The organism is Caloramator sp. Dgby_cultured_2 (assembly GCF_028872215.1).
Lineage (GTDB): Bacteria > Bacillota > Clostridia > Clostridiales > Caloramatoraceae > Caloramator > Caloramator australicus.
Map to the genome: position 1 here is coordinate 931,373 of NZ_CP118396.1, position 57,671 is coordinate 989,043.

Genomic DNA, 57,671 nt, shown 5'->3' on the forward strand with positions numbered 1-57,671 from the left:
CAGTTACTATTGAAGTATAAAGGCACATTGCAGTATTGTGCGAAATCTCAAAACCATTAATTCGAATTAAATTGTATATAATTTCACCAACGGCTCCTGCATTAGTATCAACATAATTAATATCAGCAAATAAATCGTTTGATATATGATGATCTATATTAATGACTACATCTGCCATATTTAATAATTCTACTAGGGGTCCTAACCTATCTTTATCACTGCAATCGAGAACAAAAATACAGTCATAGTGTCTTTTAACTAATGTATCTTTAACATCAAAAAACCTGGTAAAAATTGAACTTTGAAGGCAATTTGTCTGGATTAAAGACATCAACATCCTTTCCAATCTCAGAAAGAAAATTATATAACCCCAAAGTCGATCCTATTGCATCACCATCGGGAATAATATGAGATACAACTGCAAAACTTTTATTTCGTTTTATTATATCTCCTATTTTATTCAGAATCATTATTTTTCATCTCCTGAAGCATCTTAGTTATATGCATACCATATTCTATTGAACGATCCAACTCAAATAATATCTCAGGCGTATATCTTGCTTTAATTTTTCTTCCAACTTCTTTCCTTATAAAACCTGCTGCATTTTTTAAACCTTCAAGACATTTTAATTTCTCGTCCTCAGAACCAAAAACACTTACATAGACCTTTGCATATCTTAAATCCTTTGTTACTTCAACGTCGGTAATCGAAGTTAACATTGGGATCCTGGGATCCTTCAATTCATTTTGAATGATATCTCCTACTATTCGTTTTATCTCCTCTGATAATCGTGAAGTTCTTTCAACTGCCATTTGCAACACCTCTTAAGCTCTTTTTACTTCTTCTATTGTGTATGTTTCTAAAATATCGCCTTCTTTAATGTCGTTGAATCTTTCAATCGTTAAACCACATTCATATCCAGCAGCAACTTCTCTAACATCATCTTTAAATCTCTTTAGTGAGGCTATCTTGCCTTCATATATTACAACACCATTTCTTATTACTCTTATGCTATTATTTCTATTCACCTTTCCATCCTCTACATAGCATCCAGCGATTGTTCCAATATTTGATGCCTTAAATGTTTGTCTTACGGAAAGTCTAGCTGTTATTACTTCTTTGTATTCAGGTTCAAGCATACCCTTCATTGCAGCCTGTATATCATCAATAGCTTCATAAATAATTCTATAAGTTTTAACTTCAACCTTTTCCCTTTCAGCAAGTTGCATCGCCATATTATTAGGCCTTACATTAAATCCAATTATTATCGCATTTGAAGCTGATGCTAATGTAATGTCAGACTCTGTGATTGCTCCAACACCACCATGTATTACCCTCACCTTAACCTCATCATTAGTTAATTTCTCTAATGCTTGTTTTAGAGCTTCAACAGAACCTTGAACATCAGCCTTAACAATTATATTTAATTCTTTAACCTTTCCTTCCTGAATCTGACTAAAGAGATCTTGCAATGTAATTTTGCTGCTGGAGGCAAAATATTGTTGTCTTTCTTTTTCCTTTCTCATTTCAGAAATTTGTCTTGCAGTTTTTTCATCAGAAACAGCATAAAGTATATCTCCTGCATTTGGAACTTCTGCAAGGCCTAAAATTTCAACTGGGATAGATGGACCTGCAGATTTTACCTTTCTTCCTTTATCATCTATAAGAGCCCTAACCTTTCCATATGTTGTTCCTGCAATGATACTATCTCCAACCTTTAATGTTCCCTTTTGAACAATTACTGTAGCAACAGGTCCTCTTCCTTTATCTAATTTTGCTTCTATTATTGTTCCTTTAGCAGGTCTGTTTGGATTAGCCTTTAATTCCTGCATTTCAGCAACTAAAAGTATCATTTCCAATAATGTATCAATTCCTTGTTTAGTCTTTGCAGATACAGGAACACAAATCGTATCTCCACCCCATTCTTCAGCTATCAATCCATATTCTGTTAATTCCTGTTTTACTCTATCTGGATTTGCTGAACTTTTATCAATCTTATTAATTGCTACGATAATTGGAACATTAGCTGCCTTAGCATGATTAATAGCTTCAATAGTTTGGGGCATTACACCATCATCAGCAGCAACAACTAATATTGCAATATCTGTGACTTGAGCACCTCTTGCCCTCATTGCAGTAAAAGCTTCGTGACCTGGAGTATCCAAAAATACTATCTTCTTATCATTTATATCTACGGTATAAGCACCAATATGTTGAGTAATTCCACCTGCTTCTGTTTCTACTACCTTTGAGTGTCTTATAGCATCAAGAAGAGATGTCTTTCCATGGTCAACATGTCCCATAACTGTAACTACTGGAGGTCTTGGCATCAAATCCTCTTCTTTATCTTCAAAATCGTTAATTAAAACTTCTTCCCTTTCCTGTTTAACTTCCTTTTCTAATAAAATATTGTATTGTTCTGCAATTTTTTCAGCTACCTCAAAACTGATTTCTTGATTTATAGTTACGAATACACCCATTAAAATTAATTTTTAAGTATTTCTGTTGCTGGTTTTTTAATCCTCTCAGCAAACTCACTTACCCTTACACTTTCTGGAATTGTCACTATTCCAATATCTTCTATTTGTTCTTCTTGCTTTTTGTTTTCTTTTCCTAAATGCCTTTTAATTTTCTCATTTCTAACTTTCTTTCTTATCTTTTCGTTTTTCTTAAAATCATCGTCAACATCTAGATCATCAAATTTGTCATCTTCATGTTTTGCAATATTTTTTCTTCATTTTTTCTTTATTCTGATTTGTGTCTTCATTCTTGCTACCCTTATTTTTTATTTCCTCAACATATTCCATTATTATTTTAGCTTCTTCACCCTCTATAGAACTTAAATGATTTTTAACTTCTATATCAAACTCTTTTTCAGTAACTCTATAACCTCTTTGCTAGTCATATTAAGCTGTTTTGCTAATTCATAAACTCTAATTATTGACAAAAGCTTCACCCCCATTATTCTGGTTATCAATCTTCTTTAAAAATCCTTGTGCAAAATTTTTATCCTTTATAGCGATTACTGATCGTGATGATTTACCTATTGCATAACCTAAACCATCTTTTTCTCCAAAAATGACATACGGAATATTTCTGTATTCACACATATTTATAAATTTTTTTTAGTATTTTCACTTGCATCCTCAGCGATTATAACTAACATAGCCTTTTTCTTTTTTATTTCTATTTCTACTGCATCATCTCCCGAAGAAAGTTTTCCAGCCTTCTGCATAAGGCCAATAAAGGAATAAAGATTATCCTTCATTTTTTAGTTCCTCCCGCAGCTTTTGATATATTTCTTCGGAGATTTTAACCTCTAACGCCTTCTCAAACCGTTTTGCTTTGATAGCCTTTTCTAAGCAGTTAATATCTTTACAAATATATGCCCCTCTTCCTGCCTTCTTACCCGTCATATCTATGCTTATATCTCCTTCAGGACTTCTAACAACTCTTATTAATTCCTTCTTAGGTTTCATTTCTTGACATCCTAGGCACATTCTCATAGGGATTTTTTAACCTTCATTTAATCACTCCCTATCTAATCAATTTTAGCCTGGGATTCACTCTTAATATCGATCTTCCATCCAGTAAGCTTAGCAGCTAATCTTGCATTTTGTCCTTCTTTACCTATCGCTAAAGATAATTGATAGTCTGGAACAATTACCTTTGCACTTCTATCATCTTCGTTGACTTCAACACTTATTACCTTAGCAGGACTTAAGGCATTGGCAATAAACTCTGCTGGATCCTTACTCCATTTTACTATATCGATTTTTTCTCCATTTAATTCATTTACAACATTTTGAACTCTAATTCCTTTAGGACCAACGCAAGCCCCTGTAGGATCCACGTTTTCATCCCTTGAATGAACTGCAATTTTTGTTCTTGAACCTGCCTCCCTAGCTATACTTTTAATTTCTACAACTCCATTGAATATCTCTGGAACTTCCAATTCAAATAACCTTTTACAAGCCCTGGGTGAGTTCTTGAAATAACAACATCCGGCCCTTTACCTGTTTTTCTTACTTCAGTTATGTAAAATTTCAATCTGTCACCCTGATTGTAAGCATCATTTGGCATCTGTTCAGAAGGTGGCAAAACTGTTTCCCATCTTCCTATCTCAACTATAACATTATATTTATTTCCTTCCTTTGTTTTTTCCTTTCTTTGGACCATTCCTGTGATTAAATCGTTTTCCTTTTCAACAAATTCTTTATAAAGTATCTCCCTTTCTGCTTCCTTAATTTTTGTATAACGCTTTGTTTAGCTGTTTGAGCTGCGACTCTTCCAAAATCCTTTGGAGTTACTTCTATATCAACAATGTCATCTAATTTATATATAGGGTTAATGTTTTTGCATCTTCTAAACTGATTTCAAGAAGGCTGTTTTTTACATCATCAACAACCTTTTTTTGAGCATAAACGTGAATGTCTCCATTTTCTCTATTTATAACCACCTTAACGTTTTGGGCAGTTCCATAGTTTTTCTTATAGGCAGAAACCAAAGCAGATTCTAGAGCTGTAAAAATATAATCCTTGTCAATTCCTTTTTCCTTTGCAATTTCATTTAACGCTTCAATAAGTTCCACCGTATTCAAGTTTACCCCTCCTTATTCATCTAGATTAGCACTTGATATATTGTTAAAATCAATTTCTATTTCTTTATCTTTCAAATTGACTATTACTTTGTTTTCTTTAATCCCTAGCAATATACCTTTTATTATTTTTTGTCATCAATCTCCTTAAATAATTTCAATTTGATTTTTCTACCCTTAAATCTTATAAAATCTTCTTCCTTTTTCAAAGGTCTATTTATACCTGGTGAGGATACTTCTAAATAATAGCTAACACTAATTGGATCAACTTCATCCAATTTGTCACTTAAAATTCTGCTTACATTTGTGCAATCATCAATTGTTATTCCACCTTCCTTGTCTATAAAAACCCTCAAAAACCATTCATTATTTTCTTTAACAAAATCTACATCAACTAATTCTAAATTAAATTTTTCTACTATCGGCCTAGCAATATTTGTAACTATTTCGATTATCTTTTTAACATTCATAAAAACCACCTTTCTTTTTAGTAGTTTTTGTTAAAGCAGTTCAAGATATACATAAACACAAAGAGTGGGAATTTCCCACTCTTTGCCTACAAATTCATTAACATCTAAATTCAATTATAACATTACAATAAATACTTTGCAAGTTAAAACATAGATAATTGGTTAGTTTCAGGCAAATCTTTTAGGCATCCATGCTTTTCAAGTATCTCAATTACTGTTTTAGATACTTTGCTTCTTAATCTCAAATCTTCCTTTGACAGAAAAGGTCCTTCCTGTCTTGCTTCTACAATAGATCTTGCTGCAGCTTCACCCACACCTTGTAGTGCTTTAAATGGCGGCAATATCCCTTCTTTTGTAATTAAAAACTTTACAGAATCTGATTTGTAAAGATCAACTGGAATAAATTTAAATCCTCTTAAATACATTTCAAGGGCTATCTCTAAGGCTGTTAAAAGTCCTTTATCCTTTTGAGTTGCATTGTTTCCTAAATTTTCTATTTCTTTAATCTTATTTCTTATCGCCTTTTCTCCCTTCACTATTAATTCAGCATCAAAATCATCAGCCCTAACAGTAAAATATGTTGCGTAAAAAGCTTCAGGATAATATACTTTAAAATATGCAATTCTAACAGCCATCATAACATATGCTACAGCGTGTCCCTTAGGAAACATATATTTTATTTTATTACAGGAATCAATATACCACTGTGGAACATCGTGTTTTTTCATTTCTTCTATATCTTCTTCTTTTAGACCCTTACCCTTTCTTACTCTTTCCATAATATTAAATGCTAGTTTTGGATTAAGTCCCTTATAGATTAAATAAAGCATTATATCGTCTCTTGTTGATATAACTTCCTTTAATGTTGCATATCCATTTCTTATTATATCCTGAGCATTATTTAGCCAAACGTCTGTTCCATGTGATAATCCTGAAATTCTTACAAGTTCTGCGAATGTTTTAGGCTGCGTATCGATAAGCATTTGCCTAACAAACTTCGTTCCAAATTCAGGTAAACCTAAAGTTCCAACATCACAGTTTAAATCTTCAGGTTTAATGCCCAAAGGTTCAGTTGATGTAAAAAGTTTTAATACGTTTGGGTCACCAAGGGGTATTTTCCTTGGATCTATCCCCGTTAAATCCTGAAGCATTCTTAAAACCGTTGGATCATCATGTCCAAGTATATCAAGTTTTAACAATCTACCACTAATAGAATGATAATCAAAATGTGTAGTTATTACATCAGAATCTACGTCATCTGCAGGTTTTTGAATTGGTGTAAATTCAAAAATCTCCTTATCCCTTGGAACAACCATAACCCCTCCCGGATGTTGTCCTGTGGTTCTTTTAACCCCTGTGCAGCCTTTAACAAGCCTTTCTATTTCTGCTTGGGATACCCTTAAATTATGTTCCTCAAGATAATTTTTTACAAAACCATATGCCGTTTTTTCAGCAATAGTTCCAATCGTTCCTGCTCTAAAAACATGACCTTTACCAAAAAGCTCTTCAGTATATTTATGGGCAACAGGCTGATATTCCCCTGAAAAGTTTAAATCTATATCTGGTTCCTTATCTCCTTCAAAACCCAAAAACCTCAAATGGTATATCATGCCCGTCTTTATTATAATCATAACCACATTTTGGACATTTTTTATCAGGCAGGTCAGCACCAGAACCAATGCTTCCATCAAGGAAAAACTCAGAATGCTTGCAATTAGGACATACATAATGTGGAGGTAAAGGATTAACTTCTGTTATATCGCACATAGTGGCAACAAAGGATGAGCCAACAGAACCTCTTGAACCAACAAGGTATCCATCATCAAGGGACTTTTTAACCAATTTATGTGCGATCAAATACATTACAGCATAGCCATTATTTATTATTGAATTTAATTCCTTATCTAATCGCTTTTGAACAACATCTGGAAGATTTTCACCGTATATTAAGTGGGCTTTATTCAATGTCATTCTTCTAATTTCTTCCTCTGCCCCGTCTATTTTAGGTGGGAATGTTTCTTCTGGTATAGGTTTTATAACCTCCACTTCATCTGCGATTTTATTCGTATTTTTTACTACAACTTCATAAGCTTTTTCTTCTCCTAAATAACTGAATTCTTCCAGCATCTCTTCAGTAGTTTTAAAATATAAAGGTGCCTGATTATCAGCATCGTTATAACCTTGCCCATACATCAGTATCCTTCTAAAGTATTCATCCTGAGGATCAAGAAAATGAACATCTCCAGTTGCCACTACCAGTTTGCCGTATTCTTCACCAAGTTTAACAATCTTTTTATTTAATTCCAATAAATCCTCCTCAGTTTCAATTTTGCCATTTTCAATTAAAAAATAATTGTTTTGTCTTGGTTGAATCTCGAGATAGTCATAAAATTTTACAATTTTTTCTAATTCCTGTTCATTTGCACCATTTAAAAGTGCTTGAAAAACCTCTCCTGACTCACAGGCACTTCCTATGATAAGTCCATCCCTCATGCTTTCTAAAAGGCTTTTTAGAATTCTTGGCCTTTTGTGAAAAAACTCCAAATGAGAATAAGATATAATTTTATATAAATTTTTTAAACCTATATAATTTTTAGCAAGTATTGTTATATGATAGGAATCCGCCTTTTTATAGTCAAAACTTGAAATATATAATTTATTTATGTCTTCTATTGTATTTGCTCCTTTTTCTTTTAACATATTTAAAAATTTTATAAATATATTTGCAGTGGCTTCTGCATCATCGACGGCTCTATGATGATTTTCTAAGGTAACCCCTAAATGTTCTGCAACAACATTTAATTTATGTTTTTTAAATCGGGTAGCAACCATCTTGATAAGGTCAATGTATCAATGATCGTATTTTCAAAATTAAGGTTTAAGTTTTTGATTTTTCTCGGATAAAACCTGTATCAAACTTTGCGTTATGGGCTACAACCGGAGCATCACCAATGAATTCAAGAAACTTAGGTAAAACTACATCGATTTTAGGTTTGTCTATGAGCATTTCATTTGTAATACCCGTTAATTTAATAATCTCATTAGAAATTATTTTTTGAGGGTTTATAAGAGCTGAAAACCTATCAATAATTTTAAAATCCTTTACTTTTACTGCACCTATTTCTATTATTTCATCCCTTATTGGATTAAATCCTGTTGTTTCTATATCAAAAACTACGAAAGTAGTATTAAGTTCTTGTTTACCTGGTCTTAATATTAGCGGTTCACCATCATTAACCAAATATCCTTCAACCCCGTATATTACCTTAACTCCTGTATCAGAAGCTGCATCCATTGCTTCTGGGAAAGCCTGAACAACCCCATGGTCAGTTATAGCAATGGCTTTATGTCCCCACTCCTTAGCTCTTTTAATTAAAGATTTTGCAGATGCTACTCCATCCATTGCACTCATTTGAGTATGAAGATGTAGCTCAACCCTCTTTACAAGAGCATTATCCATACGTTTAGGCACGTCTAATTTTTCTATTGATTTTGCTATAATAACCAATTCCTTTAAAAAGGATCATTAGAAACTTCGCCAAATACTTTTATAAACATGCCATTGCTTATTTTGTTTTTTATTTCATCAGCTTTTTTATTGTTTGCAAATAATTTAACTGCAATTGAAGATGTATAGTCTGTAACATAAATTGTGAGAATTATTTTACCTGTTTTAGTTTCTTTAGAGTCAATATTAAATATCTCTCCACTAATAGCAACAAGTTCTGATGTTTCATTTATAGAAATTATTTTTACTACATCTTGGTTTATTTGTTTACCCATAATTATGTTACTATTTTCCTTGTCTAAATTATTATTTATATTTTTTGAATCATTTTCACTCGCTTCTTCTTTTTCAATACTTTTTTCATTTAAGAACGTAACGATTAGTTCTTTTTCTTCCTCAGCTTTTTTATTGTTATATTCTTCTAAATTAATTTCTTTAAGTTTAAAATTTATGTTTATAGCTAAATTATAAAACCTTTTAATATAATTACTTAAATAATGATCCACCCTTTTACTTAATAACAATTTATGAGTAAACTGATTCTCAATTATTATATTTAAATTTTTATCATCAAATTCAAATTCATTATTTAAAAGCAATGAAGCTATTGAAGGATTATCGTCAAAGGCCTCAGAAATTATTTTGTTAAATGTTTCTTTATCAAAGCTTTGAGGATTAATTATATTTGTATCCAAGTGAAAAAAATATCGCTGTCTATATTTAATTTTTGCTTAAAAAACACTTTCAATTTATTAAGTAATATATCATCATACATCTTCGCAGTCTTTAAATGAACATCAATTCTACCTTCTTTTTTATTTACCATAATCTTTTTTATGTAAATATCATTATATTCACTAGATTCAATTTGTGGATCGTTTATTACTTCTTTTAACGATTTCAGCATCTGTTTCACCATCCTGCTACATCTTCAATGTCTTAATAATATCCCTATACATTTTCATCCTTGCTTTAAATCCTTCTTTAAAACCTAATTTTTCTTCCTTCATAATGTGGGTAAGATCAGGAAGTTCTACATTTTTAACTCTAAAATTATTTTTTCGCAGATATCTTGTAAGGGCTACTTCTATTCCATATTTTGTAAATTCAATGTTGTCTATGTTGTAAAAAATATGCTTTTTTAATACCCTCTGCCCGGATAAAAAGGGGCGATTTTTGAGCTAAATCGGTTGTTAATCGTCCATTAACAAATATCCCTACAGTCATATCAGCTTCATCGTTTAATACAGGTAGTAATAAATCAAGAACATGCTGTTCATTTAAACCTATAAGGTCAGCATCAAGAAGCATTACAATATCATTTTTGCATTTTCAATTCCTATTTTTACGGCGGCTCCTTTTCCCATATTCTCTTGCAATTCTATAACCTTAGCTCCAGCTTGCTTCGCTACAATGGCAGTTGCATCAGTTGATCCATCGCTAACAACTATTATTTCATTAACTTCATTAACCCTTTTACCGTATCAATAATAGAGGCAATCGTTTTTTCTTCATTATAGGCCGGAATAATACAAGATACTTTCATAAATATCCCCCTATTAATTAATATCTTCTAAAGTTTTTCAATTTCTTTTAATAGCTCCTCCAAAATTTCTGATTCCTTAACCTTTTTTATTATTTCACCTTTTTTAAATATTAGCGCGTCACCTTTACCTGCTGCAATTCCAATATCAGCTTCTTTAGCTTCACCCGGACCGTTCACTGCACATCCCATAATGGCAACCTTAATTGGTTTTGTATAATTTTCTAATTCCCTTGTTATTTTCTGTGCTAATTCTATCAAATTAATATTGGTTCTCCCACAAGTTGGGCATGATACTATTTCAATTCCCTTTCTTAACCCCAGAGATTTTAAAATTTCTCTTGCCACTTTAATTTCATTAACTGGATCATCAGTTAATGATACCCTAATTGTATCCCCAATTCCTTCATAAAGTAATAGACCAATTCCAATCGATGACTTTACTGTTCCTGATATTAATGTTCCTGATTCTGTTACTCCTAAATGTAATGGATAATCAATACTTCTTGAAAGTATTTTATAAGACTCTATGGTTTCTAATACATTAGATGATTTTACTGATACTACAATGTTAAAAAATCTAAGTCCTCCAACAATTTTACGTTTCTTATTGCGCTTTCAGCTAAAGCCTCTGCACAGGGCTTTTTATATTTTTCAAGGATATCCCTTTCTAAGGATCCAGAATTTACGCCTACTCTTATAGGAATATTATAATGCTTTGCAGCCTTAATGATTTCTTTAATTTTATCAATTCCACCGACGTTGCCCGGATTAATTCGTATTTTATCTGCTCCGTGTTCAATAGATTTTATAGCTAATTTATAATCAAAATGGATATCTGCAACTAATGGGATGTTGATTTCCTTTTTAATTTTTTTAATAGCCTGGGCGGATTCCTCATCTGGAACAGCCACTCTAATTATTTCGCATCCTGCTTTTTCAAGTAACTTAATTTGTTCTATCGTATCCTTTATATTTGCAGTTTTAGTGTTTGTCATAGATTGAATAGTAACTGGTGAGTCACCGCCAATGTAAACATTTCCTACCTTAACTTTTTTAGTCTTCTTCCTTTGCATATTATCATCACCCTAAGCAAATATTCTCAATATATCCCTATAAGTAATTATTATAGCAAGTAACATTAATAATGTAAAACCTATAAGATTAATTAATCCAATTTTATTTTCATCTATTTTTCTACCTGTTATGCCTTCAATAAATGTAATAACTACCCAGCCACCATCTAATGCAGGAAACGGAATCAAATTCATTATTCCTAAATTTATACTTAAGAAGCCTGCAAAATATAGAAGACTCCATATACCAATTTTTGCTGCTTCACCCGACATCTTAATAATAGCCACTGGTCCTCCTAAGTTGTCAGTTGATACCTTTCTTGTTATAAGACCCCCTAAAACGATTAACATTTGTTTTATTGATACTATAGTTTCATTTATAGATGAAGATATCGCCACTAAAAGCTTGCCCTTTTCCACCTTAGGAGTTATTCCTATTATGTATCTATTTTCTTCTTGATTTTTAATAGGCTCAAGCTTTTTGTCAATTATGATATTATCTCTTTTGACTGTGAGAACAAATTCTTTATTTTGGTTGTTATTCATAAAAATCAGAAATTCATTCCATGAATTTATTCTGTTGCCATTTACTGCAACTATCTTATCTCCAGGCCTTATTCCAGATCTAAAAGCTGGATAGTCCCTTACAACGCTATCTATAGTAAGGGTTGTGACACCAACATTATAAAATATAACTATAAAAAGAATAATGGCTAAAATAAAATTCATAAAAGCTCCAGCAATTAAAATAGATAGTCTTTTCCATGGACTTTGTTTTCTAAATGCTCGAGGATCATCGCATTCTTCTTCTTCTCCAAGCATCTTAACATAACCTCCAACAGGTAGTAAACGTAGGCTATATTCAGTTTCCTTACCTTTAATTTTAAAAAGCCTTGGTCCCATACCTATAGAAAATTCTAATACTTTAACACCATTAATCTTAGCCAAAATAAAATGACCCAATTCATGAGCAGTTATTAATAGTCCAAAAACAAATATAGAAGCCAATAAAGTTGTCAAATTAATCACCTTCCTATTTAATCAATTCATTAATATACTTTTTGGTTGATTCTTCAATTGTTATTATCTTTTCTATCGTTAAATTATGTTCCACCTTATGATTTTCCATTGCAGCTTGTAGTAGTTTAGGTATTTCAAGGAAGGAAATCTTCCTTTCCAAAAACAATTTTACCGCTTCTTCGTTTGCAGCATTTAATACAGTTGGCATTGATCCGCCAATTTTACCAGCTAAATAACCAAGCTTCAAACATTCAAATGTCTCTGTATCTACCTCTTCAAAGGTAAGTTTTGCCACAGCTTTAAGATCAAGATAACCTGACACACTATTTGTCCTTTTAGGATACTCAAGAGCATATTTTATTGGTAATTTCATATCTGTAACTCCTAATTGAGCAATTATTGAGCCATCAATGTATTCTACCATTGAATGAACAATGCTTTGTGGATGAATTATAACATCTATTTTATCATAATCCATATCAAATAACCAATGGGCCTCGATTACTTCAAGGGCTTTATTCATTAGCGTTGCTGAATCTACCGATATTTTTTGCCCATATTCCACCTTGGATGTTTAATGGCCAACTCTGGTGTTACGTCTTTCAACTCTTCTTTTTTATAACCTCTGAATGGTCCACCTGATGCCGTTAAAATTATCCTTACAACTTCATCCTTTTTATTACCTTGTAATGCTTGAAAAATGGCATTATGTTCGCTATCTACTGGAATAATCTCTGCCTTATATTCTTTTAATTCTTTTTTATTATTTCACCTGCTACAACCATCGTTTCTTTATTTGCTAATGCAATTCTTTTTGGATCTAATTGCTTGAACTGTTGGCCTTAAACCAATCATACCGACAACAGCAGTAAGGACTATGTCAACTTCCTTTAAAGTATAAACATACTCTAACCCTTCTATTCCAGTTAAAACCTCTATTTCTAAATTTGCAAGTTTATCCTTTAAGTAATTCTTTTTCGATTCATCCATGATAACAACATAACTAGGCTTAAATTCTTTTGCCTGTTCGATTAATAATTCTACATTGCTGTTTGCTGTCAAAGCAATTATTTTAAATTCTTCTTTTTTGTCCTAACAATTTCTAGTGCCTGTGTTCCTATCGAACCTGTAGAGCCAAGAATGCATAATCTCCTCATCCTACTGCTCCTTTCACAAATTTATTATCATTTGTTAACAACTCTAAAGCAAATAAATATATCACTGGAGCTATAATAACCCCAAACCATCCAAATAGAACATAGCCAAGATAAAGATTAAAAATTATCACTATAGGACTTAATTTTAACTTTGTTTTTAATAATTTTACCTCCATAATCTGTCTTATAAAAACGTTAAGAATATATGTTATTATTAATCCTATCGCTGAAATGGTGTGATGCTCTAAAAATTCTACTATAATCATTGGAATAAATAATAGAGCTGGTCCCACTATAGGTAATATATCCAAAATACTGCATACTATCCCCAAAATTAAAGCATTTTTGTAACCTAACAGTAGAAAACTAAATGTCATAAAAATGAAGGAAATAGCAACAAGTTGTAGTTGAACAATTATAATCATTTGAACAAAGTTATATACGTTTTTGCAGCCAATCGAATTTCCAAAGGGAGATACTTTTTTAAAAACTTCAAAATCAAATCAAAATCATAACTAATAACTGCAGACAAAAACACAATTAATAAAATGCTTGTCAAGCCATTTATTGTGTTGTAAACAAGATTTATTGATTGGTGCTTAAATGAATTAATAAATGCATCAAAATAATCTAACACTTTTTGTAAATTTGTGCCCGTATAGCTACTGTTATATTGTCTAATCGTTTTATCGATATTTTCAAAATAAGATGGTAAATTATTTAACATATTCAGAATGACATTATAAGAAAAATTTAACATTATTTTTGTGGTCGATAAAGCAACAAAAATAATAAATAAATATGAAATTATAACAGCTGCTATTCTACTTTTTAAGATTTTTTAGAATTGCATACCATAGGTTGTAATATAATAGCTATTAAAAAAGCAATAAAAAGCTGATTAAAATAAGTTGATATAATTTTAATGGTAGCAATTATAGCAATCAAGAATATCCATTTAAAATAAATATTTTTATTTACCTTCATATCAACCTAAAATTTCATTATTTCTATATAATAATATACTAAAGGAGCAACAAATAGTATGCTATCAAATCTATCTAAAACGCCACCATGTCCAGGCATTATGTTGCCATAATCCTTTATTCCAACATGTCTTTTAATCAACGATGCTGAAAGATCCCCTATTTGTGATATAATTCCTCCCATGATGGCAAGGAGCATAATTGATGCTACGCTTATGTTAATTTCTCTGTTGAAGCTTAACCAGATCATGCTTCCAACTATGCTTCCTAAAATGCCCCTATGGAACCCTCTACTGTTTTTTGGGACTTACATCTGGGCAAAGTTTTCTTTTACCAAAAATTTTCCTGTATAATAAGCAAAAGTATCACATGCCCATGGGACAATATAAGTTAGCCATATAAGCCGATTACCATAGTTATTAATTCTAATTTGTATAAGTGTATTAAAAAATACTATAATATACAAAACACCTATAACAGTAAGTGATGATGATATAACGTTATACTTTTTGTTGAAAATTGGGACTGACATACTCAAAAGCGTTGTAAAAATAATCAATAAAAGGTTTAGCTCAAAATCATAATTTAAAAAGACTAATATGAAATTTAGAAAATAAATTAAAATTATAACTGGTGTAATGACCTTGCTATTTGTATTTTTATATGCTGATATGTATTCGTAAAGGGCAATTGCAGTCAAAGCCATAACTCCAGCTTTAAATATATATCCTCCTGCAATTGTAAACAAGATCAATATTGGAATTGCCACTATTGCACTAATAACCCTTGTATTCAATTCGTTCACCCTCTTTATTTTATTGATCCAAAACGTCTTTCTCTTTTTTGATAATCTTTTATTGCCTCAAGAAGATGTTTGCTACTAAAGTCAGGCCAGTATATATCTGAAAACCATAATTCCGAATAAGCTATTTGCCATAGAAGAAAATTGCTTATCCTAAGTTCACCGCTAGGTCTTATTAATAAGTCCGGATCAGGAATGTTTGCAGTATCCAAATAACCTGAAATTGTATTCTCATCGATACTATCTACATCAAGTTTCCCAGCATTAACATCCTTTGCTATATTTATAATTGCTCTTTTATTTCATCCCTTCCTCCATAGTTTAAAGCTAAAGTTAAAGTCAACCCATCATTGTCCTTTGTTTTTTCTTTAGCCCTTTTTAATTCCTCCTGACATATTAGTGGTAATTTTGATATATCACCTATCCAATTAATAATAACATTATTCTTATCTAACTCTTCCACTTCTTTTCTTAAATATTCAACAAGCAAATTCATCAAAGTATTTACCTCATCCTGAGGCCTTTTCCAATTTTCTGTTGAAAAGGCATATAAAGTTAAATATTTTATTCCTATTTTTGAACATGTTTTAACGATTTCACGTATCGTTTCAACTCCCGCTTTATGCCCCATCGTTCTAGGTAGATTCCTTTTCTTTGCCCAACGACCATTACCATCCATTATAATTGCTATATGCTGTGGAAGGTTTGACATATCTATTTCTTCATCTATTAAGCTGTCTTCTTTTTTCTTTTAAACAACCATTCCATAATTTAACCTCCTAATGCAAAAATGCCCCTCAAGCGAGGGGTTAAAAATAAGATACATAAATAGTAATGGTATCAGCTTCATCTATTTTAATAATCCTTACTTCATCTCCTAATTTCTTTCCGTTTGGTGCTAATACGTATTTAACCGTAAAAGGGACATTTTGACTGTTTAAAAGTTCTTCAAGATATTTTAATGAATATCCTAAAAATCTTTGCATTTCCATTATACAGTCATAATCTCCTTCTCTTTAGCTTCTACAAGCTTATCTATTTCTTTTATAAAATTATCTGTCATTTTTTGAATTTCATCTTCTGCTCTTTTAATTTCATCCTCTGAAACTCCTTCTTTTTTGAGGGCTTTTATTTTTTCATTAGCATCTCTACGAATTGATCTAATTGCTACTTTAGCATCTTCTCCATGTTTTTTAACAACTTTAACAAGATTTTTTCTTGTTTCCTCAGTAAGTTCAGGAATCACTAATCTTACAACATTTCCGTCTGCAACTGGATTTATTCCTAAATCTGATTTTTGTATAGCCTTTTCAATACTTTTTACAACACTCTTATCCCAGGGTTGTATAAGCAAAACTCTTGGCTCAGGAACAGTAATAGTTGCTAAAGATGAAATGTGAGTCGGTGTTCCGTAATAATCTACAGTAATTTTATCAAGCATTGCTGGATTTGCTCTTCCTGCCTTTAAGCTTTGCAATTCATGTTTTAAAAGTTCAAGAGATTTTTTCATTTTTTCTTCATGAGATTTGATAACTTCCTTAATCATAACTTTTCCCTCCCTACGAATTTGAAACTAAAGTTCCTACCATATCTCCACAAACTGCCCTTTTAATATTTCCAGGAGTATTAAGGCCAAAAACAATTATTGGTATATTATTATCTTTACACAAAGATGTTGCTGTTGAATCCATTACTTTTAGATCCCTTTCAAGGACTTCCTGAAAGGTTAATTTGTCAAATTTTTGAGCATTTGGATTAAGGTTGGGATCAGAATCATATACTCCATCAACATTTTTAGCTAACAATATAACTTCAGCACAAATTTCTGCTGCTCTTAATGCTGCTGCAGTGTCAGTTGAAAAATATGGATTACCTGTTCCAGCTGCAAATATTACCACTCTCCCCTTCTCTAAATGTCTTACAGCTTTTCTTCTAATGAAGGGCTCTGCTATTTCCCTCATTTCAATTGCTGTTTGAACCCTAGTTACTACTCCCATGTTTTCTAAAATGTTTTGAAGGGCCATTGCGTTTATACATGTTGCCAGCATTCCCATGTAGTCTGCAGTTGTTCTATCCATTCCTGCACCATATCTACCCCTCCAAATGTTTCCTCCACCTACAACCGCACCGACCTGAACCCCCATTTCAACAAGTTCCTTAATCTCCTGTGCAATTCTTTGAACTACTTCAAAATCAAATCCATAACCATTTTTACCTGCTAAGGCTTCTCCGCTTAACTTTAACATTACCCTTTTATACTTTGGTGTTGTCATAACAAACCTCCAAAATAATAATTCTCCAAAAGTTAGAAAAATCCTTCTTTTTTCAAAAAGAGAACACAGCTGTGTTCTCTTTACATTTTAACTTGCTTCATTACCTCTTCAGCAAAATTTTCTTCCTTCTTTTCTATACCTTCGCCCTTTTCAAATCTAGCAAACTTAACTACAGTAATTTCATTTCCAGCTTCTTTTGATTTATTTTCAAGATATTTTCTTATTGTTAAATCTTGATCCCTTATCCAAAGTTGCTCAATAAGGCAAACTTCTTTATAGTATTTTTGTAATCTTCCTTCCACCATCTTTTCAACAACTTTTTCTGGTTTTCCTTCGTTTAATGCCTGTTGTCTATAAATTTCCTTTTCCTTTTCAATAACATCTGCTGGAACATCTTCTTTGTTTAGATATAATGGGTTTGCTGCAGCTATTTGAAGTGCAAGTTCCTTAGCTACTTCCTTAAGAACTGCTTCGTTTCCTCCCTTTAATTGAACCATAACAGCTATTCTACCGCCACCATGGATATAGTCAGAAATAACTCCTTCCTCAGCAATAAATCTTTCAAATCTTCTAAATGTCATATTTTCTCCTAGCTTTGCTATAAGTGCAGTTATTGCATCTTTAACGCTTACATTGTTGTCAACAATAAATTTTTCTTCAAGTAATTCCTCAACTGAATTAGCATTAGAATATGCAGCATGTTTTGCTATGTTCTTAGCTAACTCAGCAAAGTCAACATTTTTAGCAACGAAGTCAGTTTCGCAATTTAATTCTATTATAGCTCCCCTCTTACCATCCTCAGAAATATAAGTTTCAACTAGTCCTTCAGCTGCAACTCTTCCTGCCTTTTTGCAGCAGCAGCCAATCCTTTTTCTCTTAATATTTCTATAGCCTTATCCATGTCCCCATTTGCTTCATTTAGAGCCTTTTTACAGTCCATCATACCAGCGCCTGTTCTTTCCCTTAGCTCACTAACCATTTTAGCGGTTATTTGCATATTTATTCCTCCTTATGTAAATAATTCTAATATTATGTCAAAGGTAAGGGAATAATCCCTTACCTTAATTATTCAGCCATTTGTTCTCCTTGTCTTCCTTCAATAACTGCATCTGCAATCTTTGATGCAATAAGTTTAACTGCTCTTATTGCATCATCGTTACCTGGAATTACATAATCTACATCATCTGGATCACAATTAGTATCTACAATTCCTACAACTGGTATACCTAAAATTCTTGCTTCTGCAACTGCGTTCTTTTCCTTTCTTGGGTCAACAACAAAAAGAACATCAGGAATTCTTTTCATGTTCTTAATTCCGCCAAGGTTCTTTTCTAATTTTTCCTTTTCATGTCTTAGCTTCATTACTTCCTTCTTTGGTAAAAGATCGAAGGTTCCGTCCTGTTCCATTCTTTCTAATTCTTCAAGTCTTTCAATTCTTGTCTTAATTGTCTTGAAGTTCGTAAGCATACCGCCAAGCCATCTTTCGTTAACATAGTGCATTCCACATCTTATTGCTTCTTCCTTTATTGAATCCTGAGCTTGTTTTTTAGTTCCAACAAAAAGGATTTCCTTACCTTCAGCAGCAGCCTGCTTTACAAACTCATAAGCCTCTTCCATTTTCTTTACTGTTTTTTGTAAATCGATAATATAGATTCCATTTCTTTCAGTAAAAATATACTGAGCCATCTTTGGATTCCATCTTCTTGTTTGATGACCAAAGTGAACTCCTGCTTCTAAAAGTTGTTTCATTGAAATAACTGACATTTAATACACCTCCATTTGGTTTTTCCGCCGCTACTCTCATTTTTTTAAAAGGCCCTAAGGCACCCTTTTAAAAATCGAGTAGCGTGAGTATTTATTACCTTAAGTAGTATAACATATAATTAAAAAATTGACAACACAAATATATTTAATTTTACATATTTTTCTCAAAAACATATCCCTTGATCACCAAGGGATATGTTTTTAGCTATTCTTCAATTTTTTAAGTTCATCTAATAACTTGTCATTTAATATCTTAATATGCGTTCCCTTCATTCCTAAAGAACGTGATTCTATTACACCTGCACTTTCAAATTTTCTTAGTGCATTAACTATAACAGAACGTGTAATACCTACCTTATCTGCTATTTTACTTGCAACTAATAATCCTTCATTTCCTTCTAATTCATTAAAGATATGTTCTACTGCCTCCAATTCTGAGTATGACAAGGTGCCAATAGCCAATTGAACTACAGCCTTTTTCCTTGCTTCCTCTTCTATTTCCTCTTGTTTTGATCTTATGATTTCCATTCCAACGATTGCTGCACTATATTCAGCTAACACAAGATCTTCATCGGTAAATTCAGAGCCATATCTAGCTATTAATAAAGTTCCCAATCTTTCTCTGTTACCTATAATTGGAACAATAGTTGTGTATTTATTTACATGGATGCATTCCTTTGATCTATCAAAAACACAGATCCCCTCGTTTCTTAAATTTGGTCTTGTTTCATTGATGGTTAAAATCTGATTGTTGTAATCTTCAGGAAATTTTTGTTCATTAATTACAATTTCCTTTAAAATTTCACATTCAAAGGAATCTACTAAGCTATATCCAAGAACTTTGCCCTTTCTACTTACAATGTAAACATTGCAATTTATAACGTCGCTTAAAATTTTACATATGTCTGAAAATACTACTGGTTCTGTTGCAGATTTTTGCAATATTTTATTCAAAACCCTAGTCTTCTCTAATAAAGTTGCCATATCTTCATTACCATCCTTTCTTTATATAATAAATTTTGATGTATCATGTTGTTTGTATAGATCCTTAAGTTTATTTTTTACATAATCTCTATCAATAATTATTTTTTTGGAAGATCCGGAGCCTCAAATGATATATCCTCTAAAATTTCTTCAATAACAGTATGAAGCCTTCGAGCACCTATATTTTCCTGTTGCTGATTCATTATAAAGGCTGCCTGTGCAATCTCATCAATACCATCATCCACAAATTCTAACTCTACACCATCTACCTTTAACAATTCAATATATTGCTTTGTTATAGCGTTTTTAGGTTTAACAAGTATTTCTTTGAAATCTTGTTTAGTTAGGTCTTTTAATTCAACTCTAACAGGAAATCTTCCCTGAAGTTCTGGTATCAAATCAGTTACTTTAGAGACATGGAAGGCTCCAGCTGCTATAAATAATATATAGTCAGTTTTTATTGGGCCATACTTTGTATTAACAGTGCTTCCCTCAACTATTGGTAAGATGTCCCTTTGAACTCCTTCCCTAGAAACATCAGGTCCGCTGCCTTTACTCCTACTTGCTATTTTATCAATCTCATCTATAAAAACTATCCCATCTTCTTCTGCTCTTCTTTTAGCCTCTTCAATAACTAAATCCATATCGATTAATTTAGAAGCCTCTTCTTGTGAAAATATCCTTATAGCTTCCCTTATTTTGACTTTTTTCTTTTTTTCTTTTTAGGAAAAAGGTCTCCAAAAATTTCATTGAAATTGATATTCATGCCTTCTAAATTTGATCCTGCCATTATCTCAACCGGCATTAAATTGTTATCTTCGATTTCAATTTCTATTATCACATCATCTAACAAACCAGCTTCCAATTGCTTTAAAATCTGATCTCTTTTTAATTGTAAATCATTTTCATCTATTTCTTCTATCTCAACTGGTTTAGTCTCCTGTTGAAAACCAAAAATAAACTCAAAGGGATTTTTACATTTGACTTTTTATTTGGAAGAGGAGCTAGTATATTTAACACTCTTTCTTTTGCTAAGGCTAACGCCTTTTCATTTACTTCATTCATTTTTTCTTCTTTAACTATTCTAATTGATTCCTCCATCAAGTCTCTTATCATTGAATCAACATCACGGCCAACATAGCCAACTTCAGTAAACTTTGTTGCTTCTACTTTAATAAAAGGAGCTTTAACTAATTTTGCAAGCCTCCTTGCAATCTCAGTCTTTCCTACACCTGTAGGACCTATCATTAATATATTTTTAGGCATAATATCATCTTTAATATCCGAAGTTAGCATCCTTCTTCGGTATCTATTTCTTAAGGCAATTGCCACCTTTTTCTTAGCTTCATCTTGTCCAATAATATATTTGTCAAGCTCCTTTACTATTTCCTTTGGAGTCATATTGTTCATCTTTGTCCCCCTTTTAGGGAAGTTATATAGATTCGACAACGATATTATTATTTGTATAAACGCAAATCTCAGAGGCAATGATTAACGATTCTCTTACTATTTCCTCAGGCGAAAGTTTTGTATTTCTCTTTAGAGCCCTTGCTGCAGCTAAGGCATACATTGCCCCAGATCCTACAGCGGCTATACCATCATCTGGCTCTATAACTTCACCATTTCCAGAAATAATTAGAATAGTATCTTTATTGGCAGCTATCATCAGTGCCTCTAGCCTTCTTAAGATTTTATCACTTCTCCACAAACTGGCTAATTCAACTGCAGCCTTTTTAGATTGCCATTTGTTTGTTCCAACTTTTCTTCAAATTTTTCAGAAAGCGTAAAAGCATCAGCTACTGAACCAGCAAAACCAATTAAAACTGAATCCTTATAAATCTTCCTTATTTTTTTAGCAGTGCTCTTAATTATCGTATTTTCCCCAAAAGTTACCTGTCCATCCCCAGCTATAGCAACCCTATCTTGATCCTTAACTGCAACTATTGTAGTCGCCTTAAACATTTTAGCACCTTCCCCTAGTCATTTCATTAATTTTTTGTTAAAAAAATATAAATTTTTAAAAAATCATTTTTTGTAATTTTATGAATTGTCTAAATTGTTTCAACAATTAAGTATAATATATCACAAAATTTTTAAAATATCAATAAAAAATCACTTTTCTTCTACATAACCACATTCTTTATCATCACAAAAATAAATAGTCTTATCCTTTTGCTTTCTTTGATATAATACTTTTCCGCATTTAGGACATCTCATATTAACAGGCTTATACCAACTTGCAAACTTACATTCTGGATAATTGCTACAACCGTAAAACATCTTTCCCGATTTAGATTTTTTTACGATAATTTTGTTACCACATAAAGGACATAAAACATCGATTTCTTCAACCAATGGTTTGGCATTCTTACATTCGGGATAACCAGGACACGCCAAAAACCTTCCAAACTTTCCTGATTTTATAACCATATTTCTTCCACATTTTTCACATTTTATATCAGTTTCCTCGACCTTCTCTTCTATTTTTATTTTTCCGATTTTCTCCTCTGCAATTTTAATTTTTTCCTTTAACGGTTTATAAAACCCATCGACTATGTCAATCCAATTTTCCTTACCCTGTTCTACTTCATCTAATTTGTTCTCCATTTCAGCTGTAAAATCTATATCAACTATATCTGAAAAATATTCTTTAAGAAGCTCTGTTACGATTTCCCCTAATTCGGTAGGCTTTAAGAACTTTTTATCCCTTTCAACATATTTTCTTTCTAGTATCGTTGTTATAATAGGTGCATAGGTGCTTGGCCTTCCAATGCCATTTTCCTCTAACGCCTTTACTAATGTAGCTTCGGTATATCTTGACGGTGGTTGAGTAAAATGTTGTTTAGGTTCAATTGCTACAGGTTGAAACTCCTCTTTTTCTTTCACATCAGGTAATAATTTGTCTTCTTCCTCTTCATCAGTTCTATATACACTTAAAAAGCCTGAAAATTTTAATATACTACCACTCGACTTAAATATATAATTTTCAGATTCAAACTCAATGCTCATAGTATCATAAATAGCATCTGCCATTTGGCTTGCTACAAATCTCTCCCATATTAATTTGTATAATTTATATTGATCATTCGTTAAGGAATTTTTTATTCTATCTGGAGTTCTTTCAACAGATGTAGGTCTTATCGCCTCATGAGCATCTTGGGCTCCACCTTTTGATTTATATGTCCTTTCAGTTGAAGGCACAAATTCAGTGCCATAATTATCCTTTATAAAATCTCGGGTTATCTTTTTTGCTTCATCTGAGATTCTTACTGAGTCAGTTCTCATGTAAGTAATAAGACCAACCGATCCTTCCCCTTTATCTCGATTCCTTCATAAAGTTGTTGGGCAATTTGCATCGTTTTTTTAGTTGAAAAATTTAACTTTTTGTATGCCTCCTGTTGCAATGTCGACGTTGTAAAGGGTGGAAATGGGTTTTTTCTTCTCTCTTGTTTTTTAACCTCATTTACATAAAAATCTTGCCAGTCAACCTTTTTATTATCTCGTCTGCCTGCTCTTTATTAGTGATTTTTAGTTTTTCATCTCCAAAGGATATCAATTTAGCATCTAAAACCCTATCTCCATTTTTTAAAGTAGCAGTTATTGTCCAATATTCTTCTTGAACAAATTCCCTTATTTCCTTTTCTCTATCACAAATCAATCTAACAGCAACAGATTGAACTCTACCTGCACTAAGTCCCCATTTAATTTTTTTCCATAATACCGGACTAATTTCATAACCAACAAGCCTATCCAAAATTCTTCTTGCTTGTTGTGCATTTACTAAATTCATATTTATATCCCTTGGATTTTTTATCGCATTCACCACTGCCTTTTTGTTATTTCATGAAATTCAACTCTACATTTTTCAGAAATATCTAAACCTAATATATATGCAAGATGCCATGAAATAGCTTCCCCTTCTCTATCCGGGTCCGTAGCTATGTATACCTTCGAGGCTTTTTTGCTTCTTTCTTTAATTCATCAATTAGATCTCCTTTACCCCTTATAGTTATATACTTAGGTTCATAATTATTTTCTATATCAACACCAAGTTGGCTTTTAGGTAAATCTCTAATATGTCCCATCGATGCTTTTACTTTAAAATTTTTACCCAAAAATTTACTAATCGTCTTTGCTTTAGCTGGTGATTCAACAATAACCAAAGACTGCGACATTTTATCCCCTCCAGCTTTACATAAGTATTAGTATTATAACAAAATCTTCTAAAAATTCTATACTTAATTAATCATTTAAAGTAATATAATTTCCAAATGTTCTTCTAATTATTCCATTGCATTCGAGTTTACCTATGGTTTTCAGAACCTCATTTACCTCCATATCGATTCTTTCCAATAGCTCTTCTATAGTAATTGCTCCTATTTTTAATATATTTATTATTGTTAATTCCAATTCATTATACCCAAAATATAAGTTATTTTTCAAGCTTATTCCATATTCTGAAAGTATGTCTTCAATATTAGATACTAATTTTGCTCCATCTTTTATCAAATTGTTAGTTCCAACACTATTTATGCTAAATATATTCCCTGGAACTGCAAACACATCTTTACCCTGCTCTAATGCCAACCTAGCTGTTATAAGAGATCCACTTCTATCTGTTGCTTCAACTACTAATACAAAATCTGCAAGACCACTTATTATTCTGTTTCTCCTTGGGAAGTTTTGAGGAAAAGGTTTTTCATCTGGTAAAAATTCAGTCAATACTGCACCTTTAATAGCAATTCTGTTAATAACTTCTTTATTTGAAATAGGATAAATAAATTTAAACCCATTGCCTAAAACTCCTATAGTTACTCCATCAGCATCTAAGCATCCTAAGTGAGCCGCCGTATCTATTCCTTTCGCTAGTCCGCTGATAATTTTTATTCCGTATCTACTGATATCCCTAGAAAATTTATAGGCTACTGTTAAACCATAATTAGTAGCCTTCCTTGAACCCACTATCGCCAAAGTATTAGCATAGTCTATTATGTTACCTTTAATAAATAATCCTGCTGGAGGGTCATATATATTTTTAAGTTTCATTGGGTATCCATCATCATTAAATAGAACTAAAGTTAATTTATTGTCTAATAAAAATTTAACTTGATCATATATTTCTTTTCTCTCTTTTTTACATTTAAAGTTTCATCAGCTTCATAAATATTTAAACCTAAATCCATCCAATCCTTTCTATTCATTTCATATATTTCATCTAAACCTATTCCTATGGTCAGCAATTTTATCTTCAGTTCATCCTTTATAGGTAAATTCATAAACCATAATTTTAGAAACTTTTCTTTATCCATTCTTCTCACCTTATTTGTATATCTTATTATCTAAAATTCGATACTGAACTGCTTCTGATACATGATCTTCATTTATTATTTCACTTCCATCCATATCTGCAATAGTTCTTGAAATCTTTATTATTTTTGTATAACCCCTTGAACTTAGTTTTAAGTTTTTATAAGCCTTCTCAAGAACTTTACTTGCTGCTTTGCTAAAAACACAATATTTATTTATATGTTTATTCTTCATTTGTGCATTTGTATAAATTCCATCTTCTTTAAATCTTTCTATCTGAATTTTTCTTGCTCTGATAACTCTTTTTCTTATTTCTAATGATGATTCTTCAGCTTTTTTACCATGTAAATCCTCATAGTCTATCTGTTCTACAGAAATTTGTATATCTATTCTATCAAGTATAGGACCCGATATACGATTGAAATAATTTCTAATTTGGTTCTCTGAACAATGGCACTGTCTATACGGATATCCATAGTAACCACATGGACAGGGATTCATGCTTGCCACAAGCATTATTCTTGCTGGATAATTTATCTTTCCTTTAACTCTTGAAATCAAAACCGAACCGTCCTCTAAGGGCTGTCTTAATAACTCTATTACATCCCTTCTAAATTCGGGAAACTCATCTAAAAACAATACCCCATTATGGGCTAGCGAAACTTCACCTGGTGTTGGATTACCTCCTCCACCTATAAAGGACGCAAAGGAGACTGTATGATGTGGACTTCTAAAAGGTGGTGTTAATATTAGCTTTCCCTTTTCCTTCAAAAGTCCTGCAATACTATAAATTTTTGTAACTTCTATTGCTTCATCTATAGTAAGTTCAGGCAGAATAGTTGGAATTCTTTGAGCTATCATAGTTTTACCACTTCCTGGAGGACCAATCATGAGGACATTATGTCCTCCGCTGGCTGCAATTTCTACAGCCCTCTTAACAAATTTTTGTCCTTTAACTTCGCTAAAATCGAATTCATACTTTACTTCATCATAATTATTTTTTATTGGCATGTAGTTGTAATCTATATTATTGTTTAATATATCTACAACCTCATTTAAATTGCTAACAGGATATATTTTGATGTCCTCGATAAAATCAACTTCCCCAAATTTTCTTGTGGTATAAAAATTTTTTGAAGGTTTTTCTTGCCTCTAATACCATAGGCAAGACTCCCCTTACCCCTCTTATTTCACCGTTTAATGACAATTCTCCAATAAAAGCACATCCTAAAGTATTTTTATAATTTATTTCATTCATACAGCTCAAAATCCCAACAGCTATTGCAAGATCAAGATGTGTTCCTTCCTTCTTTAAATCTGCAGGTGCAAAATTAATTGTTATCCTTGCAGGTTCCATTTTAAAGCCTGAATTTTTTATAGCAGACTTTACCCTTTCTTTTGATTCTTTAACCACCGTATCAGGTAGCCCCACCATATTAATTGAAGGTAATCCTCCATTCAAATCCACCTCAACCTCAACAACAAATCCATCTATTCCCATTAATGACAAAGAAAACACCTTGCTAATCATTTTTTCACCTCTAGCTACATTTTTTCTAAAAACAATTATTTCCTATATTATTATTTTTAAACATAAAAAAATGATCCTAGTAAAAATTAGGATCATTTTCATTCAAAGGCGTTTTGAATTAAATATATAGATTTTACATTTTCATTTTCATCCAGCATTATTTCAACTACATCAAATCTAATGAAGGCATCCTTTATTCTTTTTTAGCTAAATATAGATTTGCTAAATTTCTAATTCTTTGTTGTTTATAATAATCTACTGCTTCCCTAGGATATCCAAGGTTTAAGCTTTTACGCAATTTTACTTCAATAAATACAAGATACCTTCCATCCCTTGCAATTATATCTATTTCACCAAACTTTGTTCTAAAATTTTTTGTATAATTAGATACCCTTTATTAATTAAATACCTTGAAGCAATTTCCTCACCTAAATTTCCAAGCTTTTTTTATTAAACATAAGATCACCCGATAATATTTCTTATAAAAGTCCTTCTATGTATCTCACAAGGACCATATTTTTTATTGCTTCAATATGTTCTTTTGTGCCATATCCTTTATTTTGAGCAAAATTATATAAGGGATACTGAATTGAGGCTTTTGCATATAAAGATCCCTTTCTACTTTAGCTATAATCGATGCTGCCCCAATTGAAACTGATAAATCATCTCCCTTTATAATCGATATTTGTGGAACATCTATATCGAGTTTTAATGCATCTATCATAATAATATCTGGTTTTATTTTGAGCCCTTCTATAGCTCTTAACATGGCTAATTTTGTCGCTTCAAGTATATTAAGTTCATCTATTTCTTCAACTGTTGCATATCCTAAGGAATAGGCAAGTGCTTCTGTTTTTATTTTTCATAGAGCTCTAATCTTTGTTTTTCAGTTAATTTTTTGAATCCTTTATTCCTAGTATTGGATTTTCAAAGTCTAAAATAACTGCAGCAGCATAAACGGGCCCTGCTAGTGGTCCCCTTCCTACCTCATCAATACCTGCTATAAATTTATAATTTTTAATTAATTCATTTTCATACTTACAACGCTTTTGATACTCTTTTTCTAATAATACCTTATTATTTAAATCCCTTTCATATTTGTCTAAAATTTTGTATATACTCTTTTTCCTTTCATTTTCCATAATTTTATTTTTTATGCGGTAAAACTCATCCAAATTTTTGCATTCTTTAAGCATGTCCTCTATGTCCTTTATATTATTCATTCGCTTCAACTCCATCCATCATATCCATTGGTAATTCAAGAGAAATTCTTCCTAGTTTCGCAGCTCTAAAATCTTCTAAAATTATATTAGCAGTCCTATAAAGGTCAACCTCGCCCCCGAAACAACGCATCCTCTTTTTTACCTATTTCAGTTAGCAGGGCATAGACATCATCTATGACATTCACCTTATATCTTTCCTCTAATACCTTTGGGGAAATTTGTTTTATTTCATTTAAAAATTTAATACTCAATTCAACGACATCAAGTATCTCTTCTTTAATGGATTTCACATATGCTAAATGTAAGGCAACTTTTTCATCATCAAATTTAGGCCATAATATTCCTGGAGTATCCAAAAGTTCAAATTCTTTATTAACTTTAATCCATTGTTTATTTTTGTTACACCCGGTCTATCACCAGTTTGAGCTGAGGATTTCTTTGCAATTTTATTTATAAATGTAGATTTTCCAACATTAGGTATGCCAAGAACTAGGGCCCTTATTGGCCTACCGATTATTCCCTTTTGCTGTGTTCTTTCTATTTTATCCTTTAATATTTCTTTGATTAATGGATATATTTTATTAATATTTTTACCTGAAATACAATCTATGTCAAGTGCCGAAATTCCGTTATTCTTGTAGTATGTAATCCATTCCTTCGTAATCAAAGGATCTGCAAGCTCTGACTTATTTAGTAATATAATCCTAGGTTTATTTTTTATTATCGAATCAACATCGGGATTTTTGCTACTTATAGGAATCCTCGCATCTAAAAGTTCTAAAACAACATCGATAAGCTTCAATGAATCTGCGATTAGCCTTTTAGTTTTTACCATATGTCCAGGATACCATTGTATATTCATTTTTATGCCTCCTTAGGCTTATTTATTAATAATTATTCCCTTAAATAAAATATATAATTAAAAAGAGACTGCTGAACAGTCTCTTTATTCGATAATTTCTTTAACTTTAGTTGCTGCTTTACCAACTTTCTTTCTGAGGTAATAAAGCTTAGCTCTTCTAACTTTACCTCTTCTTATAACTTCTATCTTGTCAATAATTGGTGAATGAACTGGGAAAGTTCTTTCAACACCTACACCGTAAGAAATTCTTCTTACAGTAAATGTTTCTCTTATGCTTCCATTTTGTCTCTTTAAAACGATTCCTTCAAAAACTTGGATTCTTTCTCTGTTACCTTCTTTTACCTTTACGTGAACCCTTACCGTATCACCAACATTGAATTTTGGAAGGTCCTTTCTTATTTGTTCTTGCTCAATTGCTCTAATTATATCCACAGCATTTCCCTCCTTCCTTCCTAGACGTTCATAGACATACCTAGAGGAACGCCCGTTTTCACACAGGGTTTATTATAACATACATTGCTTGTTTTGGCAATAATATTTTACATTTCTTTTTCCATTTCTATTTCTTTTTAATCATATTAAGCATTCTTAAATCTTCCTTTGTCAATTCTGCATTTTTCAGCAAATCCGGTCTTTTTATATACGTTAGCTTTAAAGATTGGTATCTTCTCCATTCATCAATATCCTTATGATTTCCAGACAATAGAACCTCTGGAACTTTCATGCCTCTAAACTCCCTTGGTCTTGTATATTGGGGATATTCTAAAAGACCATTATAGAAGGATTCATTTTCAAAACTAACATTAGTCGATAGAACTCCCGGAACCAGCCTTGAGACAGAATCAATAATAATCATACTTGCTAGTTCTCCACCCGTTAAAACAAAATCACCTATTGATATCTCAAGATCTACAAGGGGCATTATTCTCTCATCTATTCCTTCATAATGCCCGCAAATTAACATAATATGTTTTCTGTTAGAAAGCTCCTTAGCAAGCTCTTGATCATACCGCTTACCACGGGGAGTAAGGAAAACCGTGTATGGTTTATAGCCATAAGTCTCTTTAATATCGTCTACACAATTATATATCGGCTCTGCCTGCATTACCATCCCTGCACCGCCACCATAAGGGTAATCATCTACTTTTTATGTTTGTTAGTGGTATAATTTCGAATATTGTAAAGATTAATTGTTATAAGTTTTTTCTCTTGTGCTCTACCTATTATGCTATAGTTTAGAGCATCAAACATTTCAGGAAATAAAGTTAACACATCAAATATCATATTAATCCCTCAATAAGTTTTATTTTCATTAAAGAATTTTCGACATCTACATGCTTTACTACATCTTTAATAGCAGGGATTAAAATAATTTTACCATTATCCATTTTAATCTCATATACATCGTTGCTTCCTGTAGAAAACACTGATATAATCCTGCCTATTTTTTCATCAGTTTCTATGTTCACAACATCCATACCAATTAAGTCTGCAATAAAATATGTATCCTCAGGTAATTCTACAGCATTTTCTCTATCGATGTAAATATAATCATTTTTGATTTTTTCAGCCGCATTCATATCGTCTATGCCTTCCAGTTTTAAAATAACAAGATTTTTAAAATATTTTAACCCTTGAACATTAACTTTTTCATATAAATCCCCTCTTTTGAAAAAAACAAATTTAAGTTTATCAAACCTTTTAACATCATCCGTCAAGGGATAAATTTTAACTTCGCCTTTAATTCCGTGGGTATTTATAATCTTTCCAATCTTTAAATATTTAATCATAACATCACCCTTTTATTAATAGTTAAAAAGAGTTAGGATAATCCTAACTCTTTATATTATTTCCACAACTACTCTTTTATTTACCTTTGTTGCTGCAGCTTTTACAACAGTTCTAATAGCTCTTGCTATTCTGCCTTGTTTTCCTATAACTTTTCCCATGTCTTCAGGTGCAACCTTAAGCTCAATTATTACTGATTGCTCACCTGAGATTTCATTTACAACAACGGCATCAGGATTGTCTACAAGAGCTTTAGCTATAACTTCAACAAGCTCCTTCATGTCAAGCACCCCTTTATTATATGATGCCTGCCTTCTTTAAAAGGCTTCTTACTGTATCTGTTGGCTGTGCACCATTTGAAAGCCACTTTTTAGCCTTTTCTGCATCGATTTTAATATCTGCAGGTTCTGTTGTAGGATTATAATATCCTATTTCTTCTATAAATCTACCATCTCTTGGTGATCTTGAATCTGCTACTACAATTCTGTAGAATGGAGCTTTCTTTGCACCCATCCTTCTAAGTCTCATCTTAACTGCCATAATTTCACCTCCTTAAAATGTTGCATTATTTATTTAAAGAAAGGAAATTTAAATTTTCCTTTTTCACGTGTTTTTGCATATCAGAAAACTGCTTCATCATCTTTCTCGCCTGTTCAAAATTATTTAACAACTTATTTACATCCTGAATAGTAGTTCCAGAACCTTTTGCTATTCTTTTTTGCGACTAGAGTTTATTATTGAAGGATTTCTTCTTTCTTCCTTAGTCATAGATTTTATTATCGCCTCAATTTTTGCCATTTCCTTTTCATTTTCTTCAAAATCAATATCATCAAGTTTACTAGTATCCAATCCAGGAATCATTTTAATTAAATCCTTTAAAGGTCCTAATTTCTTCATTTGCTGCATCTGATCTAAAAAATCTTCCAAAGTAAATTCTTGTCTTTCTAATTTTTGCTGCATTTCTAGCGCTTTCTTCTCATCGATAGCCTGCTGTGCTTTTTCTATTAGACTTAATATATCGCCCATTCCTAATATTCTTGATGCCATTCTATCAGGATAAAAAATTTCTAAATCCGACAGCTTTTCACCAACACCAGCATACTTGATGGGCTTACCTGTCACAGCTTTAACTGATAACGCTGCTCCCCTCTGGTATCTCCATCTAGCTTAGTTAATATAATTCCTGTTATATCTAATTTATCATTAAAACTTTGAGCAACATTAACTGCATCTTGACCTGTCATAGCATCAACAACCAAGAGAATCTCATCTGGATTAACCTCTTTTTAATGCCTTCAAGTTCAAGCATTAACTCTTCATCAATATGAAGTCTACCTGCTGTATCTATTATAACTATATCCTTCGCATTCTTTTTGCATATTCTAAAGATGCCTTTGCTATATCAACGGGGTTAACCTTATCGCCTAAAGTAAACACAGGAATGTCAATCTGTCCGCCGAGAATTTGAAGCTGCTTAATAGCAGCTGGTCTGTATATATCAGCAGCAACCAATAGGGGATGTTTGTTGTTCTTTCTAAGATGAAGAGCAAGCTTAGCTGCCATAGTAGTTTTTCCAGCCCCTGTAGACCAACAAGCATTATTACTGTAGGAGGCTTAGGTGATATATTGATTTTACTTTCAGTGCCTCCCATCAGTTTAATCATTTCTTCATGAACAATCTTTATAACCTGCTGGGCAGGGGTTAGGCTTTCCATTACCTCTTGGCCAATTGCTCTTTCTGTTACAACATTTATAAAATCCTTAACAACTTTATAATTCACATCAGCTTCAAGAAGGGCTAGCTTAACCTCACGCATTGCATCCTTAACATCTTTTTCACTAAGTTTACCCTTACCTCTTAATTTTTTAAATGTTTCCTGTAATTTATGGGTTAAACCCTCAAATGCCATAAAAAGCCCTCCTAATTAGGAATCAATCAACTCTTCTATTAGTTCAATTATAGGTTGTAAATCTTTATCCTTCTTTTCTAATAATAAATTTTTGATAACTACAAGCCTTTGCTTTTGTCTTAAAAATTTATCTACTAATCCTAATTCTTTTTCATAGTCCAAAAGAGTCTTTTCGCTTCTTTTTATTATGTCGTGGACTGCTTGTCTTGAAATATTCATTACTTCTGATATCTCACTTAATGACATATCCTCTTCGTAATGATAGGACATTATCATTCTTTGCTTTTCTGTTAATAAATTTCCATAAAAATCCATAAGCATAGTTATATAGCTTAATTTATCCATAAATATCATCCTCTATTATACTAACAGAAACTTTTAAAGGTGTCAAGTATTTTTACTTAACACTATCAAATAGTGCCTTTACAAACATTTCAGGATTAAATTCTTGTAAGTCTTCTATTCCTTCTCCAACCCCTATCATTTTAACTGGGACATTTAATTCATTGCTTATTCCAATAACTATTCCTCCTTTAGCTGTTCCATCAAGTTTTGTCAATATTATACCATTCACATTGCTTACATCCATAAACTCCTTTGCCTGCAAAAGAGCATTTTGTCCTGTGGTAGCATCAAGAATAAGAAAAGTTTCTTTATAGAAGTTTTCACCTTCCCTTTCTATAACTTTATTTATCTTTCTCAGTTCCTCCATCAAATTCTTTTTATTATGAAGTCTTCCAGCAGTATCACATATTAAAATATCAGCTTTCCTTGCCTTTGCTGCTTGAAGAGCATCAAAAACTACTGCTGCTGGATCCGAACCTTCTTGATGCTTGATTACATCAACTCCAACCCTTTGTCCCCAAACTTCTAGCTGATCAATGGCAGCTGCCCTAAAGGTATCAGCTGCAGCCAATAAAACTTTATAGCCTTTGCTTTTGAAAAAATGAGCTAATTTGCCTATACTTGTAGTTTTCCCAACACCATTAACACCAACGACCATAAAGACAGCAGGGAATTGGGGCGGAATAATTTTTAAATTTTTATCCCTTTGCATTATATCCATCAATATATTTTTAAGTTCTTCCTTGGCATCTTCTGGATCAGAAATTCGTTTATCCTTTATATTTTTTCTTAGCATCTCTATAATATCTTGTGTAGTTTTTACTCCAACATCAGACATGATTAAAGCCTCTTCAAGTTCCTCATAAAATTCTTCATCTAAATTAGAATTTAATGAAAATATAGCATCTACCTTTTGAACTAAATTATCCCTTGTCTTTACTAAACCTTCTTTAAGTTTTTCAAACCAGCCCATAGCTATGCCTCCTTTAGTTTTAATGAAAGCAACTTTGATACTCCCTTTTCCTCCATAGTAACTCCATATAATGCATCAGCTACACTCATAGAACCCTTTCTATGAGTTATCAGTATAAACTGGGTGTTATTTGCATACTTTTTAGATAGTTAGCAAATCTTAATACATTTGCATCATCAAGGGCAGCTTCAATTTCATCCAATATGCAAAATGGTGTAGGCTTGAATTTTAATAACGAAAAAATTAATGCTATAGCAGATAATCCCTTTTCTCCTCCTGAGAGTAAAGTTATATTTTGTAATTTTTTCCCAGGAGGTTGAACTATTATTTCAATTCCTGATTCTAATACATCACCATTATCTATTCTCAAATCAGCATATCCACCACCAAATAATTCCTTGAAGGTTTCATTAAAATATTTCCTTATTATAGAAAAATTAGTTTGAAACTGCCTTTGCATTTTTTCAGTCATGTCTTTAATTACTTCTAACAGCGACTCCTCTGCTTCTATTAAATCCTTTTTTGTTCTGATAAGAAATTATATCTTTCTTTTATTTTATTTAATTCCTCAATTGCACCAATATTGACTTCACCTAATTCCTTTATTTGAGCCTTTAACGAGTTTATCTTTTTATTTGCATCTGAATTATTAAAGTTTTCATTTTTATACTTTTGTGCCTGTGGAATCGTCAATTCATATTCATCCCATATCCTTTGATTTAATAACTCTATTTCTGATTCCTGCTTTGATTGGGTCATTTCAAGCTTATGAACTATGCTTGTAAGCTCTGCAATTTCCCTATTATTTTTGTAAATTCTTCCTCTAAGCTATTTATTTCTTGAGCCATTAAATTTTTGCAATTAAAAAGCTCATCTTCTTTCTTTTTGTTTTCTTCTAAATCATTATTTAGCTTATTTAGCTTTTGGCTTTGATTTAATATTTGACTATTTAAATTATTTATCTTGTCTTCAATTTCTATAATTTTTCTATCTATTTTTTCCTCATTATCTTTAAATTCCTTTAAATCCATATTAAGTTCTTCAATTTTTGTTGTTAACGAATCCATCTCTTTTTGAGCTCTGCAAATATTACCTTTTCAGATGTTAATTTAGTATTAATAGCTTCTTTTGATTTCTCAAACTCAACAAAATTTTTATTTAATTCTTCCAATTCCTTTTCCAAACTTATTTTTATTTCATTGTTTTTATTTATTCCCTCCGAATATTCATTTTCGTTCTGCTTTATTTTAGCTAGTTGATTATTGATTTGTTCTAACTCAACATTTATATCTTCAATGTCTTTATTTAACTCTAATATTTTCTCCTTTAAATTTTTAATATCGATTTCTTGTGTTGACGCGTTAATTTTTAAAATATTTAAGTTTGAAGATTTATTTTCTATATTTTTATTTAAGTTATCTCTACTACTTTCTTTTGCTTTTATCAGCTTCATTAAATTGTTTAATTCTTGATTAAGGTCTTCAATTTTATTCTTTAAATCATGAATTTCATTCTTTCTCTTAAAAATTCCAAGGTTTTTATTAGTTGTTCCACCGGTTAAAGAACCACCAGGATTTATTATTTCGCCATCTAATGTTACTATCTTATAATTAAAATCAGTTTTCTTGGCAAGGATGATGGCGTTATCTATATTATCACAAATCAATGTCCTTCCTAATAGACTTGTTATGATATTTTTATAAATAGCATCAAATTTAATAATTTTAGATGCTATTCCAATAAATCCTTTTGTCCCTTTAAAATTACCCTCGTCAGCCTCATCTCTACCTTTTACCGTAGTAATTGGCAAAAATGTCGCCCTTCCTAATCTTTCCCTCTTAAGGTATTCTATCATTTCTTTTGCCAGTGTTTCATCTTTAACTACAATATTCTGAAAGGAAGAACCTAATGCTGCTTCCAGTGATATTTCAAAGCCATTAGGAACCTCTATTATATCTGAAACCGTTCCATAAAATCCTTCGTTGTTTTTATATTTATATACGAGGGACTTTACAGCTTTATTATACCCTTCAAGATCCTTTTCCATTTCTATCAGCATATTCAATTTAGTTTCACATGATTTAATGTTCTGATGAGCCGAATTAATCTGCATATTTATTTGCTTAATTTCACTTTCAATTTTAATTAGATGTGATTCTAAATCATTTAGTTCCTTATGGTTTTCTTCTATCTTTAGCTTAATGTCTTCATATTCGTTTTGCTTAATTTTAAGTTCTTCCTCTAATTCATTTATCTTTTCTTCTTTTCCGCTTTTTGCTTGAATTAAATTGGCATATTGCTTATTAAAATTATCCTTTATAAAACTTAGAGAATTCATTTTATTATTGAGCTCAGAAATTCTATTTAAAACTTCTATAAGTTCATTTCTTTTGTTTTCAATTACCCTTTCATTTGCTTTATTTTCTTTAATATGTTCATTTAACTGATTTTCAATATCTTCGATTAATTTCTTTTGAAGTTTTAATTTTTCATCCATCCTTTGTTTTTCTGCAATTAATTTCTGTAATTTATCATATTTCTCAGATAAAATCCGATTATTATTTTCTTTTTCAATTAACAATCTTTGCTTTTCATTATTTTGATTTTCTTTTCTTTCTTTTAAAATTTCTATCTCTGATTTTGTCCTTTGAACTGACATTTCTAATTCATAACTAATATTACTAGACTTATCATAATCATCCTGGATTATTGTTAATTGGTGTTTTTTTCAGCAATTATTGTTTCAAGTTCTTCTTTTTTATTTTCTAATAAATTTAGTTTGTTGATATTTTCTTCTATATCCTTTAAAGTAATATCAAGCTTTTGTTTTATAAGATTATAATTATGCAAAATAGAATTTATTTCGATCATTTTTAATTCATCCTTTAGCCTTAAAAACCTTTCCGCTTTTTGAGCTTGAATCTCTAAAGGACCAATTTGTGATTCTAATTCTGTTAAAATATCATTAATTCTTACAAGATTTTGCCTTGTATTTTCTAATTTTCTTTCAGCTTCTGCCTTCCTTGTTTTGAATTTAGTTATACCAGTTGCTTCCTCAAAAACCAATCTTCTCTCGTCTGGTTTTGAGCTTAAAATCTCTTCTACTTTTCCTTGTCCAATAATAGAATAGCCATCAACCCCTATCCCAGTATCCATAAGAAGTTCATAAATATCTTTAAGCCTACATACTGTGTTATTTAAAAGATATTCGCTTTCACCAGATCTATATAACCTTCTTGTTATCTTAACTTCATTGTATTCAATGGGTAATATATTATCTGAGTTATCAAGAATTAAAGATACCTCCGCAAAGCTTAAGGGTTTCCTATTTTCAGTTCCTGCAAAAATTACATCTTCCATCTTTGATCCTCTTAGGGTCTTGGCACTTTGTTCACCTAACACCCATCTTATCGCATCACAAATATTGCTCTTTCCGCTTCCGTTGGGGCCAACGATGGCTGTTATGCCTTTTGTAAATTCAACTTCAACTTTATCTGCAAAGGATTTAAAACCCTTTATTTCTACGCTCTTTAAATACAAAGCCCATCACCTCATGTATATTTTAAAGGGATTTATCCGAAAGGATAAATCCCATAAATGCCATATAGCTAATTTTAAATATCAGCATTAGCTCACATTAGTATAGTATAACATTCTTCATAAAACAAATCAATCTTTTAATAAAGGAAAATAAATAGACCTGCAACGCAGGTCTTATCTTGGTTGAACGATAAATTTTATTGCTGTTCTTTCTTCTCCTTCAATCTCTATTTCTGAAAAGGCTGGAATTACAACGAGATCTATTCCATTTGGTGCTACATATCCCCTTGTAATGGCTATAGCCTTTACAGCTTGATTAACAGCTCCGGCACCTACAGCTTGAATTTCTGCTGTAGATCTTTCCCTCAATACAGCAGCAAGTGCTCCAGCAACAGCTTTAGGTTGTGATTGAGCTGATACTTTTAAAATTTCCATGATGATTCCCCTTTTTTCTTAATTATTGTTATATATTCTATAAAAATACATCAAATCCTTCTTAAATTAGCAAATTTTGCAAAATCTTTTATTGACATTTTTCTACTTAAAGTATCAGCCTCAATAACAACCTCAAGACTGCTTAAATTATCATCAATAAACACCCTTATTGATTTGTCCTTATATTCATTTACCAAAAGATTAAAATAATATTTTCTATTTGTATATAATTTAGAAATAGTTTTGTTATTTATAAATATTCTAATTTCCTTATACTCCTTAAAGTATTCATTAAAAATATATCGTATCATATCGCATATAATAGAGCCTTCAACCAATTCTCTAAATGCGGGATGAAAGGGCCCTGCTACCACATCTCTTCCTAACGCTATTCCTTCGCTTGCCTGCAGTCCAACCCGAATAATGTTTATGTCGTTCTTAATAAATATAAGATACACTTTTTTGTAATATTCACGGCATCCTGCAATGAAAGAGGAATATATAATCCTTCTTTAAACATCTTTTCCATCTCAGTATCCTTTATTACCAACGCCGGATAAATTCTAACAAAATTTGGTTTTAAATTTACTATTTCATTAGCCGTTTTAATATCTTTTTCTTCATTGTCCTTAGGAAGTCCTATCATCATCTGTAAACCAAGTTCAAAGTCAAATTCCTTTATTAATTCAACTGCTCTATAAACATCTTCTACAGTATGTCCTCTCTCTGCCGCCCTAAGAACCTCATCATCCATAGATTGAATTCCTAATTCAATTGTTTTAACTCCAAATGCTTTTAAATTATTTAATATAGTATCGTTTATATAGTCGGGCCTTGTTGATAATCTTATTGAATCTATTTTCCCATCATCGACAAGTTTTTTGCTGCACTTAATAACTCCTTCTGATAATCAAAGGGAATACCAGTAAAACTTCCACCGAAAAAGATATTTCAACAAAGGAATTTTTCTTATCGATGGTGCTCAAAACTTCCTCTGCCCTATTAATCACATAATCATCATCGACATGATCGTCTCTTCCCGTTATTTTTTTGATTACAAAACACACAATCATGTGGACATCCAATATGGGGAACAAAAATTGGGACAATATAATGCTTATTACTCATTAACATCTACTCCCAACTTAATGAGGGCATTTTTAGCTGCCATCTGTTCAGCCTCCTTCTTGCTTTTGCCAACCCCTAAACCGTATTTTATATTATCTAAGTAGACTTCTATTTCAAACGTCTTATCGTGATCAGGACCCCATTGATTTGCAACTTCATATTTTATAGTGGATAATAAATTTCTTTGCACATATTCCTGAAGCCTAGACTTAAAATCTATATATTCCCTTCCTCTCGCAACGTTTTGTATTTTATGCTTTAATTTATTTAAAACAAAATCTTTAGCTTTATTATATCCTTGATCTAGATATATAGCCGCAATAACTGCTTCAGTGGCATCCGCCAACAAAGAGTCTTTATTTCGACCACCAGTTAATTCTTCACCTTTACCTATTCGTAAATACTTTTCAAGCTTTATTGCCCTTGCTAGTTCCGCTAGTGAGGACTCACAAACTACGCTTGCCCTTATTCTGCTTAACTTACCCTCTTGCCTATCTTTATACTTTTTAAATATATACTCGCTAACTATTAAGCTCAATACAGAGTCTCCTAAAAATTCTAATCGTTCATTATGGTCGTTATATTTTAATCCATTTTCATTAGCATAGGAACTATGAGTAAGTGCCTTATTCAATAAATCTTTGTCATGAAAATTTACTTCAATTATTTTTTCAAATTCCTCAAGATGTTTTCGTCTTATACTATCCATAAGAACCTCCATAAAATTTAAAGCCCCGAATAATCGGGACTATTATATGTCGGTATGTTCCTTTATGTAATCTACAACATCACCTACTGTTTGCAACTTTTCAGCATCCTCATCTGGAATTTCTAAATCAAAATCTTCCTCAAGAGCCATAATAAGCTCTACTATGTCTAATGAATCAGCACCTAAATCATCAATAAAATGTGAATCCATAGTTATATCGTCTGGATCTACTCCTAATATGTCTGAAATTCTTTCTTTTATTTTTTCGAATATCATTATATTCACCTCCCTTCAAAGGATTCATCTATATAATATTATATAAAGCATAAAAGCGTCAATAAATTTATTAATTTTTTTCTTACTTATTTATTTATTACCAATTTCAAAAAATATTCACATTAGCTATCAACTTCTTTATTTTTTTCAATTTCTTCTCTAATAAGTTCAATGACATTACCCTTTACACAATTTATAGATTGCCTTACAGCATTTTTTATTGCCTTTGCATTTGAACTACCATGAGCCTTTATTACAACTTTATTTACCCCAAGAAGAATTGCTCCTCCATATTCAGTATAATCAAAATCTTTTTTAAACTTTTTAAATACAGGTTTTAAAATTGCTCCACCAATTTTATAGATTAACGAAGAATATATTTCCCTTTTTAAAATATCAAAAATTGTCTGGGCTACTCCTTCGTAAAGTTTCAATATAACATTGCCCACAAAACCATCTGATAAAACAACATCACATTCGCCTTTTGGAATTTCCCTTGGTTCAATATTGCCAATAAAGTTTAAATTGCTAGTTTTTAGCAGATTAAAACTTTGCTTAATAAATTCTGTTCCCTTTTCCTCTTCTGCTCCTATATTTACAAGACCAACCTTTGGATTTTCCTTTCCTAAAACCTTCTTTGAATAAATACTTCCCATAATACCAAACTGCAATATGTTTTTAGGTTTACATTCAGCATTTGCACCTGAATCCAAGAGCATAAAATGTCCCTTCTCCCCAGGGATTACTGGAGCTAAACAGGGTCTATCTATGCCATCTATCCTTCCTACTATAAACAAACCTCCAGCAAGAAGAGCTCCTGTGCTGCCGGCTGATATAAAAGCATCAGCCTTACCCTCCTTTAAATATTTTAATCCTACAACCATAGAAGAATCCTTTTTTCTTCTTATAGCTAATGTTGGAGATTCATCGTTAGTTATGATTTCTGTGGTATGAATTATTTGCAATCGATTCATTATATTTTTAAATTCCTCACTAATCTCTTTTTTATTCCTTCTTCATCCCCTACTAAAATTATCTCTACATCATATTCCTTCGCTGCCATTAAAGCACCCTTGACAATCTCTGAAGGTGCATTATCTCCACCCATACAATCTATAACAACCCTCATAAACAAACCTCCTATTTTATTTTAAAAGACAAAAGCACACCTTACGGTGTGCTAAAACTCAATTACTTTTCTACTACAACTTTATCCTTGTAATAACCACAGCTTGGACAAACCCTATGAGCCAATTTCATTTCATGGCATTGTGGGCATTCTACCATACCTGGCATAGCTAATTTCCAAGTTTGTGCTCTTCTTTTGTCTCTTCTTGATTTTGAATGTCTTCTGGCTGGATTACCCATATTTGCACCTCCTCAATCACCTTTAAAGAACTGTTTTAATGCCTCAAGTCTAGGATCGATAACATCCTTTAAACATTCACACTGGCCTTCATTTAAATTTTTACCACAAACCGGGCAAAGGCCTTTACAATCATCACTACATAAAATCTTTGCTGGATAGGACAGAATAATATTATCAATTATCATATCTTCTAGATTTATTCTGTCCTCTGTAATCATATATATATCTTCCCCCTGCTTTTTGAATACTTTTCTTCAAAATCTATCGTCAGAGGGTAGTCAACAGGTGCTAAGCATCTTGAACAAAAAGATTTTATTTTTGTTTTAATAGTTCCCTTTAATAAAATATCTTCCCCATCTAAAATGGCTGTCCCTTTAATTTTTAATTTGTCTGCCAATTCTACAACAAAATCATCACGTTGTAACTTGCTAATATCAAGCTCTAAGTCAAAGCTCATTTCATTTGTCTTTTTTTAATTAAATCCGTAACATTTAAAATCATACGCTCACCTCAAACAGCGCTACAATTCATTATATAGGCTTATATAAAATATGTCAAGGCATGAAGTTTAATTATTTTAGCTTTACTACTATTTCCTTTGTATCCCTTGCTATCATAAGCTCTTCATTTGTTGGGATTAAGAACACCTTAACCTTTGAATCTGGTGTAGAAACCTCAGTTAATTTACCTCTTACTTTATTTTTCTCTTCATCTATCTTAACTCCTAAGAATTCTAAACCTTGGCATACAAAATATCTACACTCTGGTGAATTTTCTCCAAGACCTGCAGTAAATACTATAGCATCTACACCACCCATTGCAGCTGCATAAGCTCCTATGTATTTCTTCACTCTGTAGTAGAACATATCAAGGGCTAATTGTGCTCTTTCGTTTCCTTTTGCAGCAGCATCCTCTATATCTCTAAAATCGCTGCTTACTCCTGAAACTCCTAAAACACCCGATTTTTTGTTCATAAGGTTATTAACATCCTTTGAGGTCATATTTTCAGTTTCTTCTAAGAAAGTAACTATAGCAGGATCGATATCTCCACATCTTGTTCCCATTATAAGTCCTTCAAGTGGAGTAAAGCCCATAGAAGTATCAACAGATTTACCACCATTTATAGCTGCAACAGATGCTCCATTTCCTAAATGGCAAGTAATGATCTTGCAATCCTTTATATTCTTTCCTAAAAGATCTGCAGCTATTTTACTTACATATCTATGGGATGTTCCATGGAAGCCATATCTTCTGATGCCGTGCTTTTCATATAGTTCATATGGAAGAGCATACATATAAGCATGCTTTGGCATGGTTTGATGGAATGCTGTATCAAATACAGCCACCATTGGTGTATGTGGCATAAGCTCTTTGCAAGCATAAATACCTGTTAAATTCGGAGGATTATGTAGTGGAGCTAAATGTGAAACCTCTTCTAATGTTTTTAAAACTTCCTCGTCTATTAAAACAGAGCTTGCATACTTTTCTCCACCATGAACTACTCTATGGCCTACTGCTGATATTTCATTCATGTCTTTAATTACGCCATATTCTGGGTGTGTTAGTGCTTCTAAAACCAATTTAATTGCTGTTTTGTGATCAGGCATTGGATGTTCAATTACAACTTTATCTTTACCCTCTGGTCTGTGCCCTAATACTGAACCTTCAAGTCCTATTCTTTCAGCTAATCCCTTAGCTAAAACTGTTTCATTCTCCATGTTGATTAATTGATACTTTAATGATGAGCTCCCGCAATTAATTACCAAAATATTCATGTGTATTACCCCTTTCCTTTAATTTATTGCGCTTGAACAGCTGTTATAGCAACAACATTAACTATGTCTTCAACGCTGCAACCCCTTGACAAATCGTTTACAGGAGCAGCAAATCCTTGACAAATTGGTCCTATGGCTTCAGCATTAGCTAATCTTTGAACCAACTTGTATCCTATATTTCCTGATTGCAAATCTGGGAAAATTAAAACATTAGCCTTTCCTGCCACTTGACTTCCTGGTGCCTTAAGTTCTGCAACCTTTGGAACTATTGCAGCATCAAGCTGTAATTCACCATCTATCATTAAATCTGGAGCCATTTCCTTTGCAATTTTTGTAGCTTCTATTACCTTATCAACAAGCTCATGTTTTGCACTTCCCTTTGTTGAGAAAGAAAGCATTGCAACTCTCGGTTCCATACCACATAAATTCTTGGCATTCATCGCACTTGCAACGGCTATTGAAGCAAGTTCCTCTGCAGTTGGATTAGGATTAACAGCACAATCTGCAAATATAAACAAACCATTATCCCCAAAATTTGGGTTTGGAACTTCCATTATAAAAAGCTTGATGCAATTGAAACTCCTGGTGCTGTTTTAATTATTTGCATTGCTGGTCTTAAAGGTCTCCTGTTGAATGTATAGCACCAGATACCATTCCGTCGGCATCCTTCATTTTAACCATCATAGTCCCAAAATACATTTCATCTTTAACTGTTTCAAGAGCCTTTTCTAGAGTCATTCCTTTATTCTTTCTAATTTCATACAACTGATTAGCATAAAATTCTAATTTTTCGCTCTTTTTAGGATTAATTATCTTTACCCCTTCAAGTGAAACCCCATTTTCTTTAGCAATGCTCATTATTTTTTCTTCATCACCAAGCATAATTAAATTAGCTAAACCTTCTTTAACTATAATTTCTGCAGCTTTAATCGTTCTTATTTCTTCTCCTTCAGGCAAAACTATGGTCTTTTTATTAGCCCTTGCCTTTGCTTTAATTTCCTCCATTAAAGCCATGATAAAACCCCTTTCTTTTGTTAGTATGTATTATGTTGCATTCTACATTTTATATTATATAATATTTATGTCAATAAACAAACAATAATATGTAAAAAAATATAATTTTGTATAAAAAGGAGATGCAAAATGAAAGTAACAGGAATTATTGTCGAATATAATCCTTTACATAATGGCCATTTATATCACCTACAACAAACTAAACAAGTTACAAATTGTGACTATGTTGTTGCCGTTATGAGTGGTAACTTTGTCCAAAGAGGTGAACCAGCAATAGTAAACAAATGGGCTCGAGCTGAAGCAGCTTTAAATGCTGGTGTTGATCTTGTTATTGAGCTGCCTGTAATTTATAGCATTAGCAGCGCAGAAAATTTTGCTTATGGAGCTATATCAATTTTAAATAAGCTTAACATTATAGATTCCATATGTTTTGGCAGTGAATCTGGTGATATAGAACCTCTTTTTAAAATTGCACAAATTTTAGCTGAAGAACCAAAGGAATATAAAAACTTATTAAAAAAATTTTTAAAGCAGGGGCTTCCATATCCAAAAGCACGTGAATTTACTTTAAATAATTATTTTAAAGATACGAATAATCTTCTTCAAACTTCAAATAACATTTTAGGTGTTGAATATCTTAAGGCTTTAATAAAACTTAATAGCAATATTAAACCTTATACAATAAAGAGAATAAAAAATAATTATAATGATATAAACATCACCTCAAACATCGCTAGCGCAACTTCTATACGCCATAATTTCGATAATTATGATCTTATAAAAACTACCATGCCTGAATTTTCCTTTGAAATTATTCAAAGGGAAAAACAACTAGGAAAGGGGCCTGTAAATCTTAATAATTTAGCAGACTTAATTTTCTATAAAATACGAAGTTTAACAGCAAATGAACTAAGTAAAATCCACGATATATCAGAGGGCCTTGAAAACAAAATAAAATATGCTGCTGAGGAATCTTCTACAATTGAAGAACTATTGAATTTAGCTTTGAGCAAAAGATATACAAAAACAAGGCTTCAGAGAATTCTCTTATACATATTATTAGATATTACAAAAGAAGTTTATTTGCAGACTATAAAAGAAATAAACTATATTAGAATATTAGCTGCTAATTCAAAGGGCAGAAAACTTCTTAAGTATGTAAAAGATAAAGAATTAGTTGATATTCCTATTATAATAAATCCATCTAAATATGATAAAGAGCTCTTGTCATTAGATATTAAGGCAACTGATATATATGTTTTAGGATATAATAATCCTAAGTATAAAATAGCAGTCCAAGACCTAAAAAATAAACCAATATTACTTTAAACATAGTATTAAATCCTATTGCATAAATATTAATTAAAGAAATTTGACGGTGTTTTATATTATGGTTATATTTATTCAATTGATGATATTATTTTCAATTATTTTATTTTTAATGGGTCAAAATAAAAGGGCAGCAAAAATTTTCGTAATATCAATGCTGATTACCATGTTTCTATTCCCCAAAAACTCCATTGAAGCAGCAAAAACGGTTTTAACCTATGGATATATGTAGTAACGCCTTCCTTATTCCCTTTTTTTATATTAAATGACATAGTAATTTCCTTAGAAATTCCAGATAGTATATCGAAATTATTCAAAAATTATTTTAAAAAACTTCTTAATACATCTGGATATGGTGCGTATGTCTTTATTATGAGTATATTCACAGGATACCCAACTGGGGCAAAAATAGTTGCTCAGCTTATTAGCGAAAAAAATATCAAGTTATGAAGGTCAAAAAATATTAAATTTTGCAAGCACTTCAGGTCCCTTGTTTGTAATTGGAGCAGTTGGTATTGGAATGTTTAATAACATAAAAGTTGGATATATTTTGTTTATTTCTCATATATTAGGTGCAATTATTAATGGTTTGGTTTTAAATAACATCTTATATCCAAAATCAAATGTTGCTGAGTCATGTTGGTTATATAAAGATAAAAATACAAATAGGAATTTTTTAACGAAGTCCATCCTCAATTCCCTTACAACTACTGGAATAATTGGAGGATATATTATTTTCTTTTCTGTCCTTATAGAACTGATTTATAAGCTAAATATTTTCAATAAAATTGAATGGCTCCTTGATTTATTTTTAAATAAATCATTATCTAAATCTATAATATTAGCACTTCAAGGAGCAATAGAAATTACTAATGGATGTAATTTAATAAGTAAATCAAATATTCCATTTTTTTTAAAAATCCTGATTTCAACCTTTATTATATCCTTTAGCGGGATTTCTATTATAATGCAAGTTTTTTCAATAACTTATGAAGAAAAAATATCTATAAAAGCCTATGTAATATCCAAAATATCGCATTCTATATTTTCTGTGTTAGTTGCATTACTTATGTTAAATTTTATTTCTATTGATAGCGAAACCTTTATGGTTGAACCTAATATCCCTTATTTTATAAATTTATTTCCTCTATTAGAGATTTTATTAATAACAATACTAATTTTAAATGTTATCTACTTTATAAAAATTAATATTTTGGGAGAAAAATATTAATTATTTAAATTTATTCCTTATATCGTCTATTATTTCCTCAGGAACTAAATCCTTGATGCAGCCTCCATACATTGCAACCTGTTTTACCAAACTAGAGCTTAAAAAGGAATATTTATTATTCGTCATCATAAAAAGAGTTTCTAATTGGTTATTCAATTTATTATTCATCATTGCCATTTGAAGTTCATACTCAAAATCAGAGACTGCCCTAAGTCCTTTAATTATTACCTTAGCTGACTTTTCCTTTGCATAATTTACAAGAAGTCCCTTAAAACTTTCAACTTCAACATTATCAATATCCTTTGTTACTCTTTTGATTAACTCAACACGTTCTTCAATTGTAAATAAGGGATTCTTTTTTCTGGATTCTCTAAAACTGCAACAATTACCTTATCAAATATTTTTGACGCCCTAACTATTATGTCAAGATGACCATTAGTTATTGGATCAAAACTGCCAGGATATATTGCTATATTATTCATATTTGTCCTCCTTAACCCAAAATATAATTTTGCATCTTCCATATTTTTCTGTTCTAAAGTTTTTAAAAATCCCGACGACTTCTGGGATATCATCCTTTTCATCTAGTTCCGAAATAATCAAAGTATTATCATTATAAATTCTATTTTCGCTTATTGCTTCAACGGCTCTTTGAACCATTCCCCTTCCATAAGGGGGATCCAAAAAATCAAATCATATTTAAAATTCTCCTTTGATAAATTTTTTATAATTTTAAAGGAATCTCCAAAATAAGCTTTACTTCTATCTTCGAAGTTTAAATTTTTTATATTTTCTTTTAAAACCTTATATGCAGATTTGTCATTTTCTATAAAGGTACAAAATTTTGCCCCTCGGCTTATTGCTTCAAGACCTAAGTTACCACTACCTGCAAACATATCTAATACAATAGCATCATAAATCTTATTTGATATTATATTAAACACAGACTCCTTTACCCTATCTAAAGTGGGTCTTGTGTTCATACCTTCAGGTGCCTTTATAATTCTTCCCTTTGCTTCACCAGTTATTATTCTCATGCCAAGCCTCCTTTATTAAAATAAAGAAAAGGGAAGATTGCCTTCCCTTTTCTTTATTTTATATCAATTATTGTCTTCCTGCAAGGCCTCTTTCATAAGCCTCTACCATCTTCTTAACCATATATCCACCTACTGAACCACATTCCTTTGATGTCATGTTTCCCCAGTATCCTGTTGGTGGAACCTGAACTCCTATTTCATTTGCTACTTCATATTTGAATTGTTCTAGGCCCTTCTTAGCTTCTGGAATAACAGTTTGATTTGTTCTTCCTACTAAGTTTTCGTTCATTATTTTCACCTCCTGTTTCAGTTGCTTATTATTAATTTCTCCATTATTCGACAATATATTCATGTAAATATTGGTAATTGAAAACATAACATATAATCAACTTTAAAAGGGAATAGAGAGAGCTCTATTCCCCTTTTATATTTTTGTGCTACCGCCTAATTATCTTTTTCCTGCAAGGCCTCTTTCATAAGCCTCTACCATCTTCTTAACCATATATCCACCTACTGAACCGCATTCCCTTGATGTCATGTTTCCCCAATATCCTGTTGGTGGAACCTGAACTCCTATTTCATTTGCTACTTCATATTTGAATTGTTCAAGTGCTGCCTCAGCTTCTGGAACTAATGCCCTGTTTCTTGGTTGAATGTTTATCATATTGTTTCACCTCCTGTTTCTGTTTCTATTATTAATTTAACCACTTAAACTGAAATTATAACAGGAAGTTTTTTCTCAATTAGTTTATAGATATATTATCACCAATATTTTGTATTAATTCTTCTATCCTTAATTTTAACTTATAATAATCCTTATCTAATAGTCGTCTTGACTGAATTAACTCCCTTGCCACTTCTTTTGTTTGCATAAGAATATCTATATCTTTAAATAAATTCGCAACTTTAAGCTCCGGAAGTCCATGTTGTCTTGTGCCAAAAACTCGCCCGTTCCTCTTAATTCTAAATCCTTTTCAGCTATCTCAAATCCACTGTTAGTTTTAGTCATAATTTTCATTCTTTCAATAGCATCATCAGTTTTTGCATCGGCAACTAATATACAATAGGATTTATAATTTCCTCTTCCAACTCTACCTCTTAATTGATGTAACTGTGCCAAACCAAACCTATCAGCATTCTCAATTACTATTATAGTAGCATTAGGCACATTTACCCCTACTTCAACTACTGTTGTAGAAACCAGCACCTGAATCTCATTATTTTTAAATTTTTTCATAATTTCATCCTTTTCGCTTGCAGACATTTTTCCATGTAATATTCCAATTTTGTTATATTTTAGAAAATCATTTTTTAAATTTTCAGCCATTTCTAATACCGATTCTGCTTCTAATTTTTCCGATTCCTCCACTAGCGGACATATTACATATGCCTGTCTTCCCTTCTCTACCTCCTTTTTACAAAATCATAAACCTTTTCCCGCATATTAGGCCTTACAAAATAAGTTTCCACTTTTTGTCGTCCAGGTGGTAACTGATCTATAACTGAAATATCCATATCGCCATACATAAATAAAGCAAGAGTTCTTGGAATCGGCGTTGCAGTCATAACTAATACGTGAGGATTATGGCCCTTATTAATTAGAGTTGCTCTTTGTCTTACTCCAAATCTATGCTGTTCATCAGTAATTACAAGGGCTAAATTTTTAAATTCCACATTTTCCTGTAATAGTGCATGAGTTCCAATAACAATACTTATTTCTCCTTGAGATATCTTTCTTATTATCTCTTCCTTTTGCTTTTTAGAAGTGCTTCCAACCAATAATGCAATATTTATATTCCAATCCTTTAATAATTCTAAAATAGTATTATAATGTTGTTCTGCTAAAATTTCAGTAGGAGCCATTAATACTCCTTGATATCCGTTCATTGCACAATTAAATAAAGCAATAACTGAAATGATTGTTTTTCCAGAACCTACATCACCTTGAAGCAATCTATTCATAGGTGTGTTTTTTTCATATCAATCAAAATTTCTCTTATAACCTTCCTTTGGGCCTCTGTAAGTTCAAAGGGTAATTTTTCCTTTAAAGCCTTTAGCTCCTTACTAACAGCCATCGAATAGCTTGTTGTGCTTGAAGAGTATTTTTTCTTTAGTTCAAATAAGCCTAGTTGTATTATTAGCAATTCCTCAAATTTTAATCGCCTTTTAGCCAGTTTAAGCATATTTTTATCTTTGGGAAAGTGAATATTTATAATTGCATTTTTTATGTCCAATAGATCATATATCTTTCTTAAACTTTCTGGTAATAATTCTTCAACCTCTTGATCTATAAAATTAAGGGCCTGTTTTATAATTTTTCTCATAATTTTTTGAGTAAGATTTTTATTAATGGAATAAATCGGATTAATTCCTTGTGTTTCTTCATAGTCCTTTTCATACTGGGGATCAACTAAAGTAATTTCTCCAAATTGTTTTGATACTTTACCGTAGAGCAACACTTTTTCGCCAATTTTAAAGTTATTTTTTATATACGGCTGATTAAACCATATCCCCGATATAAAACCAGTTTCATTTTTAAATAATATTTTATTTAATGTTTTACCTGTTTTAGTTTTCTTACTCGGAAAAATTTGTGCAACTTCAACTATTACACTTGCCATTTCATCATTTTCTAGTTTGCTTATAGGTTTTATGTTAGTTCTATCCTCATAGTCCCTTGGAAAATAAAATAGTGCATCCTTAACTGTATTAATTCCTAAACTTGATAAATACTTTGCAATTTTAGGTCCAACTCCCTTCAAATATTGAATCTCCATATATCCACCTCTTATGTGGTTAAATTTATAAAGGCATGCACTTTGGCATGCCATAATCATTCCACAGAAATTATATAATAATAAATAGGTTGCCCTCCAAAATAAACGTTTACATCAAGGTTTGAATACTTTTCTTTGATATATTCTTGAACTTTAGCAGCATCTTCTTCACTGACTTCATTTCCGTAAAATATTGAAATGAATTCGCTGTCTTCATCAATCATATTATCAATTAATTTAGTAACTACTTCATTCAAATTAGCTCCAGCATTTACAAGTTTCCCATTTAATATTCCTATTACATCGCCTTCGTTTACATCTATACCGTCAAGATTGGTGTTTCTTACTGCAAATGTAACTTGCCCTGTCTTAACCTTCGATATAGCTTCCATCATTATTTCTTTATTTTCATTAGCATTACTATCCGGATTAAAATTTAACATTGCAGTTATACCTTGAGGTATGCTTCTTGTTGGAATAACTACAACATTCTTATTTGAAAGATCCCTTGCCTGTTCAGCTGCAAGAATAATATTCTTATTATTAGGCAATATAAATATGTTTTTAGCATTTATATTATTTATTGCATCTAAAATATCTTGTGTGCTTGGATTCATCGTCTGGCCGCCTTCTATAATTTTGTCAACCCCTAACTCTTCAAATATCTGTTTAAATCCTTCGCCAAAAGAAATTGTAATAAATCCATATTCCTTTTCATCTTGACTTGTATATTCAGTCTTCTCATCGGAATATGTATCATCTGTTAAACTTCTGTGTTGTTCCTTCATGTTGTCAATTTTAATCTTTATCAACTCTCCTAATTTTAACGCCTCTTCTAATACTATTCCTGGATTATTAGTATGAATATGAACCTTGATTAACTCTTCTGTTCCAACAACAACTATCGAATCACCATATTTTGTGATTTTTTCTTTAAATTCTTCAGGTTTTGCATTTTTAGTCTTAATAAAAAACTCTGTGCAGTAAGAAAATTTTATATCTGATGTATCTATGTTACTATATTTTACTTCTTCCTTCTTTTCTTGCTGTTTTACTTTTGCTTCGTTTATCTCCCCTAGCAGAACCTTCAAAAAGCCTAAATATATAAGCGTTAATCCTTTACCTCCTGCGTCAACAACTCCTGCTTGCTTTAAAACAGGAAGTATTTCTGGCGTTTTATTTAAAGATACGTTTGAATATTCATACATAAGCTTTAAAAAAACTTCAAAATTACTTTCTTTTTTGCTATTTCTATCGCCTTATCTGCAGTCTCTCTTGCTACAGTTAAAATAGTTCCTTCCGTTGGTTTCATGACTGCCTTATAAGCAGTATTTACTCCTTCCTTTAAAGCTTGAGCAAAGTCCTTTGTATTTATAGTTTCTTTTGTTTTTAAAAATTTTGCAAAACCTCTTATAAGCTGAGATAATATAACTCCAGAATTGCCTCTGGCACCCATTAAAGATCCCATTGAAATTGCATCACAAACATTTGTAACATTAACATCCTTGATTTTCTCCAATTCACTTACAGCAGCCATTATTGTAGCTGCCATATTTGTTCCTGTATCTCCATCTGGAACTGGGAAAACATTTAATGCATTAACATCTTCTTTGTTGTTTTCAAGCTCATATGCACCATTTATGAACATTTGTTTCAATAGTTGTCCATCCAACAACGTAGTTTGTTTCAATGCTTAAACCTCCTTGCTTTAAACTCTAATGTCCTGAACATAGACATTAACTTTATGAACTTTTATTCCTGTAAAATTTTCAATTGTGTATTTTACTTTTTCTATAATGTTCTCAGCAATAACAGGTATTTTAGTTCCATATTCAACTATTATAAACAAATCAATAACTATCTCATCATTGTTAATTATTACTTTAACCCCTTTGTTTAGCTGCTCCTTCTTCAAAAGTTCCCACAAACCATCCGTTGCTCTTTTGGAAGCCATTCCAACAACTCCATAGCACTCAGTTGTCGCTGCACCAGCTAATTTTGCTATTAGCTCATCTGTAAATTCAATATAGCCTAATTCGTTATATATTTTTACTGACATACTTAAACCTCCCAACCTTACTAGGGATACTAGTCTTTATTTTATAATTTTATATTAATTATTAAAATTCTTCAAGATAAAATATTTATAACTGTAAAGTAAAAATACTTTACAAAATCAAAAATGCATTATATAATTATTATTGTAATAAATCGGACTTGTAATGTTTTCTAGTTTCTGTTAAAATAATAAAGGTCTTATAAATGAAGTATTGTTCTTATTAAGGAGGTGCCACAATGTCTAGAAAATGCGAAATTTGCAATAAGGGGTTAGTTTTTGGAATTCAATATAGCCATTCCCATCGTAGAACAAACAGAACTTGGGCTCCAAATCTTAAGAAGGTAAAAGTTATTATAAACGGAACTCCAAAGAGAGTTTACGTTTGCACGAGATGCTTACGTTCTGGAAAAGTGCAAAGAGCTTTATAAAAAATGTGCTTTTAAGCACATTTTTTATCTTTTAAAAATACCACGATAAATATATTAAGCAAGCACCTATAATAATGATCCAAATCCAAAAAGGTATAATAACAGCCAATAGCATCCCAAACCCAATGCCAAGTATTATAATGGCTAAAACATCGATTATTTTTAGTTTTATTTTGTCTTTTAGCATACTTTCCTCCATTAACTATTACTAAAGAAAAAAGGCCAGAATATATCAGTCCTATTCCAAGTAAAACAAGCCAAATCCACACCGGCATCCAAGCAATAATTATAAACATCCCCATTAAAATCAATAATATCCCCAATATTTTTGATTTTTCCCTTTCATTTTTTATCATATGATCACCATTTTTATTTTATATATTCATTATATGTAAATCCTAATAAAGTTGATACTGCTTATATCTTTTTAAATATCAATACTTCTCCATCTCCAACCTTAATTTCGCATTGCCTATCGATCATTACATTTGATATACCTAGTGGTCTTCCAAAATCAATAGTAGTATTCTCTAATCTATACATTAGCCCCTTAGAATACAGACCCTTTGCAGACTTATATATAGGAATAATTGATAAAGTATCACCAATTTCTCCTTCTATTTTTATAAAATCTTTGCACAAATAAATATAAAAATCATCAGTAACGATATAACCCTTTGCATTATTTTCATATATATAGTGTAGAAGATATAAATTTGCCAATGTGTGGTCAATCCTTCCGCCTACCCCTCCTAGTATACATATTTCATCGCATCCTTGTTCGATAGCTTTATTTATACAAAGCTCTGTATCAGTATAATCCTTTTCTTTAGGATATCTAATAACTTCCACACCTTTGTCGATAAAATAATTTAAAACTTCAGTTTCAATGGAATCAAAGTCCCCAATTAAAAAATTAGGAATAATGCCTAACTCATAGGCATAATTCCCTCCTCCATCAGCACATAATATAATACTTGCTCCCTGAATTTCTTTTTGTAATAAAGTAGAATTATTTATCCTACCAAAGTTAAAAATTAATGCTTTTTTCATCCTAACCACCGATTTCCTTAAATTTCCTAACTGTTTTTTCTACATCATCTGAACAAAAAATAGCAGAGCCAGCAACAATCACATTGGCACCTGAATTAACAACATCTCTCAAATTATTTAAATTTATACCACCATCAACTTCAATATCGATATTTAACTTCCTTTTTTCTATCATTTGTTTTAAATTTTTAATCTTACTTATGGCATAAGGTATAAATTTTTGACCTCCAAATCCAGGATTAACGCTCATAATGAGAACCATATCAAGATTTTCTAAAACATAGTCTAAAACTTCCAATGGGGTCGCTGGATTTATTGCAACACCAGCTCTTTTCCCAAAAGATTTAATTAAATTAACAGTTCTATCAAGATGAATACATGCTTCCTGATGAACTGTAATTATATCTGCTCCAGCTTTTACAAAATCCTCTATATACTTATCTGGATTTTCGATCATCAAGTGCACATCAAATATTAAACTCGTTAATGGTCTTATGGCTTCAACTACAAGTGGACCAATTGTTATATTAGGAACAAAATGGCCATCCATAACATCTATATGGACATAATCTGCTCCAGCCCTTTCAATTCTTTTAATTTCTTCTCCCAATCTGCTAAAATTTGCTGAAAGTATTGAAGGTGCTAACTTCATCATCTAGTGTTCCTCCTATTTTCAAGTATTTCATTTAGAAAATCTAAATAATTATTATATCTAATTCTACATATGTTTCCTTCTTCTACATTTTCTATTATAGCGCAATCCTTTTCTTTTACATGTAAACAGCTTGAAAACTTACATTGACCAATAAAATTTCTAAATTCTTTAAAATAATACTGCAAATCATTTGGTTCTATAAATGACAAATCTAAGGTGGAAAAGCCTGGTGTATCTACTAAATACGTCTCATCATCTATTCTGATTAGCTGTGCATGCCTTGTAGTATGTTTTCCTCTCCCTATTTTTTCACTTATTGCTCCCGTTTCCATCTTAACCTTATCTTGAAGAGAATTAAAAAGCGTAGATTTTCCAACTCCTGACGGCCCTGCAAATACGGTTATTTTGCCTTTTAAGAAGGCTTTTAACTCTTCTAAACCTTCTTTTTTAAAGCATTTGTTTTTATTACTTTATATCCTGCTTCTGTGTAAATCGAATACACCTTTTCAAATTTGCCATCTTCATCTAAATCAGATTTATTAAAGCAAATGAGACAATCTAAATCCTTTTCTTCAACATGAACCAATAATCTATCTAAAAGTGTAAAACTAATATCAGGATCCTTAAGAGCAAATACAACAACTACTTGATCTACATTAGCAACTGGTGGCCTTATAAGTTGGGATTTTCTTTCTTTAATTTCTTTAATAAGCCCCTGCGAATTATTGATTTTTTCAATATAAACCCTATCACCAACTAAAGGAGTTAAATTATCTTTTCTAAATTTTCCTCTTGCTTTGCACTCAATTAATTCTCCATTCTGCAATTCAACATAGTAGAATCCACCTATACCTTTTACAATGATACCCTCCTGCATAAGTTCCTCCTTTATTATTGGTTGTCATTTTCCTGTTGCTGAAGATTATCATCTAATTTATTTACAGTAACATTTATTAACGTTCCCTGTCTAACTTCAACACCATCCACTACACTTTGCAATATAATTTCTCCGTCTTTATAGTTAGGATCATATCCATAGTTTACAATTCCAAGGTTTAATCCAGACAATTTTAATGTTTGTTTTGCCTGCTCCAAACTCATACCAAGTAGGTTGGGAACTTTAACTATTTTAATTTGTGGCCCATCGCTTAAAATTATATCAATTGCAGTTCCTTCTTTAACCTCAGAACCTGATAATGGATTTTGATCAATAATAAATCCTTTTTGTATTTCATCACTATATTGTTTTTCAATATTACCTAAAGTTAATTTGTATTTCCTTAACAGAGTTTCTGCATAGGTTAAATCTAATCCTTTAAGATCCGGAACAGCTACCATCTTCGGGCCCGAACTTACTATAACCTTAACAACAGAATTTTCTTTAACCGTGGTTCCTTCTTCAGGAATGGTAGATATAACCGTCCCTTCTGGCAAATCACTGCTTTGTGTTCCTTCTATTTCCATAATCAACTTATTACTTTCAAATATTTTGCGTGCTTCTTCTTCACTTAATCCCACTACATTAGGCACTTTTACATCTTTTATAACAAAATACTTATTAAAAACAAAATATCCTAACGCTGTTATGGATAAGAATAATATAATAACTATAGATATAATTAAAGGCTTCTTATTTCTTTTACCTTTGGCTTTACTTTTATTTAATTCATCTTCTATGCTTTCTTGGGAAATTATTCTAGTTTTTTCTATGTCATCACCTTTATTTAATAGGGAAATTCCAGGATTATTGATTGCTCTATTGATATCCATAATAATTTCTTTTGCATTTTGATATCTTCTTGTCATATCCTTTTGCATCATTTTAACGACAATATCATTTACTGCTATTGGAATATTGGGATCAACCTTTATAGGTTCCTCTATTTCATCCTGTATATGTTTTATTGCTATAGTTATTGGACTTTCTGCATCATAAGGAGGTCTTCCAATAAGCATTTCATAAAATACAACCCCAAGGGAGTAAATATCAGTTCTATGGTCGCTATATACACCCCTTGCCTGCTCTGGTGATAAATAATGGACAGACCCCATAACCTTTCCAGTATTTGTTACTGTGTTAAAGGTTGATGCCCTAGCAATACCAAAATCGGTAACTTTTATAATGTTATCTTCTGTTATTAAAATATTATGTGGCTTTACATCCCTATGGACAACACCATTTTTATGTGCATGATCAAGGGCTTGGGAAATTTGTAAAATAATCCTTAATGCTTCATCATATTTAATTTTACCCTTTTCTTTGATATAATCCTTTAACGTTTTTCCCTTTATATACTCCATAACAATATAATTTAACCCATCATTTTCGCCAACATCAAATATGCTAACTATATTAGGATGGGATAAGCTTGCTGCGGCCATAGATTCTCTTTTGAATTTGCTTAAAAATTCTGTATCGTTTGCAAATTCTGGTCGTAATATTTTTACTGCTACAAATCTATTTAATAAAGTATCCTTTGCCTTAAAAACTAAAGCCATTCCTCCGTCGCCAACTTTTTCAAGAAGGATATATCTATTGTTAAGTATCTTGCCACTTAATTCCTTCATCTCCCATCCTCCTTTCTTGCAATAACCACAGAAATGTTATCAGATCCTCCCCTATCATTTGCAATTTCAATTAGCATTTCTACTGCATCTTCTTTTTGTCATTAACAATTTCAAATATCTCTTCCTTTGATAGATAGGAAGTCAAACCATCGGTGCATAATAAAATTA

At 31.5% G+C, this 57,671-nt stretch carries 55 protein-coding genes and 22 pseudogenes (2 of these 77 running past the window's edge); 3 read left to right on the top strand and 74 right to left on the bottom strand.

Annotated features, from left to right (window positions below; genetic code table 11):
* From PWK10_RS06245 to pta, 61 genes and pseudogenes are all read right to left on the bottom strand, one after another.
* Nucleotides 1–337: the start of a DHH family phosphoesterase gene (locus tag PWK10_RS06245; protein WP_342455631.1), read on the bottom strand. It extends 401 nt beyond the left edge of the window; 337 of the gene's 738 nt are visible here — the first part of the coding sequence; it begins with the start codon at nucleotides 335–337; its stop codon lies beyond the left edge, outside the window.
* Nucleotides 276–470 carry a DHH family phosphoesterase gene (locus PWK10_RS06250; RefSeq protein ID WP_274768390.1) on the bottom strand — a complete coding sequence of 65 codons (195 nt, stop codon included), beginning with the start codon at nucleotides 468–470 and terminating at the stop codon, nucleotides 276–278. Before PWK10_RS06250 ends, PWK10_RS06245 begins: the two co-directional genes overlap by 62 nt.
* Nucleotides 457–813, bottom strand: a complete 357-nt coding sequence (gene rbfA / locus PWK10_RS06255; RefSeq protein WP_008908800.1) for a 30S ribosome-binding factor RbfA — start codon at nucleotides 811–813, stop codon at nucleotides 457–459. Before rbfA ends, PWK10_RS06250 begins: the two co-directional genes overlap by 14 nt.
* A 12-nt stretch (nucleotides 814–825) precedes the next feature.
* A pseudogene (infB, locus tag PWK10_RS06260) lies at nucleotides 826–2,948 on the bottom strand (translation initiation factor IF-2).
* A gap of 165 nt (nucleotides 2,949–3,113) precedes the next feature.
* On the bottom strand, nucleotides 3,114–3,269 hold the full coding sequence (locus tag PWK10_RS18425; RefSeq protein WP_342455632.1) for a L7Ae/L30e/S12e/Gadd45 family ribosomal protein: 156 nt from the start codon (nucleotides 3,267–3,269) through the stop codon (nucleotides 3,114–3,116).
* Entirely contained in the window at nucleotides 3,259–3,507 is a 249-nt protein-coding gene (gene rnpM / locus PWK10_RS06270; protein ID WP_274767722.1) for an RNase P modulator RnpM, read from the bottom strand. The genes PWK10_RS18425 and rnpM overlap by 11 nt, the downstream gene beginning before the upstream one ends.
* 35 nt (nucleotides 3,508–3,542) lie before the next feature.
* Nucleotides 3,543–4,601 (bottom strand): annotated as a pseudogene (nusA, locus tag PWK10_RS06275) (transcription termination factor NusA).
* A 12-nt stretch (nucleotides 4,602–4,613) separates the two neighbouring features.
* Nucleotides 4,614–5,068: pseudogene (rimP, locus tag PWK10_RS06280) on the bottom strand (ribosome maturation factor RimP).
* A 143-nt stretch (nucleotides 5,069–5,211) separates the two neighbouring features.
* Nucleotides 5,212–9,217: pseudogene (locus PWK10_RS06285) on the bottom strand (PolC-type DNA polymerase III).
* 38 nt (nucleotides 9,218–9,255) lie between these two features.
* On the bottom strand, nucleotides 9,256–9,483 hold the full coding sequence (locus tag PWK10_RS06290) for a hypothetical protein (RefSeq protein ID WP_274767724.1): 228 nt from the start codon (nucleotides 9,481–9,483) through the stop codon (nucleotides 9,256–9,258).
* A 200-nt stretch (nucleotides 9,484–9,683) separates the two neighbouring features.
* The gene (locus tag PWK10_RS06295) at nucleotides 9,684–9,887 is read right to left on the bottom strand and encodes a hypothetical protein (RefSeq protein WP_274767725.1); all 204 of its coding nucleotides are present in this window, start codon (nucleotides 9,885–9,887) and stop codon (nucleotides 9,684–9,686) included.
* The gene (locus PWK10_RS06300) at nucleotides 9,887–10,030 is read right to left on the bottom strand and encodes a glycosyltransferase (RefSeq protein ID WP_342455700.1); all 144 of its coding nucleotides are present in this window, start codon (nucleotides 10,028–10,030) and stop codon (nucleotides 9,887–9,889) included. The genes PWK10_RS06295 and PWK10_RS06300 overlap by 1 nt, the downstream gene beginning before the upstream one ends.
* A gap of 119 nt (nucleotides 10,031–10,149) precedes the next feature.
* A pseudogene (ispG, locus tag PWK10_RS06305) lies at nucleotides 10,150–11,195 on the bottom strand (flavodoxin-dependent (E)-4-hydroxy-3-methylbut-2-enyl-diphosphate synthase).
* A gap of 12 nt (nucleotides 11,196–11,207) precedes the next feature.
* Nucleotides 11,208–12,215: an RIP metalloprotease RseP gene (gene rseP, locus PWK10_RS06310; RefSeq protein ID WP_274767726.1), complete on the bottom strand. Its 1,008-nt coding sequence runs from the start codon at nucleotides 12,213–12,215 to the stop codon at nucleotides 11,208–11,210.
* A gap of 13 nt (nucleotides 12,216–12,228) precedes the next feature.
* A pseudogene (locus PWK10_RS06315) lies at nucleotides 12,229–13,372 on the bottom strand (1-deoxy-D-xylulose-5-phosphate reductoisomerase).
* Entirely contained in the window at nucleotides 13,369–13,830 is a 462-nt protein-coding gene (locus tag PWK10_RS06320; protein ID WP_274768140.1) for an AI-2E family transporter, read from the bottom strand. The pseudogene PWK10_RS06315 and the gene PWK10_RS06320 overlap by 4 nt, the downstream one beginning before the upstream one ends.
* 535 nt (nucleotides 13,831–14,365) lie before the next feature.
* A pseudogene (locus tag PWK10_RS06325) lies at nucleotides 14,366–15,163 on the bottom strand (phosphatidate cytidylyltransferase).
* 5 nt (nucleotides 15,164–15,168) lie between these two features.
* Nucleotides 15,169–15,872 (bottom strand): annotated as a pseudogene (locus PWK10_RS06330) (isoprenyl transferase).
* 97 nt (nucleotides 15,873–15,969) lie between these two features.
* The gene (locus PWK10_RS06335; protein ID WP_274767727.1) at nucleotides 15,970–16,152 is read right to left on the bottom strand and encodes a hypothetical protein; all 183 of its coding nucleotides are present in this window, start codon (nucleotides 16,150–16,152) and stop codon (nucleotides 15,970–15,972) included.
* The gene (frr, locus tag PWK10_RS06340) at nucleotides 16,152–16,706 is read right to left on the bottom strand and encodes a ribosome recycling factor (protein WP_008908761.1); all 555 of its coding nucleotides are present in this window, start codon (nucleotides 16,704–16,706) and stop codon (nucleotides 16,152–16,154) included. Before frr ends, PWK10_RS06335 begins: the two co-directional genes overlap by 1 nt.
* A 13-nt stretch (nucleotides 16,707–16,719) precedes the next feature.
* Nucleotides 16,720–17,433, bottom strand: coding sequence for a UMP kinase (pyrH, locus tag PWK10_RS06345; protein ID WP_008908762.1), 714 nt, complete (start codon nucleotides 17,431–17,433; stop codon nucleotides 16,720–16,722).
* Nucleotides 17,434–17,513: 80 nt separating this feature from the next.
* Nucleotides 17,514–18,430: pseudogene (gene tsf, locus PWK10_RS06350) on the bottom strand (translation elongation factor Ts).
* A 68-nt stretch (nucleotides 18,431–18,498) separates the two neighbouring features.
* On the bottom strand, nucleotides 18,499–19,197 hold the full coding sequence (gene rpsB / locus PWK10_RS06355) for a 30S ribosomal protein S2 (protein ID WP_274767728.1): 699 nt from the start codon (nucleotides 19,195–19,197) through the stop codon (nucleotides 18,499–18,501).
* Between the two features lie 201 nt (nucleotides 19,198–19,398).
* The gene (gene codY / locus PWK10_RS06360; RefSeq protein WP_274767729.1) at nucleotides 19,399–20,181 is read right to left on the bottom strand and encodes a GTP-sensing pleiotropic transcriptional regulator CodY; all 783 of its coding nucleotides are present in this window, start codon (nucleotides 20,179–20,181) and stop codon (nucleotides 19,399–19,401) included.
* A 21-nt stretch (nucleotides 20,182–20,202) separates the two neighbouring features.
* Nucleotides 20,203–21,591: pseudogene (hslU, locus tag PWK10_RS06365) on the bottom strand (ATP-dependent protease ATPase subunit HslU).
* Between the two features lie 22 nt (nucleotides 21,592–21,613).
* A pseudogene (gene hslV / locus PWK10_RS06370) lies at nucleotides 21,614–22,143 on the bottom strand (ATP-dependent protease subunit HslV).
* Nucleotides 22,144–22,293: 150 nt separating this feature from the next.
* A pseudogene (gene topA / locus PWK10_RS06375) lies at nucleotides 22,294–24,356 on the bottom strand (type I DNA topoisomerase).
* 67 nt (nucleotides 24,357–24,423) lie between these two features.
* Entirely contained in the window at nucleotides 24,424–25,299 is an 876-nt protein-coding gene (gene dprA / locus PWK10_RS06380) for a DNA-processing protein DprA (protein WP_274768141.1), read from the bottom strand.
* Nucleotides 25,272–25,490, bottom strand: coding sequence for a hypothetical protein (locus PWK10_RS06385; RefSeq protein WP_274767730.1), 219 nt, complete (start codon nucleotides 25,488–25,490; stop codon nucleotides 25,272–25,274). Before PWK10_RS06385 ends, dprA begins: the two co-directional genes overlap by 28 nt.
* A 10-nt stretch (nucleotides 25,491–25,500) precedes the next feature.
* Nucleotides 25,501–26,580 carry a YifB family Mg chelatase-like AAA ATPase gene (locus PWK10_RS06390; protein WP_342455701.1) on the bottom strand — a complete coding sequence of 360 codons (1,080 nt, stop codon included), beginning with the start codon at nucleotides 26,578–26,580 and terminating at the stop codon, nucleotides 25,501–25,503.
* Between the two features lie 4 nt (nucleotides 26,581–26,584).
* A complete protein-coding gene (locus PWK10_RS06395) occupies nucleotides 26,585–27,019 on the bottom strand; it encodes a magnesium chelatase domain-containing protein (protein ID WP_274767731.1) in 435 nt (144 codons plus the stop codon).
* A gap of 193 nt (nucleotides 27,020–27,212) precedes the next feature.
* The gene (locus tag PWK10_RS19550; protein WP_446715346.1) at nucleotides 27,213–27,368 is read right to left on the bottom strand and encodes a YraN family protein; all 156 of its coding nucleotides are present in this window, start codon (nucleotides 27,366–27,368) and stop codon (nucleotides 27,213–27,215) included.
* A 171-nt stretch (nucleotides 27,369–27,539) separates the two neighbouring features.
* Nucleotides 27,540–27,878: a ribonuclease HII gene (locus tag PWK10_RS06405; protein ID WP_342455702.1), complete on the bottom strand. Its 339-nt coding sequence runs from the start codon at nucleotides 27,876–27,878 to the stop codon at nucleotides 27,540–27,542.
* A 31-nt stretch (nucleotides 27,879–27,909) separates the two neighbouring features.
* Nucleotides 27,910–28,242, bottom strand: a complete 333-nt coding sequence (locus tag PWK10_RS06410; RefSeq protein WP_274767732.1) for a hypothetical protein — start codon at nucleotides 28,240–28,242, stop codon at nucleotides 27,910–27,912.
* Complete coding sequence (locus PWK10_RS06415; RefSeq protein WP_274767733.1) at nucleotides 28,235–28,372, bottom strand: hypothetical protein; 138 nt, start codon at nucleotides 28,370–28,372, stop codon at nucleotides 28,235–28,237. Before PWK10_RS06415 ends, PWK10_RS06410 begins: the two co-directional genes overlap by 8 nt.
* Before the next feature lie 165 nt (nucleotides 28,373–28,537).
* Nucleotides 28,538–29,104 (bottom strand): ribosome biogenesis GTPase YlqF, encoded by a 567-nt coding sequence (gene ylqF, locus PWK10_RS06420; RefSeq protein WP_274767734.1) that lies wholly within the window; start codon nucleotides 29,102–29,104, stop codon nucleotides 28,538–28,540.
* 84 nt (nucleotides 29,105–29,188) lie between these two features.
* Nucleotides 29,189–29,536: a 50S ribosomal protein L19 gene (rplS, locus tag PWK10_RS06425; protein ID WP_008909018.1), complete on the bottom strand. Its 348-nt coding sequence runs from the start codon at nucleotides 29,534–29,536 to the stop codon at nucleotides 29,189–29,191.
* A gap of 127 nt (nucleotides 29,537–29,663) precedes the next feature.
* A pseudogene (trmD, locus tag PWK10_RS06430) lies at nucleotides 29,664–30,388 on the bottom strand (tRNA (guanosine(37)-N1)-methyltransferase TrmD).
* Nucleotides 30,385–30,894, bottom strand: a complete 510-nt coding sequence (gene rimM / locus PWK10_RS06435) for a ribosome maturation factor RimM (protein ID WP_274767735.1) — start codon at nucleotides 30,892–30,894, stop codon at nucleotides 30,385–30,387. The pseudogene trmD and the gene rimM overlap by 4 nt, the downstream one beginning before the upstream one ends.
* 51 nt (nucleotides 30,895–30,945) lie before the next feature.
* On the bottom strand, nucleotides 30,946–31,173 hold the full coding sequence (locus PWK10_RS06440) for a KH domain-containing protein (protein WP_008907559.1): 228 nt from the start codon (nucleotides 31,171–31,173) through the stop codon (nucleotides 30,946–30,948).
* Between the two features lie 16 nt (nucleotides 31,174–31,189).
* Nucleotides 31,190–31,432, bottom strand: a complete 243-nt coding sequence (gene rpsP, locus PWK10_RS06445; RefSeq protein ID WP_008907558.1) for a 30S ribosomal protein S16 — start codon at nucleotides 31,430–31,432, stop codon at nucleotides 31,190–31,192.
* Between the two features lie 25 nt (nucleotides 31,433–31,457).
* A pseudogene (ffh, locus tag PWK10_RS06450) lies at nucleotides 31,458–32,802 on the bottom strand (signal recognition particle protein).
* A gap of 15 nt (nucleotides 32,803–32,817) precedes the next feature.
* Nucleotides 32,818–33,147, bottom strand: a complete 330-nt coding sequence (locus tag PWK10_RS06455; protein ID WP_008908194.1) for a putative DNA-binding protein — start codon at nucleotides 33,145–33,147, stop codon at nucleotides 32,818–32,820.
* A 52-nt stretch (nucleotides 33,148–33,199) separates the two neighbouring features.
* Entirely contained in the window at nucleotides 33,200–34,120 is a 921-nt protein-coding gene (ftsY, locus tag PWK10_RS06460; RefSeq protein ID WP_446715300.1) for a signal recognition particle-docking protein FtsY, read from the bottom strand.
* Nucleotides 34,121–34,229: 109 nt separating this feature from the next.
* Nucleotides 34,230–34,592 carry a hypothetical protein gene (locus PWK10_RS06465; RefSeq protein WP_274767736.1) on the bottom strand — a complete coding sequence of 121 codons (363 nt, stop codon included), beginning with the start codon at nucleotides 34,590–34,592 and terminating at the stop codon, nucleotides 34,230–34,232.
* A 38-nt stretch (nucleotides 34,593–34,630) separates the two neighbouring features.
* Nucleotides 34,631–34,879, bottom strand: a complete 249-nt coding sequence (locus tag PWK10_RS06470) for a hypothetical protein (RefSeq protein WP_274767737.1) — start codon at nucleotides 34,877–34,879, stop codon at nucleotides 34,631–34,633.
* 14 nt (nucleotides 34,880–34,893) lie between these two features.
* Nucleotides 34,894–35,187: a hypothetical protein gene (locus PWK10_RS06475; protein WP_274767738.1), complete on the bottom strand. Its 294-nt coding sequence runs from the start codon at nucleotides 35,185–35,187 to the stop codon at nucleotides 34,894–34,896.
* The gene (locus tag PWK10_RS06480) at nucleotides 35,175–36,779 is read right to left on the bottom strand and encodes a hypothetical protein (RefSeq protein WP_274767739.1); all 1,605 of its coding nucleotides are present in this window, start codon (nucleotides 36,777–36,779) and stop codon (nucleotides 35,175–35,177) included. Before PWK10_RS06480 ends, PWK10_RS06475 begins: the two co-directional genes overlap by 13 nt.
* Nucleotides 36,780–36,871: 92 nt before the next feature.
* A pseudogene (locus tag PWK10_RS06485) lies at nucleotides 36,872–37,660 on the bottom strand (chromosome segregation SMC family protein); the annotation flags it as partial.
* A 174-nt stretch (nucleotides 37,661–37,834) separates the two neighbouring features.
* Complete coding sequence (locus PWK10_RS06490) at nucleotides 37,835–38,095, bottom strand: stage V sporulation protein S (protein WP_008908191.1); 261 nt, start codon at nucleotides 38,093–38,095, stop codon at nucleotides 37,835–37,837.
* Nucleotides 38,096–38,145: 50 nt separating this feature from the next.
* Entirely contained in the window at nucleotides 38,146–38,469 is a 324-nt protein-coding gene (locus tag PWK10_RS18435) for a hypothetical protein (protein WP_342455633.1), read from the bottom strand.
* Between the two features lie 53 nt (nucleotides 38,470–38,522).
* Complete coding sequence (locus tag PWK10_RS18440; protein ID WP_342455703.1) at nucleotides 38,523–38,990, bottom strand: radical SAM protein; 468 nt, start codon at nucleotides 38,988–38,990, stop codon at nucleotides 38,523–38,525.
* Complete coding sequence (locus PWK10_RS18445; protein ID WP_342455634.1) at nucleotides 38,986–39,168, bottom strand: hypothetical protein; 183 nt, start codon at nucleotides 39,166–39,168, stop codon at nucleotides 38,986–38,988. Before PWK10_RS18445 ends, PWK10_RS18440 begins: the two co-directional genes overlap by 5 nt.
* 47 nt (nucleotides 39,169–39,215) lie before the next feature.
* The gene (gene rnc / locus PWK10_RS06500; RefSeq protein WP_274767741.1) at nucleotides 39,216–39,932 is read right to left on the bottom strand and encodes a ribonuclease III; all 717 of its coding nucleotides are present in this window, start codon (nucleotides 39,930–39,932) and stop codon (nucleotides 39,216–39,218) included.
* A 42-nt stretch (nucleotides 39,933–39,974) separates the two neighbouring features.
* Nucleotides 39,975–40,208 (bottom strand): acyl carrier protein, encoded by a 234-nt coding sequence (acpP, locus tag PWK10_RS06505; RefSeq protein WP_008908188.1) that lies wholly within the window; start codon nucleotides 40,206–40,208, stop codon nucleotides 39,975–39,977.
* Nucleotides 40,209–40,330: 122 nt separating this feature from the next.
* Nucleotides 40,331–41,337, bottom strand: a pseudogene (gene plsX, locus PWK10_RS06510) (phosphate acyltransferase PlsX).
* 62 nt (nucleotides 41,338–41,399) lie between these two features.
* Nucleotides 41,400–41,576, bottom strand: coding sequence for a 50S ribosomal protein L32 (gene rpmF, locus PWK10_RS06515; protein WP_008908186.1), 177 nt, complete (start codon nucleotides 41,574–41,576; stop codon nucleotides 41,400–41,402).
* A 12-nt stretch (nucleotides 41,577–41,588) separates the two neighbouring features.
* A complete protein-coding gene (locus PWK10_RS06520; RefSeq protein ID WP_274767742.1) occupies nucleotides 41,589–41,795 on the bottom strand; it encodes a YceD family protein in 207 nt (68 codons plus the stop codon).
* Nucleotides 41,792–42,034 carry a YceD family protein gene (locus tag PWK10_RS06525; RefSeq protein ID WP_274767743.1) on the bottom strand — a complete coding sequence of 81 codons (243 nt, stop codon included), beginning with the start codon at nucleotides 42,032–42,034 and terminating at the stop codon, nucleotides 41,792–41,794. Before PWK10_RS06525 ends, PWK10_RS06520 begins: the two co-directional genes overlap by 4 nt.
* Nucleotides 42,035–42,149: 115 nt before the next feature.
* Entirely contained in the window at nucleotides 42,150–43,352 is a 1,203-nt protein-coding gene (locus tag PWK10_RS06530) for an acetate/propionate family kinase (RefSeq protein ID WP_274767744.1), read from the bottom strand.
* A gap of 23 nt (nucleotides 43,353–43,375) precedes the next feature.
* Nucleotides 43,376–44,366, bottom strand: a pseudogene (gene pta, locus PWK10_RS06535) (phosphate acetyltransferase).
* 129 nt (nucleotides 44,367–44,495) lie between these two features.
* Here pta and PWK10_RS06540 point away from each other — a divergent pair.
* On the top strand, nucleotides 44,496–45,695 hold the full coding sequence (locus tag PWK10_RS06540; protein WP_274767745.1) for a nucleotidyltransferase: 1,200 nt from the start codon (nucleotides 44,496–44,498) through the stop codon (nucleotides 45,693–45,695).
* A gap of 412 nt (nucleotides 45,696–46,107) precedes the next feature.
* Nucleotides 46,108–46,926, top strand: a complete 819-nt coding sequence (locus tag PWK10_RS06545) for a hypothetical protein (RefSeq protein ID WP_274767746.1) — start codon at nucleotides 46,108–46,110, stop codon at nucleotides 46,924–46,926.
* On the opposite strand, the pseudogene coaD reads toward PWK10_RS06545, so the two are convergent.
* The 7 genes and pseudogenes from coaD to PWK10_RS06585 form a co-directional block, all read right to left on the bottom strand.
* A pseudogene (gene coaD / locus PWK10_RS06550) lies at nucleotides 46,927–47,408 on the bottom strand (pantetheine-phosphate adenylyltransferase). It abuts the gene before it with no gap.
* Nucleotides 47,401–47,963: pseudogene (gene rsmD / locus PWK10_RS06560) on the bottom strand (16S rRNA (guanine(966)-N(2))-methyltransferase RsmD). The pseudogenes coaD and rsmD overlap by 8 nt, the downstream one beginning before the upstream one ends.
* 67 nt (nucleotides 47,964–48,030) lie before the next feature.
* Nucleotides 48,031–48,252 carry an alpha/beta-type small acid-soluble spore protein gene (locus PWK10_RS06565; protein ID WP_008909794.1) on the bottom strand — a complete coding sequence of 74 codons (222 nt, stop codon included), beginning with the start codon at nucleotides 48,250–48,252 and terminating at the stop codon, nucleotides 48,031–48,033.
* A gap of 159 nt (nucleotides 48,253–48,411) precedes the next feature.
* Nucleotides 48,412–48,627, bottom strand: a complete 216-nt coding sequence (locus tag PWK10_RS06570; protein WP_008909793.1) for an alpha/beta-type small acid-soluble spore protein — start codon at nucleotides 48,625–48,627, stop codon at nucleotides 48,412–48,414.
* A 79-nt stretch (nucleotides 48,628–48,706) separates the two neighbouring features.
* A pseudogene (gene recG / locus PWK10_RS19555) lies at nucleotides 48,707–50,740 on the bottom strand (ATP-dependent DNA helicase RecG).
* Between the two features lie 56 nt (nucleotides 50,741–50,796).
* Nucleotides 50,797–52,388, bottom strand: a pseudogene (locus tag PWK10_RS06580) (DAK2 domain-containing protein).
* 60 nt (nucleotides 52,389–52,448) lie between these two features.
* A complete protein-coding gene (locus tag PWK10_RS06585) occupies nucleotides 52,449–52,799 on the bottom strand; it encodes an Asp23/Gls24 family envelope stress response protein (RefSeq protein WP_274767749.1) in 351 nt (116 codons plus the stop codon).
* Between the two features lie 236 nt (nucleotides 52,800–53,035).
* Here PWK10_RS06585 and rpmB point away from each other — a divergent pair, with 236 nt between their 5' ends.
* Nucleotides 53,036–53,227 carry a 50S ribosomal protein L28 gene (gene rpmB / locus PWK10_RS06590; RefSeq protein WP_274767751.1) on the top strand — a complete coding sequence of 64 codons (192 nt, stop codon included), beginning with the start codon at nucleotides 53,036–53,038 and terminating at the stop codon, nucleotides 53,225–53,227.
* Between the two features lie 11 nt (nucleotides 53,228–53,238).
* On the opposite strand, the gene PWK10_RS06595 is transcribed toward rpmB, so the two are convergent.
* The 6 genes and pseudogenes from PWK10_RS06595 to PWK10_RS06620 form a co-directional block, all read right to left on the bottom strand.
* The gene (locus PWK10_RS06595; protein WP_274767752.1) at nucleotides 53,239–53,583 is read right to left on the bottom strand and encodes a hypothetical protein; all 345 of its coding nucleotides are present in this window, start codon (nucleotides 53,581–53,583) and stop codon (nucleotides 53,239–53,241) included.
* 61 nt (nucleotides 53,584–53,644) lie between these two features.
* Nucleotides 53,645–54,280, bottom strand: coding sequence for a thiamine diphosphokinase (locus PWK10_RS06600; RefSeq protein ID WP_274767753.1), 636 nt, complete (start codon nucleotides 54,278–54,280; stop codon nucleotides 53,645–53,647).
* A 1-nt stretch (nucleotide 54,281) separates the two neighbouring features.
* Nucleotides 54,282–54,935 carry a ribulose-phosphate 3-epimerase gene (rpe, locus tag PWK10_RS06605; protein WP_008909446.1) on the bottom strand — a complete coding sequence of 218 codons (654 nt, stop codon included), beginning with the start codon at nucleotides 54,933–54,935 and terminating at the stop codon, nucleotides 54,282–54,284.
* A pseudogene (gene rsgA / locus PWK10_RS06610) lies at nucleotides 54,932–55,812 on the bottom strand (ribosome small subunit-dependent GTPase A). The gene rpe and the pseudogene rsgA overlap by 4 nt, the downstream one beginning before the upstream one ends.
* A 14-nt stretch (nucleotides 55,813–55,826) precedes the next feature.
* A complete protein-coding gene (gene pknB / locus PWK10_RS06615) occupies nucleotides 55,827–57,503 on the bottom strand; it encodes a Stk1 family PASTA domain-containing Ser/Thr kinase (protein WP_274767754.1) in 1,677 nt (558 codons plus the stop codon).
* Nucleotides 57,504–57,582: 79 nt separating this feature from the next.
* On the bottom strand, nucleotides 57,583–57,671 hold the end of the coding sequence (locus tag PWK10_RS06620) for a Stp1/IreP family PP2C-type Ser/Thr phosphatase (RefSeq protein WP_274767755.1). Its footprint extends 553 nt past the window's final position; the window shows 89 of its 642 coding nt (coding positions 554–642); its start codon lies off the right edge, out of view; its stop codon occupies nucleotides 57,583–57,585.

Excerpts from the sequence above, each read along its gene's own strand:
- PWK10_RS06250 (WP_274768390.1), bottom strand. The coding sequence starts at position 470 with ATGATTCTGAATAAAATAGGAGATATAATAAAACGAAATAAAAGTTTT.
- rbfA (WP_008908800.1), bottom strand. The coding sequence starts at position 813 with ATGGCAGTTGAAAGAACTTCACGATTATCAGAGGAGATAAAACGAATA.
- PWK10_RS18425 (WP_342455632.1), bottom strand. The coding sequence starts at position 3,269 with ATGAAGGATAATCTTTATTCCTTTATTGGCCTTATGCAGAAGGCTGGA.
- rnpM (WP_274767722.1), bottom strand. The coding sequence starts at position 3,507 with ATGAGAATGTGCCTAGGATGTCAAGAAATGAAACCTAAGAAGGAATTA.
- PWK10_RS06290 (WP_274767724.1), bottom strand. The coding sequence starts at position 9,483 with ATGCTGAAATCGTTAAAAGAAGTAATAAACGATCCACAAATTGAATCT.
- PWK10_RS06295 (WP_274767725.1), bottom strand. The coding sequence starts at position 9,887 with ATGCTTCTTGATGCTGACCTTATAGGTTTAAATGAACAGCATGTTCTT.
- PWK10_RS06335 (WP_274767727.1), bottom strand. The coding sequence starts at position 16,152 with ATGGAAATGCAAAGATTTTTAGGATATTCATTAAAATATCTTGAAGAA.
- frr (WP_008908761.1), bottom strand. The coding sequence starts at position 16,706 with ATGATTAAGGAAGTTATCAAATCTCATGAAGAAAAAATGAAAAAATCT.
- pyrH (WP_008908762.1), bottom strand. The coding sequence starts at position 17,433 with ATGACAACACCAAAGTATAAAAGGGTAATGTTAAAGTTAAGCGGAGAA.
- rpsB (WP_274767728.1), bottom strand. The coding sequence starts at position 19,197 with ATGTCAGTTATTTCAATGAAACAACTTTTAGAAGCAGGAGTTCACTTT.
- codY (WP_274767729.1), bottom strand. The coding sequence starts at position 20,181 with ATGGCAACTTTATTAGAGAAGACTAGGGTTTTGAATAAAATATTGCAA.
- PWK10_RS06385 (WP_274767730.1), bottom strand. The coding sequence starts at position 25,490 with ATGGATAAAGAAAAGTTTCTAAAATTATGGTTTATGAATTTACCTATA.
- PWK10_RS06395 (WP_274767731.1), bottom strand. The coding sequence starts at position 27,019 with ATGATTAGCAAGGTGTTTTCTTTGTCATTAATGGGAATAGATGGATTT.
- PWK10_RS06410 (WP_274767732.1), bottom strand. The coding sequence starts at position 28,242 with ATGAATAATATAAAGGACATAGAGGACATGCTTAAAGAATGCAAAAAT.
- PWK10_RS06415 (WP_274767733.1), bottom strand. The coding sequence starts at position 28,372 with ATGCGTTGTTTCGGGGGCGAGGTTGACCTTTATAGGACTGCTAATATA.
- ylqF (WP_274767734.1), bottom strand. The coding sequence starts at position 29,104 with ATGAATATACAATGGTATCCTGGACATATGGTAAAAACTAAAAGGCTA.
- rimM (WP_274767735.1), bottom strand. The coding sequence starts at position 30,894 with ATGATTAAATATTTAAAGATTGGAAAGATTATAAATACCCACGGAATT.
- PWK10_RS06440 (WP_008907559.1), bottom strand. The coding sequence starts at position 31,173 with ATGAAGGAGCTTGTTGAAGTTATAGCTAAAGCTCTTGTAGACAATCCT.
- rpsP (WP_008907558.1), bottom strand. The coding sequence starts at position 31,432 with ATGGCAGTTAAGATGAGACTTAGAAGGATGGGTGCAAAGAAAGCTCCA.
- PWK10_RS06455 (WP_008908194.1), bottom strand. The coding sequence starts at position 33,147 with ATGGATAAATTAAGCTATATAACTATGCTTATGGATTTTTATGGAAAT.
- ftsY (WP_446715300.1), bottom strand. The coding sequence starts at position 34,120 with ATGGGCTGGTTTGAAAAACTTAAAGAAGGTTTAGTAAAGACAAGGGAT.
- PWK10_RS06465 (WP_274767736.1), bottom strand. The coding sequence starts at position 34,592 with ATGACTGAAAAAATGCAAAGGCAGTTTCAAACTAATTTTTCTATAATA.
- PWK10_RS06470 (WP_274767737.1), bottom strand. The coding sequence starts at position 34,879 with ATGACCCAATCAAAGCAGGAATCAGAAATAGAGTTATTAAATCAAAGG.
- PWK10_RS06475 (WP_274767738.1), bottom strand. The coding sequence starts at position 35,187 with ATGGATTCGTTAACAACAAAAATTGAAGAACTTAATATGGATTTAAAG.
- PWK10_RS06480 (WP_274767739.1), bottom strand. The coding sequence starts at position 36,779 with ATGTCAGTTCAAAGGACAAAATCAGAGATAGAAATTTTAAAAGAAAGA.
- PWK10_RS06490 (WP_008908191.1), bottom strand. The coding sequence starts at position 38,095 with ATGGAAATTTTAAAAGTATCAGCTCAATCACAACCTAAAGCTGTTGCT.
- PWK10_RS18445 (WP_342455634.1), bottom strand. The coding sequence starts at position 39,168 with ATGATTGTGTGTTTTGTAATCAAAAAAATAACGGGAAGAGACGATCAT.
- rnc (WP_274767741.1), bottom strand. The coding sequence starts at position 39,932 with ATGGATAGTATAAGACGAAAACATCTTGAGGAATTTGAAAAAATAATT.
- acpP (WP_008908188.1), bottom strand. The coding sequence starts at position 40,208 with ATGATATTCGAAAAAATAAAAGAAAGAATTTCAGACATATTAGGAGTA.
- rpmF (WP_008908186.1), bottom strand. The coding sequence starts at position 41,576 with ATGGGTAATCCAGCCAGAAGACATTCAAAATCAAGAAGAGACAAAAGA.
- PWK10_RS06520 (WP_274767742.1), bottom strand. The coding sequence starts at position 41,795 with ATGATTACAGAGGACAGAATAAATCTAGAAGATATGATAATTGATAAT.
- PWK10_RS06525 (WP_274767743.1), bottom strand. The coding sequence starts at position 42,034 with ATGAGCTTTGACTTAGAGCTTGATATTAGCAAGTTACAACGTGATGAT.
- PWK10_RS06530 (WP_274767744.1), bottom strand. The coding sequence starts at position 43,352 with ATGAATATTTTGGTAATTAATTGCGGGAGCTCATCATTAAAGTATCAA.
- PWK10_RS06540 (WP_274767745.1), top strand. The coding sequence starts at position 44,496 with ATGAAAGTAACAGGAATTATTGTCGAATATAATCCTTTACATAATGGC.
- PWK10_RS06565 (WP_008909794.1), bottom strand. The coding sequence starts at position 48,252 with ATGAACGAAAACTTAGTAGGAAGAACAAATCAAACTGTTATTCCAGAA.
- PWK10_RS06570 (WP_008909793.1), bottom strand. The coding sequence starts at position 48,627 with ATGATAAACATTCAACCAAGAAACAGGGCATTAGTTCCAGAAGCTGAG.
- PWK10_RS06585 (WP_274767749.1), bottom strand. The coding sequence starts at position 52,799 with ATGTCAGTAAAAATATATAACGAATTAGGCTATATTGAATTTACAGAT.
- rpmB (WP_274767751.1), top strand. The coding sequence starts at position 53,036 with ATGTCTAGAAAATGCGAAATTTGCAATAAGGGGTTAGTTTTTGGAATT.
- PWK10_RS06595 (WP_274767752.1), bottom strand. The coding sequence starts at position 53,583 with ATGATAAAAAATGAAAGGGAAAAATCAAAAATATTGGGGATATTATTG.
- PWK10_RS06600 (WP_274767753.1), bottom strand. The coding sequence starts at position 54,280 with ATGAAAAAAGCATTAATTTTTAACTTTGGTAGGATAAATAATTCTACT.
- rpe (WP_008909446.1), bottom strand. The coding sequence starts at position 54,935 with ATGATGAAGTTAGCACCTTCAATACTTTCAGCAAATTTTAGCAGATTG.
- pknB (WP_274767754.1), bottom strand. The coding sequence starts at position 57,503 with ATGAAGGAATTAAGTGGCAAGATACTTAACAATAGATATATCCTTCTT.